Below are 41,682 nucleotides of genomic sequence, written 5' to 3'. Positions count from 1 at the left end.
CCGAGCCACCCGACCCGACATCAGGAACATCCACCGACCCACCCGGAAGCGGACCGCCATCAGACGACGACCCCAGATCCCACGAACCACCGGAACCCTCGGACCCGCCCGCGTCAGGCACATCGGCCGACCCACCCGGAAGCGGACCACCGTCAGACGACGACCCCAGATCCCACGAACCACCCGAGCCACCCGACCCGACATCAGGAACATCCACCGACCCACCCGGAAGCGGACCACCGTCAGACGACGACCCCAGATCGAAGGAGCCTCCGGAGGAGCCCTCTCCCGCTCGCGCGCCCTCTGGGCCGCCGGGGGCGTCTCCGCCGGTCTCCACCTGCGTCCGCTCCGGGGGCGGCGGCAGGTCGACCGTGCCGCCGCCGGCGTCGGCACCGTCCGTGGAAGCGGCCAGCGACTTCCGGTCCAGGCGCGCGGGGTCGGATTCCCTGTTCCGGTCCCCCCACGGGTTCTCCGAGGTCACGAAATCCGCGCCGCCTCCGGGCCGGTCACCGGATCCGCGTCCTCGGTCGCGTCCGGTCCCGCCCGACCCGCCGGACGCTCCGCCCCCGCCGCCCGCGCCCAACCCGGTGACCGGTGGCGGCATGAACCCGGTCCCGCCGGACGCAAGGTCCCCTGACGCCCCGTCGGCCCCGTCGCCCGAAGACGCCACACCCGTGATCTCCGTCCGGTCCTCCCGGTCCGGGAAGGGCCCAGACCCTCCGGAGGCATCTCCGGAACCGGAGCCGCCGGAGCCGTCACCGGAACCGGAGTCGGCGCCGCCCCCCTCACCCCAGCCGGAATCGGCACCGGACCCGTCACCGGAGCCGACGAGACGCCACAGGTCATCGTCGATACCGGACCCGTCACCGGAACCGCCGGAGCCCTCACCGGAGCCGCCGCCCCCCTCACCCGAACCGGAGTCCGCACCGGACCCGTCACCGGAACCGCCGGAGCCCTCACCGGAACCGGAGTCGGCGCCGGACCCGTCACCGGACCCGTCTCCCGAGTCGCCGCCGAAGTACTCATCCAGGAACTCGTCGATGTCGAAGCCGCCGCCGGACCCGTCCCCGGACCCCTTGGAGCCGTCACCGGAGCCGCTCCCGCCGCTCCCGGACTGCTCGGTCGTGATGGGCGTGTACGGCAGGATGTCGCCCGCAGCGTTCGCGTAGCTCTGCGAGAGCCCCGGGATGTTCTCGGACGCCGCGTTCCGCAGGTTCTCGATCTTGGACCACCAGAGGTCCTTCATCTCCTGCTCGATGGCGCGCCAGGTCTCAAGGCTGTCGGTGGGCTTGCCGCCGATGTAGACGAACCCGTCCTGCTTGGTGACCGTGTTCCGGTTCTCCTCCCACCAGGTGCGCACCACCTGGCGCGGACTGCGCCCGGAATCGGACGCCCAGTCGTTGTAGGCCTTCACCACGGGGTCGGCGAAAGCGGGGTCGGCCGCGGAGGCGGCGCTCTCCACCGCCTCCTTCACCGGGGCCAGGTAGTCGGCGACGCCCTTGAGCTCCAGCGCCTTGGTCTTGAGGTGCCGCGCCAGAGCCGCGGCGGTCGCCCCCTCGAAGGAGTCGTTGCCCGGCTTCACCTTCTCGTACAGCGTCCAGAGCCGGTCGTACTCCTCCTGGAAGAAGGTCTGGTACTCCTCCAGCCGGGTCGCCATCCGGCTCAGGCCCGCGTGGTAATAGGACTCGCTGCCGAGGTTCGGGTCCCCGAGGCCCTTGGTGACCACGGTCCTGAGCTTGTTCTCGAAGGTGCCCCACAGGGTGTCGGCGCCGTCCAGGATCTCCGGGTTCAGGAAGATCCCGGAGTAGGTGTCGGAGATCCCCTGGTGGTAGTCGCCGTACAGCTGGTCGTCCAGGAAGAAGCCGTACCACTCGTCGGCGGAGTAGGGGTTGCCCTCGTTCCAGAAGTACCGGTCGATCCACCCCGCCTCATAGATCACCCGGGCGCTGTCCATGGGCGGGACGGAGCCCCCGCCCTCCGGGTCGGCGAAGACGTTGAGGATGTGGTCCAGCTCCGCGCTGGACGCCGCCCCCTCGTTGGGCAGAGTGGCCCCCTGTCCCCCGGTGGGGTTGAGCTCCTTCTCGTTGTCCACGCTTCCTCCTGCGGTACGGGCGGTTCAGGGCCTCGGGCGGGCGGCGCCGCCGGCGGGAACGGACGGGTCCGGGCGGTGCGCGTGTCCGGGGTCAGTCCTTCTCGTCCTCGTCGGTCCCCTCCTCTCCGGTCCCCTCCTCGTCGGTCTCCTCCTCTCCGGCCCCGTCCTGGTCGGTGGAGGAGGAGACGTCGTCGCCGCCCGAGGAGCCGCCGGACGAATCGCCGAACGCGCCGCCGCCGGAGCCGGAGGGCGCGGACGAGCCGAAGATCCGGTTCAGCTGCTCCGCGGTGAGCTCGGCGTCCTCTTCGAGGTCGTCGAAGACCAGCTCGCTGTCGGCGATCCCCTTGGAGATGGCCAGCAGGTCCTTCTCGTACTTGTCGAACAGCTCCTCGACCTTGGTCAGCGCCTGCTTGACCTCGTCGGCCAGGACCCCGGCCGACGGCAGCAGGGCCGGGTTGCCGAACCGGGGCGTCTTGGCGGCCTCCCCGGCGTAGTACTGGTCGAACTCGGTCTTCTTCGCGGAGAACCGCTCCCGCATCGTGTCGATGTCGTCGGTGCGCAGCCCCCGCAGGTAGTCGAGGGTGACCTTGACGGTGTCGCCGTCGTCCTTGTCTTCCGGCATGCGCTCAGCCTCCTGCCGCCTGGTGGTCCGGCCGTTCCGGTGGGGGCGGGTGCGGGGCCGTGGGCCCCGCACCCGTACGGGGCGTCAGCGGCGCTGGCTCCAGTTCCCGGCCTCCTGCAAGTCGCCCCGGTTGTACCGGTCGACGATGTCGTCCAGGGACACCTGCGCCTGGTTGAGCAGGTTGCGCATGTCCTCGACGTTCTGGCGCCAGTTGGCGATGCGGATGTCGTACTGGTCGGAGGCCTCGCCGACCCAGCCGTCCTTGACCTGCTTCACGCGCCGGTCCAGCTCATCGATGGCGTTGGCGATGACCTCGGTCTGCTGGCGCAGGTCGAGTCCGGCGGTCTGCGCGCCCGACTTCCTGATCTCGAAACCGTCGAAGCTCACGGTCGGCTCTCCTCTCCTGGTGGGCCGTGCGGCCCTGGGGTCATGGGGGCGGGGGTCCCTTCCGAGGGGAGGGGGCCTCAGCGTCCGGCGGCGTCGCGCTGGTTCGGGTTGAGCTGGGCGGCCCAGTCGGCGGTGACCATGTTGGCGTCCTCCATCTCGTGGAAGCTGCGCTCGGTGCCGCCGAGGATGCCGATCATGTCGTTCATGTCGTTGGTGATCAGCCGGAGCTCCTCCAGCCACTTGACCAGGGCGGTGTCGTAGCGGGCGGCCGCGCCGCCCTGCCAGTTGCCGCCGAGCATGTCCCGGGTGGCGTCCACCTGGGTGTAGATCCCGTTGCAGGTGGAGTGCGCGGTCTCCATCGCGTCCTTGCCAGCGCGCATCGCCTGGTCGGTACTGCCGAACTGTTCGCTCATCGGGTGTTCCTCCTCAACCGTGTCGCGTTGTCCTGCGGGTCCGCCCTCAGCCGGACGGGCAGTCCGGGTCCTTCGGGGGCGCCGGGTCGGCGGCGGGGCGCGCCGCCGCCGAGGTGCTCAGTTCGGGGCCGGTGGGCAGCATGTCCAGCACGGCGGCGGGCACGCCCCGCGCCCCTCCGGGCGGATGGCCGAGCCGCTCGGCGGATTCGGCGTCCGGGACGGGGTACTTGGCCCCGGTGTCGGTCACCAGGTAGTAGGTGCCGCGGTCGGCGCGGCCCCCGGCGCGGGAGGCGCGCACCAGGCCGCCCTCCCCGGCCGGCACCCCGATCAGGTCGGGCGGGGTGCAGGAGGGGGCGGCGCCGGGCGGGGGATCGGCGGCGCGGGCGGTGATCGCGGAGGGGGTGCGCAGGGCCAGTCCGGGGCCCTTCCCCCGGTCCACCGCGCACAGCGCCGCCCCTCCGGTCTCGGTGAGCGCGGGCGGCTCCCCGGGGAGGCCTCCGTCGTCGCGGTCCCGGTCCGCCAGGTGGGGGCGCACGTCGGCGGCGTCGAGCGGGACCGCCTCCGGATCGCCGCCGGGGTAGGCGTCCGCGGCCGTGCGCGGGTCCGCCAGCAGCAGCCGGGCACGCACCTCGCCGGCGGGCACCAGCCCGCCGCGCTCCAGCACGTAGTACTGGTCGGCGTCACCGCCGCCGACGGTGAACACCTGGCCGATCCGGCGCTTCCCGCCGCCGATCCGCGGCCCTTCCCCGCCCGCGCCGTCCACCTGCTCGGCGGCCAGCTCGGGCCCTTCGGGAAGGGCGGACAGGAAGCGCGCGGACACCGGGTGGGCGGGGGTGGTCCCGTACCCGAGGGCCTCCAGGGCGCCGTGCTCGGCGTCCACGGGCAGGCGCTCGCCGCGCCAGAGCAGGTGGCGGGCGCCGTCTGGGCCCGCGGCGAGCACGGCCCGGTCCCCGGGGACGGGGCGCTCCCCGCCGCTCTCGCCGCCGCCGACGGTGAGCGCGGTCAGCGCCCGCGGGTCCTCGTCCTCGCCGGTGGCCACCGGGACCGCGCACACCCGCCACGCCGACGGGGCGCCGTCCTCGGCGGGCGCGGGCGGCACCGCGTCGGGGGCGCCCCCGATGCCGATCGCCGAGGCGACCGGGGTGCCGTCCAGGGAGGCGGCCGACACCTGCACCGGCTCGCCCAGCAGCAGCGCCGAGGCCTGGTTGGCCACCGGCCACAGGGCGCCGTCGGAGTAGACGTACCGTCCGCCGCCGTCCTCGACCGCGACCACCGTGCCCTCGGTGCGCCACGACGTGGCGTTGCCGGGGAAGATGAGCCCGAAGACGAGGAACCCGGCCCCGATCAGCAGGGCCAGCACCAGGCCGATGGCCGCCCCCGTGCGGGTGCGGTTCATCGGGGCCTCCGTCGCGTCCGGGTCGGCCTCCAGCATCGCGGTGGACAGCCGGCCCACCAGGAAGCCGTGCGCCTGGACCTGGTCGCGCCGCGTGTTCATCGCCGCCTCCCGCCGTCCGCGCTCATCCGCCGATCCCGCGCAGCAGCCCGAACAGCCCCAGGTTCGCCGGGACGAGGATCACCAGGACGATCGCGGCGGCGCTGTGCAGCAGCTCCCCGGCGCGCCCCCAGTGCGGCAGCATCCGGTTTCCGGGGACCGCCCACGCGGCCACGGCCAGCGCCAGCGCGCCCGCCAGCAGCATCCCGAACACCGCCAGGCGGGCGGCGGTGCCGCCGAGCGCGGCGGCGCCCAGCGCCAGGGCGAGCGCGCCGAGGTGGCCGGGCACCAGCAGGCAGGCCCGCTGCCAGGCGCCGCCGAGCCCGCGGGCCTGCAGCACCAGCACCAGGCACAGGGCGGCGCCCAGGCCGGTGGGCAGCCACCCGGGGTGCAGGGCCAGCACGGCCAGCGCCGCCGCGCACACCGCCCCGACCGCCGCCAGCAGAGCGGTCTGGAAGGAGTCGGCGCGGCGGGTGCGGTCCAGCACGTCGCGGGCGGGGTGCGGGGCGATGTGCTCCTGCAGCTCGTCGGCGCCGGAGGGCAGCGGCGGCAGGCGCATCCCGGACATGCGGAAGGCCAGTGCGGGCGCGAAGGTGCCCAGCAGCACCGCCGCCCCGGCCAGGAGCCCGGCCACCCCGGGGAGGGGTACGCCGCCCCAGAACAGCAGCAGCGCCCCGGCGGCGGCGCCGAACACCGAGAACGCGCCGACGCCGGTGAAGAAGGGCACGCACCCGGCCGCCGCGGCGACCGCCAGGACCGCGGCGCCGGTCCCGGCGGCGGCCCCGGCCAGCAGGCGCGCCCCGGCCAGCGCGGCGCCGGGGTCGCCGTCGGGCGCGCAGGCCCCGGCGAAGGCCATGAACAGGACCGCGGCGGTGCCGGTGGCGGCCGCGGTCGCGGGCGACCCCAGGGCCCGCCCGGCGGCCGCGGTCGCCAGCAGCATCAGGACCGCGGTGCCGGCGGCGACGGCGGCGCCGGGACCGGAGAAGCCCAGCAGGGCGACCGGGACCAGGGCGGCGAACAGGGCGGCGGCGCCGGCGCCGGTCAGCCAGCGGCGGGCCTGGGCCGCGCCCCACCGGTCCGGGCGCTCGGCCATGCCGGTGGCCACCCCGTCGACCAGGTCGTCGAAGTGCACCGGCGGCATCTGGTCACGGCGCTCGCGCAGGTAGAGCACATCGCCGTCGAAGAGTTCGAGGGACTCGCAGGTCCCGTCCTCGTCCAGCGGCGGCGACCCGAGCCGCTGCAGGACCCACCCGGAGTGGTCCAGCCCGTTCTCGTCCAGGTCCTCGCCGTCGCGTTCGGCATAGAGCAGGAATGTGGGCACGAGTTCGGCGAGGGGTATGTCACACGGCACCGCGATTTCAAAGGACACCGCAGGTGCGCGAACGGTGAGACGACACAATTCCGCGGCGGCGGACTCGGTCATACTACCCCCGGGTGTTTCCGTTCCTGGGCAAACGGCATGGCCCGCCCCGCAGGGCCTGTGGGTGCTCATACGAGCACCGTCCCGGCGGCGGGGCGGCAAATGCTCCGCTACGTTAGCACCACTCGCAGAATGGAACAGATGACGTTTCGGTCAATATGCGATGACCTCGCGGTGGGGCATCGTAGACCAATCCGGGCGGCCGGGGATCGGCCGTTCGGCCGATGAATTGCCCGTTGATTCGTCCGATCGAACAGAATCGGGGGTCCGTGCAGCCGTGAGCACGATCATCGTCCGCCGGCCGGCCCGCCGGCCCGGCCCCGAGCTCCCCTCCGGGGAGCTCGCCCGCCAGGAGCCGCCCGCGCTGCCCGAGCCGCAGGGCGGCATGGGCGCGGTCTTCATGTACCTGCCGATGGCGCTCAGTTCGCTGGCCATGGTCATGATGTTCCTGCGCCCCGGCAGCGGCGGCGGGGGCCTGGGCGGCGCCATGCCCTACGTCGCCGGCGGCATGATGCTGGTCGGCGCGGTCGCCATGCTCGGCGGGCAGTACCTGCGCACCCGGTTGGAGCGGCGCCGCGCACTGGCCGGGGAGCGCCGCGACTACCTGCGCTACCTGGGCCGGATGCGGGGACGGGTGCGCGAGCTGGTCGCCGCCCAGCGCGACGCGCGCCATTGGAACGGCCCCGACCCCGGGGCGCTGTGGTCGCTGGTGCGCACCACCCGGCTGTGGGAGCGGCGCGCCGCCCACGACGACTTCGGCGAGGTGCGCTTCGCCGTGGGGCGGCAGCCGCTCAACGCCGTCATCGCACCGCTGTCCACCAAGCCGGTGGAGGACCTGGAGCCGCTGTCGGCGCACGCGCTGCGCCGGTTCATCGCCGCCTACTCCACCGTCGCCGACCTGCCGGTCTCCATCCACCTGCGGGGGTACGCGCACATCGCGCTGCGCGGCGACGCCGAGGCCGCGCGCGCCATGGCCCGCGCCCTGGTGGGCCAGCTCGCCGTGTTCCACGCCCCGGACGAGCTGCGCATCGCCGCGTGCGTGGGCGACGACCGGACGGCCCGCTGGGAGTGGCTCAAGTGGCTGCCGCACTGCCTGCACCCCACCGAGCGGGACGGCGCCGGGCCGGTCCGGCTGTTCGCGCCGGACGCGGTGGAGCTGGAGCGGCTGGTCGGCCCGGACCTGTCCGACCGCCCCCGGTTCGACCCGCAGGCCGCGCCCGGGCGGGAGGAGCCGTTCACCGTGGTGCTGGTGGACGGCGGCCGGGTGCCGCAGGGCGCGCGGGCGGCCGGCGGCGGCTACCGCAACGCCGTGGTGGTCGAGGTCGGGGCGGACCGGGCCTGGGACGGCGCCCCGCACACGCTGTCCCTGCGGGTGGGGTCCGACGAGGTGGAGGTGGCCGACCTGGACCGGTCCGGCCGGGAGGTGTTCGCGCCGCTGGGCCGCCCGGACCGGCTCGGGGAGCCGCGCGCCCGCGCCCTGGCGCGGCTGCTGGCGCCCTACCGGATGAGCGTGTCCGCGGACGTGGTGGAGCCGCTGACCACCGACTTCGACCTGACCGCGCTGCTGGGCATCGCCAACCTGCACACCTGGGACCCGCACCGGCAGTGGGAGCGCGGCGACCGGCCCGAGCACCGGCTGCGGGTGCCGGTCGGGATGACCGAGTCCGGGGCGCCGCTGGAGCTGGACCTCAAGGAGTCGGCGCTGGGCGGCATGGGGCCGCACGGGATGCTCATCGGCGCCACCGGTTCGGGCAAGAGCGAGCTGCTGCGCACCCTGGTGCTGGCGCTGGCGCTCACCCACTCCTCGGAGACCCTCAACTTCGTGCTGGTCGACTTCAAGGGCGGGGCGACCTTCATCGGCCTGGACCGGCTGAACCACACCTCGGCGCTGATCACCAACCTCGCCGACGAGACCTCGCTGGTGGAGCGGATGCAGGACGCGCTGCACGGCGAGCTGATCCGCCGCCAGGAGCGGCTGCGCGCGGCCGGGAACTTCAGCTCGGTGCACGAGTACGAGAAGGCGCGCCGCTCCGACCCGGGCATGGAGCCGATGCCGACCCTGCTGGTGGTGGTGGACGAGTTCAGCGAGCTGCTGGCCGCGCACCGCGACTTCATGGACCTGTTCGTGATGATCGGGCGGCTGGGGCGCAGCCTGGGCGTGCACCTGCTGCTCGCCTCGCAGCGGCTGGACGAGGGGCGGATGCACCAGCTGGAGAGCCACCTGTCCTACCGGATCGCGCTGCGCACGTTCTCGGCGATGGAGAGCCGCGGGGTGCTGGGGGTCCCCGACGCCCACCAGCTGCCCCCGGCCCCGGGCAGCGGCTACCTCAAGACCGACGCCGACGAGCTGGCCCGGTTCAAGGCGGCCTACGTGTCCGGGCCCTACCGGGCGCGGCGGCGGCCGGTGCGGACCGCGGCGGCGGGCGGGGAGGTGGCCCCGCTGCTGGCGACCTACGTGGCCGAGGCGGCCCCGGCGGCCGCCCCGGAGCCCGAGGAGCCGGAGGAGGAGCCCGCGGAGAGCCTGCTGGAGACCGCCCTGGAGGCGGTGCGCGGCGCCGGGCCGCCCGCCCGGCGGGTGTGGCTGCCGCCGCTGGACGCGCCCCCGGCCCTGGGGCGCCTGCTGGCCGACGGCGGGCTCGGCGGGCACGGCCCGTCGTGGTCGCGGGAGCCGGTGCTGAGCGTCCCGCTGGGCGAGGTGGACCGGCCCTTCGAGCAGCTGCGCACCCCGCTGACGGCGGACCTGCGCGGGGCGGGCGGGCACACCGCGGTGGTGGGCGGCCCCCAGTCGGGCAAGAGCACCCTGCTGCTCACCCTGATCTCCGCCCTGGCGCTCGCCAACACCCCCGCCCAGGCGCAGTTCTACATCCTCGACTTCGGCGGCGGCACGCTGCGCGCCGCGTCGGGGCTGCCGCACGTGGGCGGGGTGTGCGGGCGGCTGGACACCGAGCGGGTCAACCGCACGGTGGCGGAGATGACGGCGCTCCTGGCGCGGCGGGAGCGGGACTTCGCCGAGCACGGGGTGGACTCGATGGCCGACTTCCGGCGCCGCCGCGCCCGCGGCGAGTTCCCCGACGAGCGGTACGGCGACGTGTTCCTGGTGGTCGACGGGTGGGCGACGGTCCGCCAGGAGATGATGGACCTGGTCCCGGACATCGTGCAGATCGCCCAGCGCGGGCTGAGCTACGGGGTTCACCTGGTGGTGGCGTCGCCGCGCTGGGCCGACGTGCAGTCCAGCCTGCGCGACCTGCTGGGCACCCGGTTCGAGCTGCGGCTGGGCGACGCGGTGGACTCGGCGATCAACATGCGCAAGGCGGAGACGGTGCCGCGGGTCCCGGGGCGGGGCCTGACCGACGAGCTCAAGCACTTCCTCACCGCGGTCCCCCGTCTGGCGGACGGGGACGGCGGGGACGTGGGCCCACCCGCCGACGCGCCCGGGACGGCGGAGGCCCCCGTCGCCTCCGGCCTGGAGGGGCTGGTCCGGGCGGTCGCCGACGCGTGGAACGGGCCGCCCGCCCCGCCGGTGCGCACCCTGCCGCTGCACCTGCCCTCCGCCGAGATGCCCCCGGTCGAGGAGGGGCCGCGGGTGCCCCTCGGCCTGGAGGAGCGGCGCCTGGAGCCGTTCTGGCACGACTTCTCCACCTCCCCGCACATGCTGGCGGTGGGCGACACCGAGAGCGGGAAGACCAACCTGCTGCGGCTCGTCACGCGGGCGATCCGGGAGCGCTACACTGCCGAGGAGGCCCGCGTGGTGGTGGTCGACCCCCGGCGCGGGCTGTTCGACGCGATCCCCGAGGAGCAGCGCCTGGGGTACGCGGTGACGGGGGCGAGCGCCCAGGAGATGATGAACGCCGCCGCCCAGGCGCTGAAGCCGCGGCTGCCCGGCCCCGAGGTCACTCCGGAGGAGCTGCGCGCCCGCTCGTGGTGGACCGGGCCGGAGCTGTTCGTGGTGATCGACGACTACGACCTGCTGGGGACCGGTGGGCCGGGGCCGCTGGCCCCGCTGCTGGACATGCTGCCGCTCGGCGCCGACATCGGGCTGCACCTGATCCTGGCCCGCGGGGCGGGCGGGTTCAGCCGGGCCATGGGCGAACCGGCGCTGCGGATGCTGATCGACGCGAACACGCCCAGCATCGTGCTGTCGTGCCCGCCGTCGGAGGGGGTCCTGTTCGGCTCGCTGCGCCCGCGCACCCTCCCACCGGGGCGCGCCCTGCGCCTGGACCGGCGCGACCCCGTCCAGGTGCAGCTGGCCCTGGCCCCGGAGACCGAGGAGGCCGCCCAGAGGTAGCCGCAGGAAGGGGCGCGACAGGGGGCGGTGCACCCACTGGTGCGACCGTCGGGCCCCTCCGTTGCCGATCTCGGAGGGGGGAACGACGCTGCCAGCGCGGTTTCAGCGTCGTTTTTCCCGAGATCATCGGGGATCTCCTTCCCTCGGCCCCGGTCAGGTGCGGCGGGCGCGGCCGTGCCGGACTGCGGCGGCTCCGAGGGCCGCGACCAGGATCAGCAGCGCCGACCCGCCCGCCACGGCGAGGGTCCGGCCGACGGTCGGAGCGGTCGGAGGGTCGGGCGAGAACGCCGCCGCCTCCGGTGCCTCCCCCGCCTCCCGGGGGGCCGGGACCGCGGTGAGCGCGGCGACGGGGTCGAGCGTCCCCGCGCCGAGCAGCGCCTCGGAGGCCGCCCCCGGCGCGGGGTAGGCGGTCGACGTCAGCCGCTCCGCGGCCTCGGCGGCGCTCAGGGCGGGCTCGTGCGAGCGCAGCAGCGCGGCCGCGCCCGCGACGAAGGCCGCGGCGACCGCGTCCCCGCCCGAGGTGAAGTGGCCGTCGCCGCCGGGGCCGACGCCCATCGCCGCCCGGCCCGGGGCGGCCAGGTCGGGGCGCACGGGGTCCCCGTCGGCGTCCACGGTCGGCCCGCTCTCGGCGGGCGCGCCGTCTGGGCCGGTCGCGGCGACGGCCAGCACCCCCGGACCCGGCTGGGGCAGCGCGGCGACCGGCCCATCGTCCGTCGGCACCGTGGCCGGGGCGACCACCAGGGCGTCCGCGTCGGCGGCGGCGCGCAGCGCCGCCTCCATGCCCGTGTCGCCCCCGGCCGCCGGGACCGGCGCGCCGACCAGCACCACGTCCGCGCCGTCACCGACCGCGCTCTCGATCCCCTCGGCCACGTCCCGCGCACCGGCCACACCCCGGTCGTCGGTCACCCCGACGGCGAGCACCCGCGCGGCCGGGGCGACCCCGACCATGCCGCTGCCGTCCTGCGCGCGTGCGGCGACGATCCCGGCGAGGAAGGTGCCGAAGCCGACGCAGTCCTCCCCGGCCCCCTCCACGGCGCCGTCGAGGGCGGCGGCGGTGTCGTCGACCCCGCTGCCGAGGACGGCGACGGCCGCCCCGCCGCCTTCGGTGAACCCGCGCGCCTCCGGCAGGCCGAGCGCGCCCTCGGTCCACACCTCGCGGTCGATCACCGTCTCCGAAGGGGGCAGGCACTCCCCGCCCTCGGTGACCATCGGCGCCTCGGGCAGCGCCGTCGGGGGGCCCGAGGCGCCGGAGCCCGAGCCGCCGGACCCGGAACCGGATCCGGAACCGGGGGTGGCGCTCCCCCCGCCGCCCGTGTCGGCGGTCGCCGCCCCTGCAGGGCCGCCCGCGGAAGCGGCGACCACCGCCGCGATGAGCACCGCCGCACCGCTCCGCAGACCCGCTCTCCCGCCCGGCACCGACGCCACTCCCCTTCTCCGACCGCCTGCCCGGAGCCGCCTCGGCCCGGTCGGGGGCAACCTTAGGGCGTCGGCGGCGACCCGGCGAGGGCGGACCTCACGCACGTGCGCGGCGCACGCGGTCGACCGCGACCGCCCCCGACAGCAGCACCGCCGCCGCGCCCGCGGTCACCGCGCTCGATGCCGGGTCCGGGGTGTGCATGCCCATGTAGTCCGCCGCGTCGATGGCGTTGACGGCCATGTACCACAGGATCGGGTACAGCACCTGGAAGAGCATCGGCGTACGGCCGAGGGTCCCCAGCAGCAGGGCCAGCGCCGGGACGAACGCCGCGCCCGCGCACCACGCGGCGACGGCGGCGGTGTCCCCCGCGGCCGCGGCCCTGAGCAGTGGGCCCGCGCCGACGAGCGCGGACAGCGCGGCCCCCGCCGCCCAGCCCGCCAGCAGCCTCGCCACCGGGCGGGGGTAGGACTCCACCAGCCCCTCCACCCCGGACGCGATCGCCGACGTGCCGATCCGCGACCACACCAGGGCCGGCCAGATCCACGCCACCGGAAGCAGCGCCGTTCGCCCGGCCTCGGGCGGGAGCACCAGCCCGACCAGCAGCAGCCCCCCGGCACCCAGCCACCACCACGCCGACACCCCGGACACCAGGATGCGGAACTCGGCCCCCACCAGCGTGCGGGGCGCGGGCAGCAGCGCCGCCGGGTCCGCGGCCCGGAGGCGGCCGCCCAGAAGCCGCCCGCCGACGGCCCCGGCCGCACCCGCGCCCGTGGCGTCGGTCCGGGCCATGCGGAACCACACCCCGCACAGCGCCACCGCGGCGACCGCCCCGGCGACCAGTGCGGCCCGGTCGGCGAGGAAGCCGCCGCCCAGGTCCAGCCCGGCCCACGGGAGCGGCGTCAGCGGGTCGTCCACGTAAGTGAAGCCCAGGCTGAACTCGCCGACCTCCACGTCGGTGCGCTCCGCCCCCTCCCCGAAGGCCGAGGCGAAGGCCCGCGTGCCGATCCCGGAGAAGGAGGATCCGCCGCTGTTGCCGAGGAACACGAAGGCGCCCCACACGGGGATCCACACCAGGTTGCCGAAACCCCCGCGCAGCCCCGGGACGGTGTCGAAGACCAGCGCCGCCGCCGCGACCGCCGCCATCACCGGAAGCGTGATGAGCAGGAACGGCAGGAGCAGCCCGGCGGGGTCCGCAGCGGCGTCCTCGCCCCGCGCCCACCACATCACCACCGCCACCCCGACCAGCACCGCCGCCATCGAGACGAGGACGGCGACGTTGCTCAGGTACTTGCCCGCCAGGTAGGCGGGCCCACGCAGCGGGGCCGTGGCCAGAACACGGCCCACCCCTGTCCGGCGGTCCCGCTCGACGGAGCCGCGCACGACGTAGAACCCGCCCAGGGCCAGCCACAGCGCGCCCGCGAGGGCGACCACCGCGCCGACATAGGCCATGTCGTAGACCCCCCGGAAGCCCCCGGCGTCCACGACGGTCCAGTGACCGTCGGCCGCCGGGACCGCCAGGTAGGCCAGGCCCGCCGACGCCAGGAGGGTCATCGCGTACGACGGGCGGCGCACGCGTTCGCGCAGGTCGCCCGCTGCAAGTCGGAGGATCATCGCGGCGCCCCCGGGGAGGGCGCTCGGTGGGCGGCGGCGGGCGCGGGCCCAGAGGCGGATGCGGAGCCGGAGACGGCGGCGCGGTAGACGTCCTCCAGCCCGGCCTGGAGCGGGACCGCGTCGGACAGCGGCCGCTCGGGCGCGACCAGGCGCACCCGCACCAGCTCGCCGTCGCGGACCGACCGGACCACGGGGAAGCGCGCGCCGACCGAGGGCAGCGCCACCGGGTCGACCAGGGCCTCCCACACCTGCCCGGCCGCACCGGCGACCAGGTCGGCGGGGCGCCCCCGGAGGACCAGGCGGCCGGCCGCGACCACCGCCACCTCGGCGGCGATGTCCTCCACGTCCGGAACGATGTGCGTGGACAGCACCACCGCCCGCTCCGCCGCCAGGTCGCTGAGCAGGGCGTGCAGGCGCGCCCGCTCCTCGGGGTCGAGACCGGCGGTGGGCTCGTCGAGGATGATCACGCGCGGATCGTTGACCAGCGCCTGGGCGATCCCGACCCGGCGCAGCATGCCGCCCGAGTAGCCGCCCAGCCGCCGGTCCGCGGCGGCCCCGAGCCCGACCAGGTCCAGCAGCTCGCCGATGCGCACGCGCGCGGCGCGCGCACCGACCCCTTTGGCGGCGGCGAGGTAGGAGAGGAATTCGCGGGCGGTCAGGTTCGGGTAGAAGCCGAAGTCCTGCGGCAGGTACCCGAGGGTGCGGCGGAGGGCGCGCGGGCGGGCGGAGGCGTCGGCGCCGTCCAGCAGCACCCGGCCCGAGGTGGGCCGGGCGGCGGTGGCGGCGATCCGCATCAGGGTGCTCTTCCCGGCGCCGTTGGGGCCGAGCAGCCCGAGCACGCCGGGGCGCAGGCCGAGGCTGATCCCGTCGACCGCGCGGTGGCCGCCCCGGTAGACCTTGGTGATGTCGATGAGGTCGAGCACGGGGTCACTCCCCTTTCAGGTCGGTCGGCTCGCCGTCGCGGAGCACCCGCACCCCTTCGGGGACCTCCACGCGGAAGCGGTCGTCGTAGACGCAGACGCCGCTGCAGGAGTTGTCCAGGCGCAGGGTGCCGTCCTCCAGCGACCAGGCGGAGGTGACGTCGGGGTCGCCCCGGGTGTCGATCCAGCGGGTGACCTCGACGTCGCCGCGGTCGGCCGCGACGAGGTCGGTGGGCGTGCCGTCCGCCTGGACGTCGAGGACGTCCCCGTCGAAGGGGAAGGTCGTGGTCTCGGGCTCGGCCTCGGTGGCGTCCGGAAGGCTGCAACCGGAGGCGAGCACGGCGGCGGCGACCGTCACCGCCGCCGCGGCGCCGGTTCGGCGAAGGAGTGTGCGCATGGGCCCACTCAACCGAGCGGAGCACCGGACGGGCACTACGACCAGGGATGCGATGGGGGTAGGGGTTTCCCTACCGGCGCCGTCGGGCCGATCGCGAAGAGCGTTGCGCGAATGCGCTCCCGCCTCTGGCATTTCACCCACCATTTTCCCCGCTAATACCGGCCGACCTGCGGAATCGGCGGCCGCACCCGCACACCGTTCCTGGGGAAGGCAACGACGAAAAAAAGGGGGAGATCCGCGCTGCGGCGTTGTCGGGCGACAGGCGTGTGCGCGGTCACTGTGTTCGGCTGCGACGGAGAAAGAGGGGCGGTTCCCCGGCCCTGCTTGCCGGGCGGCAGGCCCACACGGTCCGGGTAGGCGGCACAGCAGGTACCCCGCTCACGGACGCCACCCGTCCACGCGCAGCGCATAGCGGGCATACCGGGCACCGAACACCGGATCGGCCATCCAGCGCTGCGGAAGGACCGCCCCGGAGGGGATCATGCGGTGGAAGCGCCACCTCCGCCGCCCGGGGGCGCCTGCGGAGCCTCGAATGGGACCGGAAAGCGGACACCCCAGGCACACCTGGCCCGATTCCCGCTACCGGACGCCTCGGAGGGCCCCGGGGCAACGAGTGTGCATCTTCGACCACTCTCGTGCGCCCCGTGTGCACTTTTCTGCACCCTGGATGCCCGACCCGGCGTTCGCGCGCCCGGTATGCCCGGTATATGCCACCCGGTCGACCCTCTCCGCGATGATCTCGACGAGGGTGCTGTCAAGACCGCCGGAATGACAGCACTCTCGTCGAGATCATCGCCGGGAGGCCCGCCGGACGGGTAGCCGCCCCCGGGGAACCGCTCCGCCCACGCCGTCGCGCCCTCCGGTGACCGCGCGCACACCTGGAAGCCGACAACGCTGCCGCGAGGGCCGCCCACCTGTCCTCGTCGCCGCCCTCTTCGCAGCGCGCCGAGCGCCCTCGGACGGGAATCTCCTCGATTCCCTTTTCCTCCCGTTCGGGACGGTCATCACTCACACCGCGGGATCTGCTCGCCCTGTCCCCAACCGCGGGGATCGGGTAATAGGATGCTCACCGCGTCACCGGCGAACAAGCCCGGTAAATGCCGAATCAGCATGCCCGTGTGCCGCACACCTATCGGATCGATGGTCTGCGGCCGCGAAGAATACGCAGCGCAGGGCCCCGCCGCCCGGACCCGCCCCCACCGGTCCGGCACGCCTCGCCCTGCCGCGCGCGCGGCGACATGTGGAAGGTGATCGATGTCGGATCGGACGCCCGACCCCGCCCCGGGCGGCCCCGGCCCTGGCCGCTGGCGCGCCCCCGCCGCCGCGGCGGCCGCAGCCATCGGCGGCGCCGTCCTCTGGGGCGCCGTCGGCTTCGCCGTCCCCGAGGGGCGCTTCCTGTTCCTGGTGGCCGCCCTGGCCACCACGGCCTTCGCGGCCACCGCCTGCCACCTGGCGGTGCGGTTCGCCGACGCCGCCGAGCGCGGCGCCGCCGAACGCGACCGGGCCCAGCGGGAGCTGCGCGCCGCCCGCGAGGAGCGGGACGCCGCCCTGGAGCGCGTCGAATCCGGCCGCCGGGACCTGGACGACCTGGCCTCCCGGGTGCTTCCGGGCGCCGTGGCCCGCCTCCGCGACGGCGCCACCGCCCCCCCCGTGCTGTCCGAGACCCCGGCCCCCGGCGACGAGGACCACCGCCGCCTCCTCGAACTGCTGGTCCGCGAGATCGCGGTGGGCGAGCGCCGCCGCGCGGCCGCCCTGGCCGCCTGCGCCAACGCCGCCGGCCGGGTGCAGGCGATGAGCACCCGCACCCTCGCCGAGCTGCGCGACATGCAGGACCGCTGCGACCCCGACATGCTCGGCGACCTGATGCGCGTCGACCACAACACCTCCCAGGTGGGCCGGGTCGCCGACAGCATCGCCGTCCTGACCGGCGCCCGCACCGGCCGCCGGTGGACCAAGCCGATCCGCATGGAGAGCATCCTGCGCGGCGCCATGGGCCGGATCAGCGCCTACCGCCGCGTGCGGCTGCACTCCAGCAGCCGCTCGGCCGTCGCCGGGTACGCCGCCGAGGACGTCATGCACGCCCTGGCCGAGCTCATGGACAACGGCACCCGCTTCTCGGCCCCCACCGAGGAGGTGCACGTCTACGTCGAGGACCTGAACAACGGCGCGGTGTTCACCGTCGAGGACGCCGGCCTGGGCATGCGGCCGCAGGCGCTCACCCGCGCCGAGCTGGCGGTCTCCCGCACCGAGCCGCTCGACCTGACCCGCCTGTCGGGCTCACGCCTGGGCCTGGCCGTGGTGGGCCAGCTCGCCCGCAAGCACCGGATGAACGTCTTCTTCCGCCCGTCCTCGCGCGGCGGCGTGGGCGTGGTGCTGCGCCTGCCCAACCACCTGCTCACCTCCGCCCGGGAGGACCCGCTTCCGGCCCCGGTGCGCAACGGCTCCCCCGCCCCGGGGCAGGCCGCGCCGGACGTCCGCCCCCTGCGAGCCGCCCCCGCCGATGCCCCCACCGACGCGCCCGCCGCCCCTCCTGCCGACGCGCCCGTCGGGACCGCGCCGGAGCCGACCGCTCCGGAACCGGCTGCTCCGGAGCCGATCGCCCCGGCCCCGGCCCCGGAGCCCGCCGAGCCGCACCCCGCCGCACCCGCCGGGGACACCGGTACGGGCCCCGCGCCGGGCGCCGCCCCCAAGCGTCCGCTGCCGAAGCGGCCCCGGGGCGACAGCCTGCGCTCGGACCCCGACATCTCTGCGGGCTCCCGCAGCGCCCCGGCGGCCCCCACCCCAGCGCTCCCCGCCTCCGACGGCGGCCGGGAGCCGCGCGCCGGGCTGGGCAGCCGCTTCGGCGCCTTCCAGCAGAGCCGCCCCCGCAACCACCGGAGCGGCGACACCGGCCCCCTTCCGCTGCGCCCCTCCACCCCCCGAAAGGACGAGGACGCCGAAAGGGGCGGTTAGGGGGTGTTGTGTGGATCATGGCCGTAGCGAGCGGCGTCCAGGTGCGTTCATCGCGAGAACGCTGTGTTTCCCGAAAAGCAGGGGAGTCAGCCTGGGTGCGCTGTCGACCGATGAGGACGCAGCGAGGGGCGTGCCCGGGCGTCGCGCAGTAGGTCGTGATCCACACAACACCCCCTAGGCGCCCCTCCTCGGACGCCGTCCGCCCCACGGCCGACCGGGAACCGCCCCGCCCCCCCCCGACGGCCGCCTCCCGGCACGGCGCGGGAGGATCCGGGACGGCACGAGGAACCCCGCCCCCGCACCGCCGCCCCCGCCCGACCGGACGACAGATAGGAGTGAGCGCATGGACGCCACCGATTCCTCCCTCGAATGGACGCTGGAGAGGCTCGTCGGGGAGACCCCCGGCGCCCGGCACGCGCTGGTGCTCTCCCGCGACGGCCTCAAGCTCTGCCACACCCCGGGGCTCACCGCCGACAAGGCCGACCAGCTCGCCGCCATCGCCGCCGGGGTCCAGGCGCTGGCCGGGGGCGCCTCCGCCGAGTTCGGGGACGGGACCGGCGGGGTGCGCAGCTCGATGACCGAGTTCCACGGCGGCATCCTGTTCATCGTCGAGGCCGGGCCCGGCGCGCACGTGGCGCTGATCGCCGCCGAGGACGCCGACAGCGGGCTGATCGGGCACAACCTGGAGGAGATCGTCGAGCAGATCGGCGCCTTCCTCACCGCTCCGCCCCGGCACGCCGCCTCCGGCGGCCCGGCGGTATGAGCCCGCACGCGCTCGACGGGGAGGACCCGGACCGGCTGTACACCGTCACCGGCGGGCGCAGCCGCGCCGAGGACACCGGCCTGGACCTGGTCACCCTCGTGGTGAGCGAATCCGACGCGGCCCCCGGCATGCAGTCCGAGCACGCCCGCATCCTGCGCATCGCCCGCCGCCCGACGTCGGTGGTGGAGCTCTCCGCCGACCTGGCGCTGCCGGTCAGCGTGGTCAAGATCCTCCTGGCCGACCTGCTGGACCGGGGCATGGTCTCGGCCCGCCACCCCTCCTCGGCCACGGCCGGGGCGCGGCTTCACGACCCGGACTTCCTGAGGAAGGTGCTCGTTGGACTCAGCAACCTCTGACCCCGGGGCCGCCGCACGCCCGCCGCTGCGGTCCACCGCCTCCGACGGGGTGAAGATCGTCGTCGTGGGCGGCTTCGGTGTCGGCAAGACCACCATGGTCCGCGCCGTCAGCGAGATCCGCCCGCTCAGCACCGAGGAGGTGATGACGCAGGCGGGCGTCGGCGTGGACGACACCGCGGGCGCCGGCGGCAAGACGACCACCACCATCGCCTTCGACTTCGGCCGGATCAGCCTGGACGAGGAGCTGGTGCTCTACCTGTTCGGCGCGCCGGGCCAGAAGCGCTTCTGGTTCCTGTGGGACCAGCTCTTCTCCGGCACGCTGGGCGTGGTGGTGCTGGTCGACGCGCACCGGGTCGAGGACTCCTGGTACGCCGTGGACCGGCTGGAGCACCACGGCATCCCGTTCATCGTCGCCCGCAACCGGTTCGAGCCGGTCGCGCACACCCTGGAGGAGCTGCGCGAGGCCCTCGACCTGCCCGATTCGGTGCCGGTCGTGGAGTGCGACGCCCGTGACCGCGAGTCGTCCAAGCAGGTGCTGCTCTCGCTGGTCGACCACCTGTACGCGCTGTCCTCCGCCCCGTCCGCCCGGGAGACCGCATCGTGACCGCACCCTTCTCACCGACCGACCCGCCCGCCGCCGATGAGCGCGTGCCCTTCTACGGGGAGCGCTTCCAGCGGGACGCCACCGCCATGTACGCCCAGATGCGGCGGGACCACGGCCCGGTCGTGCCGATCCTGCTCGACGGCGACCTGCCCGCCTGGCTGGTCCTGGGGTACCGGGAGGTGCACCAGGTCACCGAGGACTCCGAGCTGTTCGCCCGGGACACCCGCCGGTGGAACCAGTGGGAGGAGGTGCCCGACGACTGGCCGCTGATGCCGTACGTGGTGCACAACCCGTCGGTGATGTTCACCGAGGGCGGCGAGCACCGCCGCCGTGCTGGGGCCATCGGCGACGCGCTGTCCGACGTGGACCAGTTCGACCTGCAGCGCTCGTGCGAGCAGATCGCCGACCGCCTGGTGGACGAGTTCGCCGGGAGCGGCCAGGCCGAGCTGATCTCCCAGTTCGCCCAGCGCATCCCGATCGCGGCGGTGGCCGGGATGTTCGGCATGCCCGAGTCCGAGACGCCCGACCTGGTGCGGGACGTGGCGCTGTCGCTGGACGTGGGACCCGAGGCGATGCCCGCGTACGCGCGGGTGCAGGAGGCCATGGCCCGGCTGGTGGAGCGCAAGCGGGCCGAGCCCGGGATGGACGTGCCCTCGGTGCTGCTGGAGCACCCGGCGGGGCTGTCCGACGACGAGATCGTGCTCGACCTGCTGGTGGTGACCGCGGCCGCGCAGCAGCCCACGGCCAACTGGATCGGCAACACGCTGCGGCTGATGCTGACCGACCCGCGTTTCGAGATGACGCTGACGGGCGGCCGGGCCAGCGTGGGGCAGGCGCTGAACGAGGTGCTCTGGCACGACACGCCCACCCAGAACTTCATCGGGCGGTTCGCCGCCCGCGACACCCGGCTGGGCGGGCGCCGGATCCGCGCCGGGGACCTGCTGGTGCTGGGGCTGGCGGCGGCCAACGCCGACCCCAACGGGAGTCTGGGGCCCGACGTGGACCTGCAGGGCAACCGGGCGCACATGTCGTTCGGGCACGGCGAGCACGGGTGCCCGTACCCGGCGCCGGAGGTGGCCGAGGTGATCGCCCGCAGCACCGTGGAGGTGCTGCTGGACCGGCTGCCCGACACCGAGCTGGCGGTCCCGGCGGAGTCGCTGGCGTGGCGGCCGTCGGTGTGGATGCGGGGCCTGGAGAGCCTGCCGGTGCGGTTCACCCCCGCCTACGTCTCGGGGCGCTAGCGCGGGACCGGCGCGTCCGGCCGCCGCCGGGCGCGCCGGTCCCCGCGCGCTCAGCCCGCCGGGGTGAAGACCACCGGCAGGGTGAGCGGCCCGCGGGTGAACAGGCCCTCCTCCTTCGGCTCGTGGCCGTCGGCGACCCGGACGTCGGGCATCGCGTCCAGGAGGTCGTTCACGCCGACCTCCACCTCCGACTTGGCCAGCAGGGCGCCCACGCAGAAGTGGCGGCCCAGCGCGAAGGACAGGTGGTGGGCGGCGGCCGAGAACGCCGTCTCGGTGGGCAGGTCATCGCGGAAGATGTCGAAGCGGTCGGGGTCGGCGAAGCGCCGCGGGTCCCGGTTGGCCGCGCCGATCAGGCAGGTGAGGGTGGAGCCCGCGGGCACGGTGCCGGTGCTCAGCTCCACGTCCTCGGCGGGCTGGCGCATGATCATGTGCACCGGCGGGGTGTGGCGCAGGGTCTCGGCGAAGGCGCGGGTGACCAGCGACCGGTCGGCGCGCACCGCCTCCATCTGCTCGGGGTGGGCCATCAGGTTGCGGAAGACGGCGGCGATGGCCTTGTCGGTGGTCTCCCCGCCGGCGGCCAGCAGGAGGCTGACGAAGGCCTTGATGTCCTCGTCGCTCATCACGGTGCCGTCCACCTCGGCGGTGCACAGCTGGGAGAGCAGGTCGTCGCCGGGGGCGTCGCGGCGCTCGCGGATGATCGGGATCATGTACGCCGCCAGCTCGTCGCGCGTCCGGATCCCGTCTGCGGCGATGTCCGGATCCTGGGCCAGGTTGCTCAGGAACGCGATGATCGAGGAGTACCAGCCCTGGAAGCGGTCGTGGTCGGCGCGGTCCAGGCCGAGCATGTCGACGATCACATTGATGGGGAAGCGGCGGGCGAAGTCCTTCACCAGGTCCGCCTCGCCTTTGTGGCGGAACCGGTCGACCAGCTCGGCGGAGTTGCGCTCGATGACCGGCCGGAACCGCTCCTCCAGTTCCTTGCCGCGGAAGGCGGGGGCCACCAGCGCGCGCCGGACGGCGTGCTCGCGCCCGCTCATCTGCAGAATGGTGCGCCCGTGCACCGGCTCGAGCTGCCAGCCGTAGTTCTCGGTGGTGAAGACGGGGTCCTTGAAGGCCCGGGAGACGTCCTCGTAGCGGGAGACGATGTGGCTCTGGGTGGCTTCGTGCCAGTAGAGGGGGGCCTCGTCCAGCATGGCGCGGTAGGCCGGGTAGGGGTCTTCGGCGAATTCCGGGGAGAGGAGGTCCGGAAACCCGTGCACGGAGGTCATGGTGCTCCTTCAGGCGTCGATTCCCGCACAGATTAACCATCCCACCTCTGATCCGAAAGAGCGGATCGTCTGAATTGACGGAATCGCGCGTGGCCGCTACACGCGCATTTCGGTCACCATTGTCTCCCCTTTTCGGAGCGGAAAGGTGCGGAGGGCGCACACGGCCCGGCGGCACCGCCGCCGGGCGGGGGCGGGGGGAAAGCGGCGCCGGGGTCTGGCCGCCCGCGCCCGAACGGTGGCATGATGGCTCGACCTTCCACTTCGGACGGACGGAGGCGCGGTGACCGGTCCCCCCACGGTCTCCCCCCATCGTGTGGGCCCCTACCGCCTGCTCTCCCGGCTCGGCGGCGGCGGGATGGGCGAGGTGTTCCTCGGCCGCTCCCCGGGCGGGCGCCCGGTGGCGGTCAAGGTGGTGCGCGCCGAGCTGGCCGCCGACCCGCGGTTCCGCAAACGCTTCACCGCCGAGGTCGAGGCGGCGCGGAAGGTCGGCGGGTTCTACACGGCGCAGCTCGTCGACTCCGACACCGCCGCGGAACGGCCCTGGCTCGCCACCGCCTACATCCCCGGCCCCTCGCTGCACGAGGTGCTCCAGACGCGCACGGCGCTGCCGGTGGCCTCGGTGGCGGTGCTCGGCGCCGGACTGGCCGAAGGGCTCGCCGCGATCCACCGCTGCGGCCTGGTGCACCGCGACCTCAAGCCCGCCAACGTGATCCTGGCCGACGACGGGCCGCGCGTCATCGACTTCGGGATCGCCCGCGCGCTGGACGCGACCAGCACGTCGATGACCCGCACCGTCATCGGCACCCCCGGATTCCTCTCCCCCGAACAGGCGCGCGGGAAAGAGGTCGGCCCCCGGTCGGACGTGTTCGCCCTGGGGTGCCTGCTGGCGCTGGCCTCGTCCGGGGACCCGCCCTTCGGCACCGGAGCGACCGAGGCGGTCGTCTACCGGGTCGTCCACGAGGAGCCGGACCTGGAAGGCGTGCCGAGCCGGCTCGCCCCGCTGGTGCGGCGCTGCCTGTCCAAGAAGGCGGACGACCGGCCCGACCTGGAGAAGCTGGTCTCCCGGCTGAACGGACTGGCCGGGCAGGAAGGGCGGACGGAGGCGGAGGGGTGGCTGCCGGACGACGTCACCGAGGTCATCCGGGCCCGGACGACGCGTGTGGCCGCCCCTGTGCCGGAGGATCCTCCGAAGAAGACGAAGAAGGACGGCGGGGACGGCGGGAAGAGCGGCGCGAAGGACGGGCTCCGCGAGGGGAAGGGGGCCGCGGCCGCGAAGAAGCCCGTGAAGAAGCCGGCGCCGAAGCCCTCCTCCGGGAAGCCGTCCGCAAGCGCGTCGGACAAGGCGCGGCCCGCGCCGCCTCCGAAGAAGCCCGCCGGACCGGGCCAGAAGCCCGGCACCGGCGGGTCGAAGCCTCCCGACGGGAAGAAGGACGAGGCGAAGGGCGACGATTCGACGGGGTTCTGGCTGGGCATGGCCGCCGTCGCCCTCGGGGTCGCCTACGTCGCCGTCGCGCCCGTGTCCCTCGTGATGAGCAGTGTGCTCAACGGGGGGACCGACAATGTGGCGATCGGCGACTGCATGGCCTACGTCTCCGACGACGACGGCGGGGAGTGGGTCGAGGTCCCCTGCTTCGCGGCGGCGGCGACCACCACCGTCGCGTGGAAGTACACGCAGTCCTCTCCGTCCGATCCGTCCGACTACTCCCCGACCCCGGCGGCCTGCGGCGCCGCGTCGTTCTTCCCCGTGGTCAACGGCGAGACGGTCTGCCTCGCCCCGAACGACGACTGACGCCGTGCGGCCGCTCCCGTGATCCGTCAGCCCTGGGGCAGCCACATGTCCGGGCCGAACACCTCGTAGTGGATGTTCCGCGGCGGGACACCGCGCCCGAGGAGGGACTCGCGGAGTGTGCGCATGAACGGCAGCGGACCGCACATGTACACGTCCGCGTCGGCGGGCACGTCGACGCGGCCCGGGTCCATGAGCCCGGGGAGCACGCGCGCGGCACCCCCTCCCCCGGTCCCGTCCAGGTCCTGGGCGCCTTCCTCGTACCAGAAGACCCGTTCGGCGGAGGGCAGGCCGTCGACCAGTCCGGCCGTCTCCTCCCGGAGGGCGTGCGCCCGGGGTGAGCGGTCGGCGTGCAGGAGCAGCACCCGTCGGCGGCTGCCGGTCTCGGCGAGGTGGTGCAGCATCGCGGCGACGGGGGTGCATCCGATCCCGGCGGAGGCGAGGACCACCGGGGCGTCGCCGTCCTCCAGGCGCACGTCGCCGAAGGGCGCCGAGAGGGTGAGGCCGTCTCCCTCCCGCACCGTGTCGTGCAGGAGGGTGGACACCTCCCCCGCCGGGGGCGCGCCGTCGGGGCCGCCGCGCTCGGCCTTGACGGTGATGCGGCGGAGGCGGCCGCCGAGCGCCCCGGACAGCGAGTACTGGCGGAGCTGGTGCACGCCGTCGGGCATGCGCACGCGCACGCTGACGTACTGGCCGGGCCGCGCGGGCGGGAGGGGGCCGTCGTCGCCGGGACGGAGGGTGAAGGAGACGACGTCGGGCGCCTCGGGGGTGCGGCGGACCACCTCCCACCGGCGCCAGGTGCGTCCGCCGTGGGCCCCGGCCTCGGCGTAGAGCAGCGCCTCCCGGGCGATGAGGGCGCCGGCCATCAGCCAGTACACCTCGTCCCAGGCGGCCGCGGCCCCGGGGGTGAGCGCGGAGCCGAGCTCTTCGGCGATGGCGGCGAAGAGGTACTTGTGCACGATGACGTACTGGTCGTCGGTGACGCCGACGGCGGCGTGCTTGTGGGCGATGCGCCCGAGGATCGCGTCGGGGCGCTCGTCCGGGCGCTCCAGCAGGGCGGTGGCGAACCCGGCGATGGACGCGGCGAGCGCGCGCCGCTGCCCGCCGTCGGCCTGGTTCCCCCGGTTGAACAGGCCGTCGAGCAGCTCGGGGCGGTCGCCGAGCATGGTGTCGTAGAAGCGGGCGGTGATGGCGTCCAGGGACGCGGCGACCGCGGGCAGGGTGGCGCGAACGGCCGCGGCCGACTCGGCGGAGAGCATCGGACCTCCTCGTGGGGGTTTAAATTTGCATCCCAGATGCAAATTACAACCCGTGTCCGGCGCCTCCCCACCGGGGCGGGTGGTCGGTCGATCCGGCAGCTCACGCGCCCCGACCGGCGCGGCCCGGCGGTTCAGGCCGGCGGCACGGCCCGGCGGTTCAGGCCGGGAGGTCCGCCTGCCCGACGGGACCGGGCAACCCGATGAGGACCGGGCCCGCCGGGTCGGCCACGAGGTCCTCCACGGTGACGGGGTCCAGCGACGCCATGAACGCTTCGCGCGCCCGTGCCAGGGCCGTGCGCAGGCGGCACGCCGACCGCAGCGGGCACGGCGGGTCGTCCTCGCAGCCCACGACGTCGCCCTCCCCTTCCAGGGTGCGCACGATCATCCCGACCGACGCGGAGCGGCCCGCCGACGTGAGCCGGAGCCCGCCGCCCCTCCCCCGCCGCGCCTCGACCAGCCCCATCTCCGAGAGCCGCGCCACCGCCTTGGCCGCGTGCGTGTACGGCACCGAGATCGCCCCGGCCACATCGCGCGTGGTCAGGGATTCCTCCCCGGCCACGGCGAGGCGCATCACGATCCGCAGTGCGACATCGGTGAATGAGGTCAGGCGCATACGCCCACGGTATGCGCAGCGCAGGCCGCGAGGAGGGGACCGGCGATGGTGCCCGCCGGGGTGACGGCGGCGAGCGCCTCCGATGGATCATGACGATGGCACCGGCCCGACCGCCCGCCCCCCCCGGGGACACGCGAGGCGCCCGCCCGTAAAGGTGCGGCCGGCGGCCTGCTCCCCTTATTCAGGCGCGGGAAGGACGTCGGCGAGAACCGCCTCGAACTCCTCGGCGCTCGGCTTGGTGTCGGTGAGGAGGGTGTGCAGGAGGAGGCCGTCGATGACGCCGGCCACGACGGTCTCACGGACGGGGTCGCCGGTGTAGGCGCGGGCGAACGCCCGCACCGCCGCCAGCCACCCGTCGGTGGCCTCGCGCAGGTGCGGCTGCCGCGCTGCGAGGAGGAAGAGCTCGTACTCGGCGAGCAGCCGCCCGGAGTCGGCGGCCACCTCGGACAGCAGGAGGGCCAGGTCGCGACGGCGGTCACCGCCCGAGGAGAGGCGGCGCATCCGCTCCGCGTCCTCCTCCATGACGCTGGTGAGCGCCGCGGTGAGGATGTCGCCCAGCCCGCTGAAGTAGTACGTGGTCGCGGATGTGGGCAGTCCGGCCTCCCGGGAGACCGTCCGGTGGCTCACACCGGCGACCCCGTCGCGCTCGATCACGCGCAGAGCAGCCTCGATCAGCGCCTGTCGTCGGCGCTGTCCTTTGATCCTGCGCCCGTCCGTGGTGGGCCCGGCCTCGCTCAGCGTCTCCTCCTCCGGGGCGGGCGGGGCCGCTGACGGCGGCCCCGCGCTTTCGGTCCGTTCTACCCGATGGGGTCCCGCGCGCGGTCCCCCTCCTCAGGCCGCGCCTCCCCGCGCACGGCGTCGGCGCGCCGCACCGCCCGTCCGAGCATCGGCAGGCAAACGGCGACAATGACGACGATGAGGGCCCCGGCCGCGACCGTGACGAGGAATCCGGCGGTGGTCCCCGCCCGCTCCACCGCCAGGCCCGCGGCGAACGTGCCGGTCGCGGTGCCGATGGTCAGCCCGGTCAGCGCCCATGTCATGCCCTCGGTGAGCGCCGAGGGCGGCACCACCTTCTCGATGAGCGTCATGACCAGGATCATCATGGGCGCGAAGAAGACCCCGGCGAAGAACACGGCGGCCGAGAGCGTCCAGATGTCGCCCACCAGTAGGAAGGGCAGGGTGGTCAGGCCGGTCCCGGCGACGGCGGCGAGGAGCGCGCGCTGGGGCCTCCAGGGCAGGTTCAGGGCCCCGAAGGCCAGTCCGGAGATCGCCGATCCCAGGGCGTAGGCCGACAGCACGATGCCGGTGGCGCTGGGCACTCCGAGGGACTCGGCGAAGGCGACCGCGACGACGTCGACGGCGCCCACGATGATGCCGCCGGCCAGCAGTGTCAGGGCCAGCACGACCAGCGGGAGGCTGCGGATCGCGCCCGCGCCCCGCGTGGTCTCGTCGGCACCGCGGACCGGCGGCTCGGTCGAGCGCTGGGCCGCGAACAGCAGGACTCCGACCGCCAGGAAGGCCGCGGAGGCCAGCGGTCCGGCCTGGGCGAAGGCCATGGTGCTCAGCACGACCGACAGCGCCGGGCCGGTGATGAAGGTGAGCTCGTCGGCGACCGACTCGAACGAGTAGGCCGTGTGGAGACGGGGTGAGCTCCGGTAGAGCTCGGTCCACCGCGCACGGGCCATCGCGGACATGCTCGGCATGCAGCCCGCAGGCACGGCGGAGGCGAAGTAGGTCCACGCCGGGAGCTCGAGCTGCACGCACAGCAGCATCAGGCACAGGCCGGCCACGCTCACTCCGGCGGCCAGGGGCAGGATCCTGCGCTGGCCGAAGCGGTCGGCCAGCCGGGAGACCTGCGGCGTGATCACGGCCATGGACAGCGTGAAGGTCGCGGCGACGGCGCCGGCGAGGGCGTAGTCGCCCGCGGTGATCGACAGCATCGTGATGATGCCGATGTTGGTCATCGCCACGGGCATGCGCCCGAGGAGGCCCGCGGCGGTGAAGCCCTTGGCTCCGGGGGCGGCGAAGATCTGGGCATAGGGGTTGGGCACGGTCGGCTCCTCGTGCTCGCCAAGAAACTGGGACGTTCGTCCCAGAAGTATGCGCGCCAACACGATCCCCTACAAGCCCTCGGTTCGTGACGTGGCACACCGGCGCCCGCACCGGCCCAGACGGGGCGCCGCCCACCGCAGACCGAGCCGAGAGGGCAGCGGCGACGCATGGGATCAGGAAGCGGCGACGACGAACGTCGGCGGCCCGACCTGGAGCGCTGTCGGCTGCACGGTGTCTGCGTGGTCACCGTGATGGGCGGCGGCTCGGCGGACGGCAGGCAGGGCCGGGGAGACGACCCGCTCATGCCGTCGCCGCCGACCACCCCGCACCCCGGCGACCCGCCACCCGGCCAAGGACCGTGAGCGGGGTACCCGGCGAGTCGCGTCCGCCATCTGGAGTGCTACGAAGGACATGCACGGCCGCGTACGCCCGCGCAGCCCGGGCTGCGCGGGCTGCGCGGTGCAGGTTCAGGCCCGGCGGGCCGCTTCGCCTGCGCGGGTGGCGTCGGCGCCCCAGCCGGTCACCAGGCGCAGGGCCTCGGCCGACGGGGACTCCGGTTCGGCGTGGTACACCACCAGCGCCTGGTCCTGGTCCTCGGGCAGGCGCAGGGTCTCGTAGGACAGCGCCATCTCCCCCACCAGCGGGTGGTTGAGGATCTTGGACCCGAACCCCTTCTCCTTGACATCGTGGGCCGCCCACAGCCTGCGGAAGTCGTCGCTCTTCACCGACAGCTCCCCCACCAGGGCGGACAGCTGCGGGTCGTCCGCGTAGCACCCCGCGTCCATGCGCAGATAGCTGACCACGTCGGCCGCCTTGCCCTCCCAGTCGACGAACAGCTCGCGGTACTCCTCGCACAGGAACACCTGCCGGGCCCAGTTCCGCTCGCGCACGGGCAGCTCGCCCCAGTCGCCGAAGACCGCCGCCGCGGCGCGCGTCCAGGCCAGGATGTCGGACCTGCGGCCCACCACGTAGGCGGGCACCCCCTCCAGGGTGTGCAGGAGGCTCCGCAGGCCGGGCCGCACCTTCTGGGCGGACGCCGCCCGCCGCGCCTTGTGCTTCTTGGGCTTGGCCAGATGCACCAGGTGCGCGTACTCGGCGTCGCTGAGCCGCAGGGCGCGCGCGATCGCCTCCAGCACCTCGGCGGAGACGTTCCGGCCGTTCCCCTGCTCCAGCCGCGTGTAATAGGCCACGGAGACCCCGGCGAGCTGCGACAGCTCCTCGCGGCGCAGACCGGGGACCCGGCGCCGGTGCCCGAAGCGCGGCAGGCCCACGTCCTCGGGCGTGAGCCGGGCGCGGCGGCTGCGCAGGAACTCGCTCAGCTCGGCGCGCCGGTCCAAGGGCTGCTCGGCGGGGTCGCCGACGGGACCGCCGGCGGAGTCATCGGTCATGTACTCCAGTATCGGTGCCGTCGGCGCCATATGCCTGACACCGCCGGTGGTAGGCACGGCGAACGTACGAAAAGCGGATGTCTGGGCCCGTTCCCCCTCGGAAGGGACGATCGTCGGTGCCCGGCCCCTGAGGGCCGGAGCGTCCCGTCCTCAAGAGGAGAACGACCTAGATGACATCCGTCGCCGCCTACGCGGCCCCCGCCGCGAAGGCCCCGCTGGAGCGGACCACGATCGAGCGCCGCCCCGTCGGCGAGAACGACGTCCGGATCGAGATCGCGTACGCGGGCATCTGCCACTCCGACATCCACCAGGTGAACGAGGGGTGGGGCGAGGCGATCTTCCCGATGGTCCCCGGGCACGAGATCGCCGGTGTGGTCGCCGAGGTCGGCCCCGGCGTCACCCGGTACGCCGTCGGCGACCGGGTCGGCGTGGGCTGCTTCGTCGGCTCCTGCCGCACGTGCGAGTTCTGCCGCCGGGGACTGGAGCAGTACTGCACCTCCGGCATGATCGGCACCTACAACGCCCTGGACGAGAACGGGGACCCCACCTACGGGGGCTACTCCGAGCAGATCGTCGTCGACGAGGCCTACGTGCTGCGCATCCCCGACGCGCTGCCCCTCGACGCCGCCGCGCCGCTGCTGTGCGCGGGCATCACCACCTACTCGCCCCTGCGGTACTGGGGCGCCGGCCCGGGCAAGCGGGTCGCGGTCGTCGGCATGGGCGGCCTGGGCCACATGGGCGTGCAGCTCGCGCGCGCGATGGGGGCCGAGGTCACGGTGCTCAGCCAGTCGCTGCGCAAGAAGGACGACGGGCTTCGGCTGGGGGCGGGCCGGTACTTCGCCACCAGCGACCCGGAGACCTTCACCGAGCTGGCCGGCGCCTTCGACATCGTGCTGTCCACCGTGTCGGCGCCGCTGGACATGAGCGCCTACCTGGGCCTGCTGAAGACCGACGGTGTGCTGGCCAACGTCGGCGCCCCGGAGGAGCCGGTGTCGGTGAACCTGTTCGCCCTGATGGGCGGCCGCAAGAAGATCGCGGGCTCGCTGATCGGCGGCATCGCCGAGACCCAGGAGATGCTGGACTTCTGCGGCGAGCACGGCATCACCGCCGAGATCGAGCTGATCCGCGCCGACGAGGTCAACACCGCCTACGACCGCGTGGCCTCCAGTGACGTGCGCTTCCGGTTCGTGATCGACACGGCCACCATCTGAGCGCCCGGCATCCCCTGAGGGCGGCCCCGGGACGGAGTCCCGGGGCCGCCCGCGTGTCGAACGCCGGACGCGGCCGAAGCGCGCGCACCGCCCTGCGCGAGACTGGTCACCGCCCCACCCGTCCCCCACCGAATCGGAGTGACGATGCCCCTCACCCCGCCCTCCCGGCTCCCGGTCGCGAACTGGGCGCGCAACGTCGCCTACGACCGCGCACGGTCCCACCGGCCCGAGTCGGTGGAGGAGCTGCGCGCGCTGGTGCGCGACAGCGACCGCGTCCGCGCCCTGGGGAGCGCCCACTCCTTCTCCCCGCTCGTCGCCGCCGACGGCGACGTGGTGTGGACGGACGCGCTGCCGGGCGAGGCCACCGTCGACGGCGGGCAGGGCGGTCCCGCGACGGCGACCGTCGCCGCGACCATGACCTACACCGACGTCTGCGCCGCACTCGACAAGGCCGGCCACGCTCTGGGGAACCTCGCGTCGCTCCCGAACATCACCATCGCCGGTGCGTGCGCGACGGCCACGCACGGCTCTGGCGACACCCAGCGCTGCCTGTCCGCGTCCGTCCGCGCGCTGGAGATGGTCGGACCGCAGGGCGACCTGGTGGAGATGAGCCGGGAAACGCACCCCGACACCTTCCCCGGCGCGGTGGTCGCCCTGGGGGCGCTCGGGATCGTCACCCGTATGACGCTGGACGTCGAACCCTCCTACGCCGTCTCCCAGCGGGTCCTGCTCGACGTTCCGCTCGACGAGCCGATGCACCGTTTCGACGAGGTCTTCGGCAGCGCCTACAGCGTCAGCGCGTTCACCGACTGGGACAGCGGCACCGCCCGCCTCTGGCTCAAGGACCGGGTCGGGGAGGAGGCGCCGCGAGTCCGGGCCGGTGGTCGGGCCGCCCGGGAGCCCGTCCACCCCGTTCCGGGCCGGGACCCCGGCGAGTGCACCGGGCAGCTCGGGGTCGGCGGTCCCTGGCACGAGCGCCTCCCCCACTTCCTCCACGCCGCCGCCGGTTCCGTCCCCGACGGCTCGGGCGACGAGCGGCAGTCGGAGTACTTCGTGCCGCGGGCGAACGCCCCGGCCGCCATCGAGGCGCTGCGCGGGATCGGGCACCTTCTGGAACCGGTCCTCTCCACCTCCGAGGTGCGCACCGTTCGGGGCGACGACCTGTGGCTGAGCCCGGCCTACGGGCGCGACTCCGCCGCGTTCCACTTCACCTGGGTGAGCGACGAGGAGGCGCTGCAACCGGTCATCGCGGAGGTGGAGGAGCGCCTGCTGCCGCTGGGGGCGCGCCCGCACTGGGCCAAGCTCACGCGGCTCGCGCCGGGGGAGGTGTTCGGCCTCTATGAGCGCTCCGCCGACTTCAAGCGGCTGGCCGGGGAGCTCGACCCGGCGGGCACGTTCCGCAACCCCTTCGTCGACGCCCTGCTCGCCGACGCCTGACCCGGGGCCGTGGGCCCCTACGGTGTGTTCATTGGAGGCCTTTCGATCAGCGAGCGTCGTTCTGGTGGTCGCGAGCCGGAAATGATCCGAGAAACACCCCCTAAGGCCGGGCGCGGGACACCCCCTGCCGCCACCGCGGGTCCCGGCCGGTGAGGGCCGCCAGCCGGTCGGCCGCCCCCGCCCAGGGCGGGGGCGGGACCGGGGCGTCGAACAGTTGGTGGCGGGTGGCGTCGGTGACCACCAGGGGCACCACCGGGAGCAGGTCGGCGGCCAGGTCCGGCGCCACCGGGGACGGCGCCCCGCAGGCCGCCGCGATGTCCCAGGCGTGCACCGCCGCCTCCAGCGCCCCGACGCCGGCCAGCGCCGCGGCGCCCAGGGCGCGGTCGGCCACCGCGGCCCCGCCCCCGGGCGCGGGCAGGCGCAGCAGGCGGCAGGCCCGGATGCGCACCTCGGAGATGGCGTCGTGGTCCGCGGCGGTGGTCGGGAAGAGGGCGACCCGCCCCTCCCCGAAGCCCTCGCCCAGGGTGTCCAGCGAATCGGCGGTGTGCAGCAGGAGCATCTCCAGGTTCCACGACGCGCAGGGCGTGGGGCGGCCGAAGAGTTCGGGCCGGGCGTGCTGGGCGGCCCGCAGCACGGCGCCCACGGCCCGTTCGAGCAGCGCATAGGCATGATCGGGGACGAAACCGCCGGGGCTCGCAGCCCCGCCGCCCGCGTCCGTTCCGACGGCGTCCCCGCCGACCCTGTGCACCATGGCCGCTCCCCTCACGGTCCGTTGTCGCGCGCCCACAGGGGTAGGACTCCGCGGGCACGCGAAAATCGCCGGTGGCGGACGGGATTTCTCCGCCACCGGCGGGATTCCGGTGGGCGCGCGGTGCCCGGCGGTTCGGCCCCGGCGGTTCAGCCCCCGGCGACCGAGGGCAGGATGCGCACCTCCGCCCCGTCGGGGACCGGGGTCTGCAGGCCGGACACCGCCCGGCACTCGTCGTCGCCGACGAACACGTTGACGTAGCGGCGCAGCGCCCCCTGCTCGTCGCGGACCCGGCGGTCGAGCCGGGGGTGGCGGTCGGCCAGCGCGTCCAGGACCCCGCGCAGGTCCGGGGCGGCGGGCAGGTCGACGCGTTTGGCGCCGCCCGCGTCGGACTGGAGCACCTGGGGGAGGATCACCGTCACGGCCACGGCCCTACACCTCCGCCGCGCGCACGCACAGCACGTCCGGCAGGTGCTCGGCCACCGGGTGCCAGCGCCCGTCGGAGTCGGTGGTCGCGTACACGTCCCCCGCGCGGGTACCGAAGTAGAAGCCCGGGTCGTCGGCGCCGTCGGTGCAGGCGCCGTCGCGCAGCACGATCCCGAAGTAGGGGCCGGTGGGCAGCCCGGCGTCGTAGGCGCCCCACGAGCCGCCCGCGTCCTCGGTGCGGAACGGCCGCAGCCGGTGGTCCGGCGGCAGGTGGCAGGCCTCGCTGATGACGGGGAAGTTCAGCGCCGTTCCGGGCCGGTGCGGGTGGGCCACCATGGCGAACCCGAAGTCCGACGGCAGCCCGTCGGCGATCGGCGCCCACCCGGCGGCCGGGTCCTCGCTGCGGAACACCCCGTGGTGGTTCTGCAGGTAGAAGGCGCCGTCGGGGCCGACGGAGACCTTGTGCACGCACTGGCCGTACTCGGGCACCTCCTCCGGCATGAAGGTGGTGGTCACGCCCTTGTTGGCGGGCTCCCAGGAGGCCCCGGCGTCGCGGGTCTGGTAGACGCCGCCGGTGGACATGGCCACCGTCATGGCGCGCGGATCCGAGCCCTGGGCGGTCACCTTGCCGGGGATGATCGTGTGGATCGCCCCGCCGCCCGCGCCGGGGAACCAGTCCTTGCGGTGCGGGTGGTCCCACAGCGCCCGCACCAGCTCGAAGTGCTCGCCTCCGTCGGTGGAGCGGAACAGCGAGTGCGGCTCGGCGCCCGCGTAGACGGTGCCCGGCTCGTCGGTGAAGGCGAACTGCCATGCCCGGGTGAAGGACTCCTCGGCGTCCTCGGGCAGGGCGATGGGGCGCTCCTCGGGCTCGTTCCAGGTGGCGCCGAGGTCGTCGCTGTACCAGACGCTGGGCCCGAAGTGGGAGCTCTCCGCCCCGGCGAGCAGGCGCCGGCCGTGGGGGTCGATGCCGACGGCGTAGACCCCCATCATGTCGGTCCAGGACTCCTTGTCGAGTTTGAGCGGGCCGCTGACCTCCCAGGAGCGCCTGTCGTCGCTGGTGGCCTTGAACAGCCCCTTCCGGGTGCCGATGAGCAGCAGATACGGCATGTCGATCCCCTTACGGTGAGTCGTAGGCCACACCTTCGCACGGGGGAACGACAAACGAGACCCGCGTCACGCTCAAGACGGGGTAAACTCCCCGGCCCCCAGGGCACGGGCGATCGAGCCGTCCCCTTCGACGGCGGCCTCGCCGCGCGCCACGGCCTCGGCCGGGGTCAGGGCGCCCCGGACGATGCGTACGCACGCCTCCTCGCTCAGCACGAGCACCGCGTCGGGCCGTTCGGCCGGACCGTCGCCGTAGCCGCCCTCCCGGCCCCCGGGCCCCGCAGGACGCACATGGAACACGCCGGTCTCCAGGCGCACCTCCACCGTCCCGGAAGCGCCCGGGCAGGCGCGCTCCACCACGCCGAGCAGCGGCGGCGCCAGCCAGTGCGCCCGGAACGCGTCGGTGGGGCGGCGCTCTTCGAGCGCGGGGGCGCCCCAGTCGGCGAGGGCGCGCAGCACCGGCAGCAGGGCTCGGCCGCGCCCGGTCAGCTCGTAGAGGGCCGCGCCGCCGCGCGGGGTGAGCGGGCGGCGCGCGACCAGGCCGTCGCGCTCCATGTCGCGCAGGCGCGAGGCGAGCACGTCGGTGCTGACGCCGGGCAGGTCGGCGTGCAGGTCGGTGTAGCGGCGCGGCCCGGCCTGGAGCTCGCGCGCCACCAGGAGGGTCCACCGTTCACCGACGGCGTCGAGGGCACGGGAGACGGCGCAGTACTGGTCGTAGCTTCGGCGCGGCATGCGTCTCAGTGTAGACAATGAGTTGGACTTTCCAAGTGATCACTTGGTAGAACCAAGTGGAACCACGGGGAGGTCACCATGGAGTACAAGCAGTCGGGCAAGCTCAACAACGTCTCCTACGAGATCCGCGGGCCGGTCATCGAGCAGGCCAACGCCCTGGAAGAGGCGGGCCACAGCGTGCTGCGCCTCAACACGGGCAACCCGGCCCTGTTCGGATTCGAGGCGCCGGACGCCCTCGTCCAGGACATCGTCCGGAACCTGTCGAACGCGCACGGCTACAGCGACGCGCGCGGCATCCTCCCCGCCCGCCGGGCCGTGGTCCAGCACTACGCCGCCCGCGGCTTCCCCGAGCTGGACGTCAGCGACGTCTATCTGGGCAACGGCATCTCCGAACTGATCCAGATGTCGGTCCAGGCCCTGCTCGACGACGGCGACGAGGTCCTCATCCCCTCCCCCGACTTCCCCCTGTGGACCGCCGTCACCTCCCTGGCCGGGGGCACCCCGGTGCACTACGCCTGCGACGAGTCCGCCGACTGGCTGCCCGACCTGGACGACATGGAGTCCAAGATCACCGACCGCACCCGCGCGGTCGTGGTGATCAACCCGAACAACCCCACCGGCGCGGTCTACCCCCGCGAGGTGGTCGAGCGCATCTGCGACCTGGCCCGCCGCCGCAACCTCATCGTCTTCAGCGACGAGATCTACGACAAGATCCTCTACGACGGCGCCGAGCACCACAGCCCCGCCGCCCTCGCCCCCGACGTGCTGTGCCTGACCTTCAGCGGCCTGTCCAAGGCCTACCGGGTGGCCGGGTTCCGGTCCGGGTGGCTCGCGGTGACCGGCCCGAAGAAGCACGCCCGCGACTACCTGGAGGGCCTGACCACGCTCGCCGGGATGCGGCTGTGCCCCAACGTCCCGGCGCAGTACGCGGTGCAGGCGGCCCTCGGCGGGCGGCAGAGCATCGAGGACCTGGTGCTGCCCGGCGGCCGCCTGCGCGAGAGCCGCGACCGCGCCTGGGAGCGCCTGAACGCGATCCCGGGCGTGTCCTGCGTGAAGCCGAAGGGCGCGCTGTACGCCTTCCCCCGCCTGGACCCGAAGGTCCACCCGGTCGCCGACGACGAGCGCTTCGTCCTGGACCTGCTGCTCCAGGAGAAGATCCACGTGGTGCAGGGCACCGGCTTCAACTGGGCGCGCCCCGACCACTTCCGCATCCTGACCCTGCCCCACCCCGACGACATCGACGCCGCCATCGGCCGCATCGGCCGGTTCCTGTCGGGCTACCGGCAGTAGCAGCGCCACCCGCTCGTTGATCTCGGGAATCTCGCCCCTGAAACCGCGCTCGTAGGGGCGTTTTTCCCGAGATCGACGCCGTGGGGGCGGGTCATACCAAGGGATGACACGGGGCGCACGGACGCATGCCGCCGACCGACGCGGCGGGGAGCCCCCGCCGCCTAACGTCGAAGACATGCACGCCAACGACGCATCCATGCCCGGCGGCGCCGCGGGGGGCGCCGCCGTCGTGGCCCACCCCGCCTGGATCCGCCTGGTCCTGCCCTTCCTCGGGCTCGGCGCCGGGCTGCTGGTCAAGGGGGCGGCCCAGTGGGTCATCTCGCTGCCCTGGGCCCCCTTCCAGGGCCCCCTGGAGCTGCTGGAATCGCTGCCCGAGCCCGGGGCGACCATCGGGGCCGGGGTGCTCGGCGCGGTCGGCGGCCTCGTCCTGGTCTTCCTGATCGACCACGACGCGCTGACCGTGGAGGTGCGCACCGACCGGGTCGGGCTGGCCCGGCGCGGCCGCACGCACGGGCACGCCCGGCAGGACGTGGAGGGCGTCTTCATGGACGGCCGGGGGCTGACCGGCAAGCGGCTCGTGCTCCTCGGCGGCGACGGAGGGGAGCTGGAGCGCCTGCCCTGCGACCTCAAGGAGGCGCGGGTCGCCGAGGCCTTCCGGGTGAACGGCTGGCCGTGGCTGGAGGCCGACCCCTACGCCGGGGAGTTCCGGCGCTGGGTCGACGGGCTCCCGGAGCTGCCGCCCGCCGCCAACGCGCTGCTGCGGGCCCGCAGGGAGGCGTTGGAGAAGGACGCCGAGGGCGACGACGCCGACGAGCTCCGGCGCGAGCTGGCCGGACTCGGGGTGGTGGTGCGGGACGAGAAGGAGCGGCAGTACTTCCGCCTCCTGCCCGGCACCGGCGGCACGGGCGGCACGGGCGGCTGACCGCGGGGAGGCCCACCCCTGGTGGGGGCCTCCCCGCCGCACGGGCGCCGGCCGGGGCCGGTCCGGCGCGCTACCCCAGCCGGTCGGTCAGCTTGGTGTACTCCTCCCACAGCTCCGGCGGGAGCTGCTCGCCGAAGGTCGCGAAGAACTCCGGCACCAGTTTGGCCTCCTGGCGCCACGTCTCCCGGTCCACCGTCAGCAGGTACTCCAGGTCCTCGGCCGACAGGTCCAGGCCCTCGGTGTCGATCGACCCGGGGGTCGGCAGCCGGCCGATCGGGGTGGCCTGCGCCTCGGCCGTGCCCTCCAGGCGCTCCACGATCCACTTGATCACGCGCGAGTTCTCGCCGAACCCGGGCCACACGATCCGCCCGTCGGCGTCCTTGCGGAACCAGTTGACGTAGAAGATCCGCGGCAGTCTCTCGGCGTCGGTGGCGCGCCCGACCTCCAGCCAGTGGGCGAAGTAGTCGCCCATGTTGTAGCCGCAGAACGGCAGCATCGCGAACGGGTCCCGGCGCAGCTCGCCGACGGTGCCCTCGGCCGCGGCGGTCTTCTCCGACGACACGTTGGCGCCCATGAACACGCCGTGCTGCCAGTCGAAGGCCTCGTTGACCAGCGGGACCGCGGTGGCGCGGCGCCCGCCGAACAGGATCGCCGAGATCGGCACGCCCGCCGGGTCCTCCCACTCGGGGGCGATGGTGGGCGCCTGCCCGCCCGGCGTGGTGAAGCGCGCGTTCGGGTGGGCGGCGGGCTCGCCGGACTCCGGCGTCCAGGGGCGGCCCTTCCAGTCGGTGAGGTTCGCGGGGGCCTCATCGGTCAGGCCCTCCCACCACACGTCGCCGTCGCCGGTGAGGGCGACGTTGGTGAAGATGCTGTTGCCCCACAGGGTGCGCACCGCGTTGGCGTTGGTGGACTCACCGGTGCCCGGGGCGACGCCGAAGAACCCGGCCTCGGGGTTGATGGCGCGCAGGCGGCCCTCGTCGTCGAAGCGCATCCAGGCGATGTCGTCGCCGACCGTCTCGACCTTCCAGCCGGGGATCGTCGGCTCCAGCATGGCCAGGTTGGTCTTGCCGCAGGCGCTCGGGAAGGCGGCGGCGATGTACTTGGGGTCGCCCCCGGGCGGGGTGACCTTCAGGATGAGCATGTGCTCGGCCATCCAGCCCTCGTCGCGCGCCATGACCGACGCGATGCGCAGGGCGTAGCACTTCTTGCCGAGCAGGGCGTTGCCGCCGTAGCCCGACCCGTAGGACCAGATCTCCCGGGTCTCGGGGAAGTGCGAGATGTACTTGGTGGGGTTGCAGGGCCAGGCGACGTCCTCCTGCCCCGGCTCCAGCGGCGCGCCCACGGAGTGGACGGCCTTGACGAAGGAGCCGCGCTCCTCGATCAGGCGCAGGGCGGCGTCGCCCATGCGCGCCATGATGCGCATGGAGACCACGACGTAGGGCGAGTCGGTGATCTCCACGCCGAGCTGGGAGATGTCGCCGCCCAGTGGGCCCATGCAGAACGGGACCACGTACATGGTGCGTCCGCGCATGCAGCCGTCGAACACGTCGGCGAAGGTCGCGCGCATCTCGTCGGGCGCGATCCAGTTGTTGGTCGGACCGGCGTCCTGCTCGCGCTCGGAGCAGATGAAGGTGCGGTCCTCCACCCGCGCGACGTCGCTGGGGTCGGAGCGGCAGTAGAAGCTGTTGGGGCGCAATTCCGGGTTGAGCCGGACGAACGTGCCGTTCTCGACGAGTAGACCAGTAAGACGGTCCCATTCGGCGTCCGACCCGTCACACCACACGACCGCGTCGGGCTTCGTCAGCTCGGCGATCTCATCGACCCAGGTGATCAGCTCTTTGTGGGTCGTGGGTGCGTCATGGCTGGTGGGATCGGCGGACTCGACGCCCGTGGCGGGAACGGTCTCAGACACAGCGGCTCCTTCTCGTCGTCTGGTCCGCATCATCGACGACGAGTGCCGTAACCGGCCAGTTGGTCTGGACAACAGGTTTAGACCGGTGGTCTATTTCTCGCCGTCGCCCCACGATAGAGCGCTGCGGACCGGGTGTCGCCCACCCGGCCCGCAGCGCGTGTCGCCGCCGCGCCTCAGCAGGCGCGTCCACTGTTGATGCAGGCCACAGCCTTGTCCATGAGGCCGTCCGGCATCACGTTGATGAAGTCGGAGTGATCCGTCACAGCCGCGTGCCCCTCTTCGGGGAAACCGTCGACGGCGAACGCGGGCCCCTCGGGCACCTCGTAGACCAGGGTCTGCCGCAGCTGGGGGACGGGCCGCGTACCGCCGGGGCAGGCGCCCGTCTCCGGGTCGGGGAACACGATGTGCGAGCGGTTGTCCTCGCTCTCCGTGTTCCGCCCGTCCCAGCAGCTCGGGAAGTCCATGATCCTCGTCACATCGCTTCCGTCGGGGCACAGGGGGTACCGGTCCGTGGAGATCCGGTCCTCGAACCCGGTGCACGTCCACTGGGCGTTCGCGTTCTCCCCGCCGCTGGTGGCGGCGCGCGCGTTCCCGGTGATGGCCTGCAGGAAGCGCGGCATGGGGACGACCTCGTCGACCGCGTTGCCGCGGAACTCGATGGCCGCGCTTCGCGGGGTGAGAATGCGGCCCACGTTGCCGTCCAGGCCGCCGCCGGGGGCGCCGGCGTCGGCGCCCTCCTGCGTGATGTCGCGCAGCACCGGCCAGTAGTGCATGGACCGGTCGCCGTCGGCGCAGCTCGTGTCGCCCTGGGCCAGGATCGCGTTGTTGGCCTCGACGTCGTCGGTGAACCGGTTGATGTCCTGGTTGCCGACGTAGTCGTGGGTGTGCTGGGCGCCGTTGGGGACGCCGGGGGCGACGATCACGTTCTCGGAGTTGAACAGGCCGTTCTCGTTGCGGCCGCACTCGGCGCGGTAGACGCCGTCGGCGCCGCCCGCGTCGCCGGGCTGCGGACCCGGCGGCGCCGGGGGCACGTCGCGGATGTCGACGAAGTCCTCGGGGCCGGGGCCCGGCCCGGGCGGGTCGTCGCCGTCGCCCTCACCGCCGTATCCGCCGCCGGTGTCCTCGGGAGCCCCCTCCCGGGTGCCCCCGTCGACCGGGGCGGCGGTCGGGGGTGCGGCGGTGGCCGCGACGAGCGCGGCCGTCGCGAGGGCGCCCGCGGCGGCGAGGGCCGCGAGGAGCACGGGGGTCCGGCCGCGGCGTCCGCGCCGGTCGCGCGAACGCCCTCGTGGTAAGCGTCCTCGGGGGTCGTGGGGGTTGCGGGGGTTCGTCATCGGTCAGGCCTTCCGTCTTCCGTCGTGTACGGGGTGGGACGGTCGGGCGCCGCGGCGGCGCCCGGATCGCGCCGGGGTCAGCCCCGGCGGCGTTCGGGGGGCGGCGGCTCGGGGAGCCGCTCGAAGTCCACCAGGCCGGTGCTCTCCAGCAGCGTGATGTGCTTGAGCACCATGAACACGGCGTGCTGGACGAAGGAGCGGACGAGGGTGTTGCGGGTACCGGCGCGCACCTCGGCCAGCACCTGGATCACCTCGCCGTGGGCGAAGCGCAGGCGGTGCACCGCCGTGCGGTCGTAGGCGTCGCCGGAGAGCCCGGCGAGCTCGTCCATCCAGTCCTGCTGCTGCGCGCTGGGCATGGTGGGCAGTTCCACCTCGAGCTCGTGGGCCACCTCCCGGACCTGCTCGTCCATCAGGGTGTGGTCGTCGGCGAGGATGCCGCCGACCTCGCGGACGCGGTCGCTGCGGGCGCGCTCCTCAGCCTGCTGCCCGGTGGGGATCTCCCACAGGTTGGCCTGGCGGACCTTGGCGAGGGCGTCGCGGTCGGCCGGGCCGAGGGGGCCGTAGTCGGTCATCTCCCACTCGCGCCAGAAGAGGCCGGTGGCGGACATGGAGCCGTTGGGGACCACCATGAACACCGTGATCGCGGAGAGGACCAGGAACGCGGCCACCCCGGCGAACTCGATCGCGCCGAGGGAGGACAGGGGCCGCATCCGGAGGCGGCGGCGCCCGCGCCCGGGGGGCGGGTCAGTAGCCGTATCCGCCGTCGTCGCCATATCCGGATCCGCCTCCGTCGCCGTCCTCGGACGTGCCGCCGCCACCGGGGTCCTCCTCCGGCGACGCGCCCCCTTCGGCCCCATCGGCCCCATCGGAGCCGGAGCCGGAGCCGCCGGAGCCCTGCACGGCCTCCGCGGCCTTGCCCCCGTCGGGCGCGACGGCGTACCAGAGGCCGCCCACGCCCTCGCCGTTCACGTCGCCGGGCTCCACGTCGCCCGCGTAGCGGTACAGCGGGCGCCCGTCGAGGGTGACCTGGGCCTCGCCCTCCTCGCGGTCGATGGCGCCGACCAGCTCGGCGTCGATGCCCTCGGGGGCGCCGCCGCCCTCGTCCAGCGCCGGGGGCCACTGCTTGGCGCAGTCGCCGGTGCAGGAGGAGGCGGCGGCACCGGCGCCGTCCGGGGTGTACATGTACAGCGTGTAGCCGTCGGCGTCGGTGACCACCTCGCCGACGTCGGTG

At 74.3% G+C, this 41,682-nt stretch carries 35 protein-coding genes and 1 pseudogene (1 of these 36 only partly in view); 12 read left to right on the top strand and 24 right to left on the bottom strand.

Annotation, left to right across the window (positions count from 1 at the left end; translation table 11 throughout):
- From O4U47_RS12165 to eccD, 6 genes and pseudogenes are all read right to left on the bottom strand, one after another.
- A pseudogene (locus tag O4U47_RS12165) lies at positions 1–2,092 on the bottom strand (hypothetical protein); the annotation flags it as partial.
- 91 nt (positions 2,093–2,183) lie between these two features.
- Positions 2,184–2,714 carry a hypothetical protein gene (locus O4U47_RS12160; protein ID WP_270677925.1) on the bottom strand — a complete coding sequence of 177 codons (531 nt, stop codon included), beginning with the start codon at positions 2,712–2,714 and terminating at the stop codon, positions 2,184–2,186.
- 84 nt (positions 2,715–2,798) lie between these two features.
- Positions 2,799–3,101, bottom strand: coding sequence for a WXG100 family type VII secretion target (locus O4U47_RS12155; protein ID WP_270677924.1), 303 nt, complete (start codon positions 3,099–3,101; stop codon positions 2,799–2,801).
- A 77-nt stretch (positions 3,102–3,178) separates the two neighbouring features.
- The gene (locus O4U47_RS12150; protein ID WP_270677923.1) at positions 3,179–3,514 is read right to left on the bottom strand and encodes a WXG100 family type VII secretion target; all 336 of its coding nucleotides are present in this window, start codon (positions 3,512–3,514) and stop codon (positions 3,179–3,181) included.
- Between the two features lie 46 nt (positions 3,515–3,560).
- Positions 3,561–5,009, bottom strand: a complete 1,449-nt coding sequence (eccB, locus tag O4U47_RS12145; RefSeq protein ID WP_270677922.1) for a type VII secretion protein EccB — start codon at positions 5,007–5,009, stop codon at positions 3,561–3,563.
- Positions 5,010–5,031: 22 nt separating this feature from the next.
- Positions 5,032–6,429: a type VII secretion integral membrane protein EccD gene (eccD, locus tag O4U47_RS12140; RefSeq protein ID WP_270677921.1), complete on the bottom strand. Its 1,398-nt coding sequence runs from the start codon at positions 6,427–6,429 to the stop codon at positions 5,032–5,034.
- A gap of 274 nt (positions 6,430–6,703) precedes the next feature.
- Between eccD and eccCa the strand changes: the two genes are divergently transcribed.
- The gene (eccCa, locus tag O4U47_RS12135) at positions 6,704–10,711 is read left to right on the top strand and encodes a type VII secretion protein EccCa (protein WP_270677920.1); all 4,008 of its coding nucleotides are present in this window, start codon (positions 6,704–6,706) and stop codon (positions 10,709–10,711) included.
- A gap of 153 nt (positions 10,712–10,864) precedes the next feature.
- Here eccCa and O4U47_RS12130 read toward each other — a convergent pair whose 3' ends face one another.
- From O4U47_RS12130 to O4U47_RS12115, 4 genes are all read right to left on the bottom strand, one after another.
- The gene (locus O4U47_RS12130) at positions 10,865–12,127 is read right to left on the bottom strand and encodes a S8 family serine peptidase (RefSeq protein ID WP_270677919.1); all 1,263 of its coding nucleotides are present in this window, start codon (positions 12,125–12,127) and stop codon (positions 10,865–10,867) included.
- A 97-nt stretch (positions 12,128–12,224) separates the two neighbouring features.
- Complete coding sequence (locus O4U47_RS12125) at positions 12,225–13,739, bottom strand: hypothetical protein (RefSeq protein WP_270677918.1); 1,515 nt, start codon at positions 13,737–13,739, stop codon at positions 12,225–12,227.
- On the bottom strand, positions 13,736–14,662 hold the full coding sequence (locus tag O4U47_RS12120) for an ATP-binding cassette domain-containing protein (RefSeq protein WP_270677917.1): 927 nt from the start codon (positions 14,660–14,662) through the stop codon (positions 13,736–13,738). The genes O4U47_RS12125 and O4U47_RS12120 overlap by 4 nt, the downstream gene beginning before the upstream one ends.
- A 4-nt stretch (positions 14,663–14,666) precedes the next feature.
- On the bottom strand, positions 14,667–15,056 hold the full coding sequence (locus tag O4U47_RS12115; protein WP_270677916.1) for a hypothetical protein: 390 nt from the start codon (positions 15,054–15,056) through the stop codon (positions 14,667–14,669).
- Between the two features lie 1,254 nt (positions 15,057–16,310).
- Between O4U47_RS12115 and O4U47_RS12110 the strand changes: the two genes are divergently transcribed.
- The 5 genes from O4U47_RS12110 to O4U47_RS12090 all read left to right on the top strand — a co-directional run bounded on the left by O4U47_RS12110 (position 16,311) and on the right by O4U47_RS12090 (position 20,972).
- Positions 16,311–18,008 (top strand): ATP-binding protein, encoded by a 1,698-nt coding sequence (locus tag O4U47_RS12110; protein ID WP_270677915.1) that lies wholly within the window; start codon positions 16,311–16,313, stop codon positions 18,006–18,008.
- Between the two features lie 343 nt (positions 18,009–18,351).
- Complete coding sequence (locus O4U47_RS12105; protein ID WP_270677914.1) at positions 18,352–18,771, top strand: roadblock/LC7 domain-containing protein; 420 nt, start codon at positions 18,352–18,354, stop codon at positions 18,769–18,771.
- Positions 18,768–19,127 (top strand): DUF742 domain-containing protein, encoded by a 360-nt coding sequence (locus tag O4U47_RS12100; protein WP_270677913.1) that lies wholly within the window; start codon positions 18,768–18,770, stop codon positions 19,125–19,127. The genes O4U47_RS12105 and O4U47_RS12100 overlap by 4 nt, the downstream gene beginning before the upstream one ends.
- Entirely contained in the window at positions 19,108–19,731 is a 624-nt protein-coding gene (locus tag O4U47_RS12095) for a GTP-binding protein (protein ID WP_270677912.1), read from the top strand. The genes O4U47_RS12100 and O4U47_RS12095 overlap by 20 nt, the downstream gene beginning before the upstream one ends.
- On the top strand, positions 19,728–20,972 hold the full coding sequence (locus tag O4U47_RS12090) for a cytochrome P450 (RefSeq protein WP_270677911.1): 1,245 nt from the start codon (positions 19,728–19,730) through the stop codon (positions 20,970–20,972). Before O4U47_RS12095 ends, O4U47_RS12090 begins: the two co-directional genes overlap by 4 nt.
- A 50-nt stretch (positions 20,973–21,022) precedes the next feature.
- Here O4U47_RS12090 and O4U47_RS12085 read toward each other — a convergent pair whose 3' ends face one another.
- The gene (locus O4U47_RS12085; RefSeq protein WP_270677910.1) at positions 21,023–22,240 is read right to left on the bottom strand and encodes a cytochrome P450; all 1,218 of its coding nucleotides are present in this window, start codon (positions 22,238–22,240) and stop codon (positions 21,023–21,025) included.
- Between the two features lie 280 nt (positions 22,241–22,520).
- On the opposite strand from O4U47_RS12085, the gene O4U47_RS12080 reads away from it, so the two are divergent.
- Entirely contained in the window at positions 22,521–24,029 is a 1,509-nt protein-coding gene (locus O4U47_RS12080; RefSeq protein WP_270677909.1) for a serine/threonine-protein kinase, read from the top strand.
- 26 nt (positions 24,030–24,055) lie between these two features.
- Here the strand turns inward: O4U47_RS12080 and O4U47_RS12075 are convergent, their stop codons facing one another.
- From O4U47_RS12075 to O4U47_RS12060, 4 genes are all read right to left on the bottom strand, one after another.
- Positions 24,056–25,285 carry a globin domain-containing protein gene (locus O4U47_RS12075; protein ID WP_270677908.1) on the bottom strand — a complete coding sequence of 410 codons (1,230 nt, stop codon included), beginning with the start codon at positions 25,283–25,285 and terminating at the stop codon, positions 24,056–24,058.
- A 157-nt stretch (positions 25,286–25,442) separates the two neighbouring features.
- Complete coding sequence (locus tag O4U47_RS12070; RefSeq protein ID WP_270677907.1) at positions 25,443–25,898, bottom strand: RrF2 family transcriptional regulator; 456 nt, start codon at positions 25,896–25,898, stop codon at positions 25,443–25,445.
- 177 nt (positions 25,899–26,075) lie between these two features.
- The gene (locus O4U47_RS12065) at positions 26,076–26,552 is read right to left on the bottom strand and encodes a TetR/AcrR family transcriptional regulator (protein ID WP_270677906.1); all 477 of its coding nucleotides are present in this window, start codon (positions 26,550–26,552) and stop codon (positions 26,076–26,078) included.
- 143 nt (positions 26,553–26,695) lie between these two features.
- Positions 26,696–27,949: an MFS transporter gene (locus O4U47_RS12060; RefSeq protein WP_270677905.1), complete on the bottom strand. Its 1,254-nt coding sequence runs from the start codon at positions 27,947–27,949 to the stop codon at positions 26,696–26,698.
- Positions 27,950–28,117: 168 nt separating this feature from the next.
- Here O4U47_RS12060 and O4U47_RS12055 point away from each other — a divergent pair, with 168 nt between their 5' ends.
- Entirely contained in the window at positions 28,118–28,312 is a 195-nt protein-coding gene (locus O4U47_RS12055; protein WP_270677904.1) for a hypothetical protein, read from the top strand.
- A gap of 105 nt (positions 28,313–28,417) precedes the next feature.
- On the opposite strand, the gene O4U47_RS12050 is transcribed toward O4U47_RS12055, so the two are convergent.
- A complete protein-coding gene (locus O4U47_RS12050) occupies positions 28,418–29,338 on the bottom strand; it encodes a helix-turn-helix domain-containing protein (protein ID WP_270677902.1) in 921 nt (306 codons plus the stop codon).
- 170 nt (positions 29,339–29,508) lie between these two features.
- Between O4U47_RS12050 and O4U47_RS12045 the strand changes: the two genes are divergently transcribed.
- Entirely contained in the window at positions 29,509–30,549 is a 1,041-nt protein-coding gene (locus O4U47_RS12045; RefSeq protein WP_270677901.1) for an NAD(P)-dependent alcohol dehydrogenase, read from the top strand.
- 144 nt (positions 30,550–30,693) lie between these two features.
- Positions 30,694–31,986, top strand: coding sequence for a D-arabinono-1,4-lactone oxidase (locus tag O4U47_RS12040; RefSeq protein WP_270677900.1), 1,293 nt, complete (start codon positions 30,694–30,696; stop codon positions 31,984–31,986).
- Positions 31,987–32,086: 100 nt separating this feature from the next.
- Here O4U47_RS12040 and O4U47_RS12035 read toward each other — a convergent pair whose 3' ends face one another.
- From O4U47_RS12035 to O4U47_RS12020, 4 genes are all read right to left on the bottom strand, one after another.
- Complete coding sequence (locus O4U47_RS12035; protein ID WP_270677899.1) at positions 32,087–32,737, bottom strand: DinB family protein; 651 nt, start codon at positions 32,735–32,737, stop codon at positions 32,087–32,089.
- Positions 32,738–32,883: 146 nt separating this feature from the next.
- Entirely contained in the window at positions 32,884–33,162 is a 279-nt protein-coding gene (locus O4U47_RS12030; RefSeq protein ID WP_270677898.1) for a MoaD/ThiS family protein, read from the bottom strand.
- Between the two features lie 4 nt (positions 33,163–33,166).
- On the bottom strand, positions 33,167–34,267 hold the full coding sequence (locus O4U47_RS12025) for a beta propeller repeat protein (RefSeq protein ID WP_270677897.1): 1,101 nt from the start codon (positions 34,265–34,267) through the stop codon (positions 33,167–33,169).
- 72 nt (positions 34,268–34,339) lie between these two features.
- Positions 34,340–34,996, bottom strand: a complete 657-nt coding sequence (locus O4U47_RS12020; RefSeq protein WP_270677896.1) for a winged helix-turn-helix transcriptional regulator — start codon at positions 34,994–34,996, stop codon at positions 34,340–34,342.
- Between the two features lie 78 nt (positions 34,997–35,074).
- Here O4U47_RS12020 and O4U47_RS12015 point away from each other — a divergent pair, with 78 nt between their 5' ends.
- Both O4U47_RS12015 and O4U47_RS12010 read left to right on the top strand, forming a co-directional pair.
- Positions 35,075–36,286, top strand: coding sequence for a pyridoxal phosphate-dependent aminotransferase (locus O4U47_RS12015; protein WP_270677894.1), 1,212 nt, complete (start codon positions 35,075–35,077; stop codon positions 36,284–36,286).
- Between the two features lie 175 nt (positions 36,287–36,461).
- Complete coding sequence (locus O4U47_RS12010; RefSeq protein ID WP_270677892.1) at positions 36,462–37,208, top strand: YqeB family protein; 747 nt, start codon at positions 36,462–36,464, stop codon at positions 37,206–37,208.
- Between the two features lie 70 nt (positions 37,209–37,278).
- On the opposite strand, the gene O4U47_RS12005 is transcribed toward O4U47_RS12010, so the two are convergent.
- The 4 genes from O4U47_RS12005 to O4U47_RS11990 all read right to left on the bottom strand — a co-directional run.
- Positions 37,279–39,120, bottom strand: a complete 1,842-nt coding sequence (locus O4U47_RS12005) for a phosphoenolpyruvate carboxykinase (GTP) (RefSeq protein WP_270677891.1) — start codon at positions 39,118–39,120, stop codon at positions 37,279–37,281.
- A 173-nt stretch (positions 39,121–39,293) separates the two neighbouring features.
- Entirely contained in the window at positions 39,294–40,361 is a 1,068-nt protein-coding gene (locus O4U47_RS12000; RefSeq protein WP_270677890.1) for a DUF1996 domain-containing protein, read from the bottom strand.
- 167 nt (positions 40,362–40,528) lie between these two features.
- Positions 40,529–41,161 carry a DUF4142 domain-containing protein gene (locus O4U47_RS11995; RefSeq protein WP_270677889.1) on the bottom strand — a complete coding sequence of 211 codons (633 nt, stop codon included), beginning with the start codon at positions 41,159–41,161 and terminating at the stop codon, positions 40,529–40,531.
- Positions 41,162–41,195: 34 nt separating this feature from the next.
- Positions 41,196–41,682: the 3' portion of a COG4315 family predicted lipoprotein gene (locus O4U47_RS11990; protein ID WP_270677888.1), read on the bottom strand. 170 nt of this gene lie beyond the right edge of the window; only the last 487 of its 657 coding nucleotides appear in the window; its start codon lies off the right edge, out of view; it ends in the stop codon at positions 41,196–41,198.

This window comes from Nocardiopsis suaedae (assembly GCF_027706745.1).
Lineage (GTDB): Bacteria > Actinomycetota > Actinomycetes > Streptosporangiales > Streptosporangiaceae > Nocardiopsis_A > Nocardiopsis_A suaedae.
Note: the sequence above shows the minus strand (reverse complement) of the source record. Positions and strands in the feature narration are given on the sequence as shown.

What these genes read in the sequence shown, in the direction of transcription:
- O4U47_RS12045 (WP_270677901.1), top strand. Translation starts at nt 29,509, where the DNA reads ATGACATCCGTCGCCGCCTACGCGGCCCCCGCCGCGAAGGCCCCGCTG.
- O4U47_RS12050 (WP_270677902.1), bottom strand. Translation starts at nt 29,338, where the DNA reads ATGACCGATGACTCCGCCGGCGGTCCCGTCGGCGACCCCGCCGAGCAG.
- O4U47_RS12085 (WP_270677910.1), bottom strand. Translation starts at nt 22,240, where the DNA reads ATGACCTCCGTGCACGGGTTTCCGGACCTCCTCTCCCCGGAATTCGCC.
- O4U47_RS12150 (WP_270677923.1), bottom strand. Translation starts at nt 3,514, where the DNA reads ATGAGCGAACAGTTCGGCAGTACCGACCAGGCGATGCGCGCTGGCAAG.
- O4U47_RS12160 (WP_270677925.1), bottom strand. Translation starts at nt 2,714, where the DNA reads ATGCCGGAAGACAAGGACGACGGCGACACCGTCAAGGTCACCCTCGAC.
- O4U47_RS12015 (WP_270677894.1), top strand. Translation starts at nt 35,075, where the DNA reads ATGGAGTACAAGCAGTCGGGCAAGCTCAACAACGTCTCCTACGAGATC.
- O4U47_RS12110 (WP_270677915.1), top strand. Translation starts at nt 16,311, where the DNA reads ATGTCGGATCGGACGCCCGACCCCGCCCCGGGCGGCCCCGGCCCTGGC.
- O4U47_RS12035 (WP_270677899.1), bottom strand. Translation starts at nt 32,737, where the DNA reads ATGGTGCACAGGGTCGGCGGGGACGCCGTCGGAACGGACGCGGGCGGC.
- O4U47_RS12055 (WP_270677904.1), top strand. Translation starts at nt 28,118, where the DNA reads ATGGGATCAGGAAGCGGCGACGACGAACGTCGGCGGCCCGACCTGGAG.
- eccB (WP_270677922.1), bottom strand. Translation starts at nt 5,009, where the DNA reads ATGAACACGCGGCGCGACCAGGTCCAGGCGCACGGCTTCCTGGTGGGC.
- O4U47_RS12075 (WP_270677908.1), bottom strand. Translation starts at nt 25,285, where the DNA reads ATGCTCTCCGCCGAGTCGGCCGCGGCCGTTCGCGCCACCCTGCCCGCG.
- O4U47_RS12010 (WP_270677892.1), top strand. Translation starts at nt 36,462, where the DNA reads ATGCACGCCAACGACGCATCCATGCCCGGCGGCGCCGCGGGGGGCGCC.
- O4U47_RS12105 (WP_270677914.1), top strand. Translation starts at nt 18,352, where the DNA reads ATGGACGCCACCGATTCCTCCCTCGAATGGACGCTGGAGAGGCTCGTC.
- O4U47_RS12100 (WP_270677913.1), top strand. Translation starts at nt 18,768, where the DNA reads ATGAGCCCGCACGCGCTCGACGGGGAGGACCCGGACCGGCTGTACACC.
- O4U47_RS12025 (WP_270677897.1), bottom strand. Translation starts at nt 34,267, where the DNA reads ATGCCGTATCTGCTGCTCATCGGCACCCGGAAGGGGCTGTTCAAGGCC.
- eccD (WP_270677921.1), bottom strand. Translation starts at nt 6,429, where the DNA reads ATGACCGAGTCCGCCGCCGCGGAATTGTGTCGTCTCACCGTTCGCGCA.
- O4U47_RS12070 (WP_270677907.1), bottom strand. Translation starts at nt 25,898, where the DNA reads ATGCGCCTGACCTCATTCACCGATGTCGCACTGCGGATCGTGATGCGC.
- O4U47_RS12125 (WP_270677918.1), bottom strand. Translation starts at nt 13,739, where the DNA reads ATGATCCTCCGACTTGCAGCGGGCGACCTGCGCGAACGCGTGCGCCGC.
- O4U47_RS12020 (WP_270677896.1), bottom strand. Translation starts at nt 34,996, where the DNA reads ATGCCGCGCCGAAGCTACGACCAGTACTGCGCCGTCTCCCGTGCCCTC.
- O4U47_RS11995 (WP_270677889.1), bottom strand. Translation starts at nt 41,161, where the DNA reads ATGCGGCCCCTGTCCTCCCTCGGCGCGATCGAGTTCGCCGGGGTGGCC.
- O4U47_RS12115 (WP_270677916.1), bottom strand. Translation starts at nt 15,056, where the DNA reads ATGCGCACACTCCTTCGCCGAACCGGCGCCGCGGCGGCGGTGACGGTC.
- O4U47_RS12040 (WP_270677900.1), top strand. Translation starts at nt 30,694, where the DNA reads ATGCCCCTCACCCCGCCCTCCCGGCTCCCGGTCGCGAACTGGGCGCGC.